This window comes from Myceligenerans halotolerans (assembly GCF_054782975.1).
This window is the reverse complement of sequence record NZ_BAAGRL010000013.1, coordinates 31,129-77,386: the sequence shown is the minus strand read 5'-3', so window position 1 is coordinate 77,386 and position 46,258 is coordinate 31,129. Positions and strand designations below refer to the sequence as shown.

Here is a 46,258-nt window from a genome sequence, read left to right as displayed (position 1 = left end):
CTACGAGGCCAAGATGATGCACCAGTTCGACCATCGCTGGGCCACCTACGAGCCCGGCGGCACCGTTCGCGAAGTCACGCTCGCCGAGAAGCGAGACCCGTCGTTTTCCGTGCTGCCCCGGTACTGGGTGCAGCAACACCATGCCACCGACGCGATCAAGGGCCGCTGGGAGAAGACGTGGTTGCTGGGCTGGCGGGACATCGCCCGAGCGACGGACGAGCGCACGATGATCGCGTCGTTCTCGCCGATAAACCCAGTAGGCCACAAGGTGCTGATCATGTTGGGGGCGGCACCGGGAGCGGAACTCTTGCCGGTGGCTCTGAACACGTTCGTCGCCGACTATGTCCTGCGTCAGGCGATGGGGGGAACGAGCGCAAGCTACTTCATCGTGAAGCAGATGGCGATTCTCCCGAGGTGGGGCATGGATGCGGGGTCCTGGCTCGGTGACACTTCGGGATGGTTGTGCAAACGCCTCGTCGAGCTCGTCTTCACGGCGTATGACATGCGGGCCGTGGCAGGGTCGCTAGGGGACGCAGGCGAGCCGTTCGTATTCGATCCTGAGCGGCGGGCTTTGATCAGGACGGAACTCGACGCGGCCTTCTTCCACCTGTATGGGCTGGATCGGATGTCGGTCGACCATGTCATGGAGACATTCGGCGTTCGGCGGAAGTACGACGTCGACGCGTTCGGTGAGTACCGCACGAAGCGGCTCGTGCTCGAGATCTATGACGCTATGGCCGAGGCGATCGCGACCAGTACTACATTCAAGTCCACCATCGAACCGGCGCCCGGAGACGGTCGGCGCCATCCAGTCGAGAGGCGGTCACCACGTGACAGAGACCGATGAGCGGATGCTGCCGCTCTACGAGGCGAAGATGGTGGACCAGTACGACCACCGTGATGCCGACGTAGTGAAGAGCCCCACAGCGGGGAAGCGGCAGAACCAGCCGCAGTACCTGACGGAGTCCGAGCATTGGGATCCGTCGCGCATGCCGCAGCCGAGCGTATGGATCGCCGAGTCCGATCTTCCCGACGACGCGCCGAGTTGGCTGACTGGCTTCGCCGACGTCACTAGTACTACCAATGAGCGCACGGTGCTGGCTTCAGCGCTGCCGCGTTCTGCGGTGGCGAACACGTATCCGATCATCGATGCGTCGGACCGCGCCTGCCTTGTGGCCCTGCTAAATTCGTTCGTTCTCGACTACGTCGCACGGCAGAAGGTTCCAGCACTCCACCTCAACTTTCGGTACGTGATGCAGTTTCCAGTGCCGCCGCCGGAGGAGCTTGAGGAGCCGATGGTGGTCTGGGGCGGTGCCCTTCGCGACTGGACCCACTCGCGGGTCCTTGAGCTCCAGTGGAACGCGTACGACATGGTCTCCTTCGCGGCAGACCTTGGAGATACTGGCGAACCGTTCGTCTGGGACTCCGAGCGTCGTGCTCGGCTCCGTGTCGAGCTCGATGCTGCTTTCTTTCATCTGTACGGCATCGGTCGGCAGGATGTCGACTACATCCTGGAGACGTTCGGCGGCGTCCGGAAGAAGGACCTCAAGGCCCACGGCGAGTACCGCACCAGGCGGCTGATCCTGGAGGTCTTCGACGCGATGCAGCGAGCGATCGACACGGGCACGGAGTACGAGACGATCCTCGACCCACCGCCCGGACAGGGAGCACGCCACGGGCGAACTGCTGGGGCTGATTCCTGATGGCACCGTCTATCAGTGACCTCGACATGCGCGAACGGATCAGGCTTACGTCGAGGGCCGCGTACGTCGTCCTCGACCACCTGTTCGCCGATCGTCGTTCCGTGATCGACTCGTCCCGGACCATCTGGGTCGCCGATGTCGCCGAACGTCTGCGGTCGGCCATTGAGGACAGCCTGGAGCAGGGGACGGACCCCTTCTACGTGAAGCTTCAGCGGCAGCTCGCGAATCAAGATCGCGACGTGAAACTACTTGCGGCGGAGCTCACCTACCTGCGGGAGGTGCCGTTGGTCCCCGGGAACATGCGGCCCGAGACCAAGCAGGAGCACGTCGAGAAGATCCTGTCGTGGACGCCCGGTACGCCGACCATTCCGCTGGCGATGCTTGAGGGGTTGCGGAGCCCGGGCGCGTTCCATGGCGGTCAGGGGTACTCCCAGAGCGCCTGGCGACATGTGGTGTGGCTCGCCAAGGTCGTCGTTTGCTGGGACCAGCTGCCCGATGACGTCCGGGCGTATGCCACGAAAGACCCTTGGGCGTTCCGTGACGTCGTCGACCAGGTTTCGGGCAGCGTGCCGACAATCCGGAACGCGCTGCTGTTCCTGGCGTTCCCGGAGCACTTCGAGCGCACGGTCAACGACGCCCAGAAGAGGGCGATCCGGGAGAGGTTCGCAGATCGGCTCCCGTCAGGATCGCAAACCGGTTCGGTCGATCTGGACCGTGACCTGTGGGAGATTCGTAAGGCGATCGAAGCTGAGCAGGATGGAAAGTACGTCAACTTCTACGACGAGCCCTTCGTCTCGGCATGGTGGCAGAGCAAGCACGTAGACGATCGCGCCTGGGCGGTCCGGCCGAAACCGGCCGGCAAGGAGCTCGTCGACCGGTGGCTGGGAGAGGGGTTCGTCTCGCTTGCGGCCACGTACCTTGGCGACGTCGAGCCGGGTAGCGACAAGACGACGGTCCGAACGGCGATCGAGGAGAGGTACACGCATGTCGACTATGCCCAGCGGGTCGCGCTGACGGAGGACTACTTCGACTTCCTCTCGCGAATGAAGGACCAGGACCTGGTCGTCGCGCGGCATGACGATGTCGTGCACGTCGGCCGAGTCAGTGGCCTGGCATCGTACGCAAGCGAGGAGCCTCGGCTGCGACTGCCAGTCATCTGGGAGTCCGACCCGATCGACGATGGGGCACTTTCGGAGCAGGTTCGGTCATTGCTCAACGTCCCTGACCGGTCTGTCGTTGACCTCACAGCGGTTCGTGACGACTTTGAGGCGCTGCTACCGACCAGTAAGGGGGAGTCGACCGTCGACCTGGTGGACGATGCGTCAGATGTGGCCTCGTCGGTGTCCGGCACAATAACCCTGCGACGGGCCGACGAAGCCTTGGCGCGGGCGACCTACACCGACGTGGCATGGCTGGACGAGTACATCGGCCTGCTGGAGTCGCGCCGTCAGGTGATCGTCCATGGGCCGCCGGGTACGGGGAAGACATATCTCGCCCGCAAGATTGCCCGGCACATCGCCGGGGACGAGCAGGTACCGCTCGTCCAGTTCCATCCGTCGTATGCGTATGAGGACTTTTTCGAGGGGTTCCGGCCGCGGGCACAGGGCGACGGCTCGCTCACGTTCGACAAGGTTCCCGGGGTGCTGCGGTCGATCGCAGCTGCGGCGAGGAAGGACCCGTCGTCGCCATATGTACTGATTATCGACGAGATCAACCGAGGCAACCTGGCCAAGGTCTTCGGCGAGTTGTACTTTCTCCTCGAGTACCGCGACGAGGCGGTAAGCCTGCAGTACTCGCCCGGTGAGCGATTCACGCTCCCGAAGAACCTGTATCTCATCGGCACGATGAACACTGCCGACCGGTCGATCGCGATGGTCGACATGGCGATCCGACGCCGGTTCGCGTTCATCGAGATGCACCCGGACGTCCAGCCCGTGGCTGGGCTGCTCAGTCGGTGGCTGGCCGCGAACGAACAGCATGACGCGCGGGCTGAGCTGCTTGTAGCGGTGAATCGGGAGATCGGTGCCGAGGATCGGGAGTTCAAGATCGGCCCGTCGTACCTGATGCGGGACGAGGCCAGTACAAATGAGGGCCTGGAGCGGATCTGGCGGCATGAGATCCTGCCGCTGCTCGAAGAGCACTACTACGGTCGGCTGACCCGCGAGCAGGTGGTAGCGACCTTCGGGCTGGACGTGCTGAGGCGTCGGCTCGTATCTGGAGCGTCTGACGACGGGGGCGGGGCGGCAAGTGAGTGAGGGCGAAGACTCGGCCTTGGACGCCTGATGCGTGTCGAGCTCGCGGAGAATGACGCGGAGGGCAGGGTCGTGGCGCTCTCCGACGAAGATGCTTCAATGCTTGCCAACGCCCGCCTCGTGAACGTGCGGCGTGATAGTCAGGGGGCCTGGCGGCTGGTTCCGCGACGCAACCGCGTCGGCGCGGTTCGGGTCGCGGACCTCGATCTGGTCGTGCGACCGAAGGCGCCCTTCGCTTCAGTGATCTTCATGCTGGGGTATGCGCGCGACCCGGGGTTCAAGGCACGCGAGCTCGACGGACTTGATGATGACGACCTGTGGGCGGCCGTGGGTGAGACCTTGGCGCGGCTGGCGGAGCGGGCGCTGCTGCGAGGTGTACTACAGCGATACGCGGCGCGTGAAGAATCGCTGGCAGTGTTGCGAGGCCGGATGCGAGTCGCAGACCAGGTTGCTACTAGGCCAGGTGTGTTGTTGCCGCTCGAGGTGACCTATGACGAGTTCACGGTCGACATCCCCGAGAACCAGATCTTGCGAGCAGGTTTGCGGCGCATGATGTTCGTGCCACGTCTCCCGGATGACACAAAGCGCCGACTCGGGCACCTGGCCGGCCGGCTCGATGGCGTCTCAGCACTGAGGCCAGGGGCGCAACTGCCGATCTGGGCGTCGTCGCGGGTCAACCTTCGCTACCAGCCGGTAGTGCGACTGGCCGAACTCGTACTCCGTTCGATCGGCCTGTCCACCAACGCTGGACAGGCGCCGGTCGCGTCGTTCGTGGTTGATATGGCGACCGTGTTCGAGGACTTTATTGGGGTCGCGCTCCGCGAAGCGTTGGTTGTGGCCTCCCCTCGCGGGCGGACGATTGAGCAATACCAGGCGTGGATGGACGAAGAGGCGCGAGTGCGAATCCGCCCCGATCTGGTGCACTTGGTCGGTGGACGAGTGCGCCTTGTCGTCGATGCCAAATACAAGCTCGGGAGTGGCCGGGGTAGGTACCCCACGCCGGATGTGTATCAAATGCATGCGTACTGCACGGCGCTTGGGCTGCGGAAGGGATATCTGCTGTATGTCGGGTCAAGGTCTGAAGAAGCGGTTCCAGCGGAGCATCGCATACTGAACACGGATATCGCAGTCGTGCGATGGCCGCTTGACGTGCGCGTGCCACCCAGCCAGCTCTTGGCGCGTATCGAGCAACTGGCGAAGACCGCAATACGAATAGACGAATAGACTTAGCGTGTTGGGCTATCGCGCCCAACCTTGCGGCGGTGGCGCGTGGAATCGCACCTTGGTTGCGCCTGATCTGGCTGCGGCGTCGTGCATCGAGGGCCCGCCTGGGGGCCAGAGGCACTCGGTAGGCGACAATGGCAGCCGTGAGCGCCGACCTCGCCGATGCCCTCGGTACCCACGAGACGGCCTCGCTCGAGTTCAAGGACTACTCGAACGTCCGCAACCGCCTGAACGACGTCGCCAAGAATGTCTGCGCCATGGCCAACGATCTGGCCGGTACCGGTGGTGGCGACATCCTGATCGGTGTCAAGGACGACGGGACGCCGGCCGACTCGGTCGACACGAGTGATCAGACGCGGCTCGCGCTCACCGACCTGCGGGACAACGGCAGGATCCTGGACCGCCCCTCACTGACGGTGGAGGTGGCTACCTATCGGGGGCGGGATGTCATTCGGATCAGGGTCCGGGCGTCCGCGACGCCACCCGTCAGGTTCGACGGCCGGTGCTGGGTCAGGCCCGGCCCGAGCATTAGCGAGGCAACGCGCGACGACGAGCGCGTGCTGTCCGAGCGCCGCCGTGTTGCCGACGGCCCGTTCGATACTCGTGTCGCACTGGGCACCACGCTCGACGAGCTCGACCTCGAGATGTTCCGGTCCACTTATCTCCCCGCGATGGTCGACCCGGAGGTCATCGCCAAGAACGGCCGATCTGTCGGACTCCCGCTCGCGTCGCTTCACCTTGCCCAGAGGTCAGGCGATCCGGTCCCGACGATGCTCGGACTGCTGGCGATCGGCTTCGACCCCAGCAACAGGATTCCCGGCGCCTACGTGCAGTTCGTGCGCTACCAAGGAACGGACCTCACCGCCCCCATCGCTGACGAACGTGAGCTCCGGGGGAACATGGTTGACGTGGCGAATGGCCTGTCACCGCTCGTCAGGGGGCACGTGCGCAGCCGTCTGGTGAGCGGCGGCGGGTTCCGGGAGGAGCAGGCTCCCGACTATCCGATCGAGGCGTTGCGCGAGACCTTCATGAACTCGCTCATGCACCGGAACTACGAGACGTCGAACGCCCCTGTCCGGATCCTCTGGTTCGACGACCGCGTCGAGGTGAGCAATCCCGGTGGACCGTTCGGTCAGGTCAGGAGTGACAACTTCGACAGGGTGACGGACTATCGGAACCCGTCGCTGGCCGCGGCGATGAAGGCGCTCGGCTACGTCAACCGCTTCGGTCGCGGAATTGGTCGCATACGGGAGTCGCTCCGTCGTAACGGCAATCCTGAACCGGAGTTCGTCGTCGACGACGCGTCGTGGACAGTCACCGTTCGGACGGCAGCATGACCACCACGATCGCGTTCTTCAACAGCAGGGCCGGTGTCGGCACGACCACGCTGGCCTACCACCTGGCGCACATGTTCAGCCGGCTCGGTGTGACCGTTCTCGCGGCTGACCTCGATCCACAGTCGACTCTTACGTCGATGTTTCTCGACGAGTCCGAGCAGGAAGAGTTGTGGTCCGCGCCCTCTCCACCGACGGAGCAGGAAGCCGCGTGCTCGGAACATCCAGTGCATTCGCCTCGAGTCCATGGTGTGCCCACCATCGCGGACGGGGTCCGGTCGGTCCTCGAAGGGGTGGGCGACTCCAAAGAGCCGGGCGACGTCGGCCCGGTCCGTCCCGCGCAGATCGACTCAGGCCTCTGGCTGTTGCCCGGAAGCATCGACCTGAGCCGCTTCGAGGATCAGCTGGCACGTGCGTGGCCCGAGTCGCTCGCCGGCGAATATGCCGCGTTCGAGACGACGACGGCGGTTCCTCGGATCGTGGCGCGCGCCAGCGAACATGTACGTGCGGAGGTCGTCATCATCGACGTCGGCCCCAGCCTGGACGCGGTCAGCCGGGCCACGCTCCTTGCCGCCGACCACGTTCTCGTGCCACTGACGGCCGACATCGTCTCGCTCAGAGGCCTGTCCAATCTCGGGCCCGCGCTGCGTCGCTGGCGTCGGGAGTGGCAGGACCGGATATCGCTGCCGCTCCCTGGCGACTTCGTGGTCCCACCAGGAGCCATGGATCCGCTGGGTTACGTCGTCATGCAGTCCGAGATGCGGCTGGATCGACCGGTCAATGCGCGATGGCTCGCCCGAATCCCGGAGGAGTTCAGCACGGCGGTCCTCGGCGCTGGCGTGCCGGGTGACCGACCAGACGAGATCGCGACCCTGCGCAACTACCGGAGCCTGATGCCACTCGCGCACGATGCGAGAAAGCCGATGTTCGACCTCCGTGCCGCTGACGGCGCGATGGGTAGTACCCAGGCCTACGTCACGACGTGCTTCCAGGAGTTCCGGTCCCTGGCCGAGCGAGTCCTCTCGCTGGTGGGCGTGTCCAGGTCATGAGGCCCGCGTGAGACGTCAAGCCTCCTCCTCGATCAACGGCCCGATCACCTCCACAGCACGCCACCCCGCCCGCGGCGGCGCCCCGTGACTCGACCAGATCGGCTTCCCCTCGGTCGCCACGAACGTCGCTCCACGGCGTCCGAGCGCGTTGGTCACCTTGGGTGAGGGGTGCTTCGGGTCGGCGTCGGCCGAGCTCACGACCGCCGTCGTCGACGTGTGGGGCTGTCCTTGGCGGCCGATGATCCGGTCGAGTGTGCTGGGTGAGAGGTTGCGGCGGTTTCCGTGGTGGGGCACCTGGAACAGGCTGACGGGTGCGGCGCGGAACGGTCCGAGCAGGGACTCGTAGTAGCCGGCGGCGGCGCCCAGGCCGCGGAGGCCGGCGTCGCCCGTGAAGAGGAGCCGGCGGCCGTCGCTCTGGATGAGGGTGATGACCGAGGTCTCGTTCCGTGCGCTCGTTTCCACGTCCTCGGCGAGCGTCTCTTCGGGATAGCCCCAGGCGGCGACGCTGCGGAGGAGGTCGCGCAGGCCTCCGGTCGCGGCCGTCATCGCTCTGGCGACGATGCCTGACCGTCCTTCGTCGAGGTGCTCCTTGAGCAGGGACTCGTAGAAGTCGGGCGTCGGGCCGAGGATGGTGAGCTGCCCGTTGAACCGGGATTCGCCCATGAACGGCTCGACGACCGTGGTGCCGCGACGCTTCGCGGCGTCGATGAGGTGGTCGACGGCCGCGATGTTGCTGAAGTGCTTCTGGACGTCGCGAGGCGAGGCGTGGAGCTTGGGGCAGTGGATCAGGAGCTCGGCGACGTCGAGCTCCTCGACGACGGTCTGGATGCCGTCGATGTGATCGGCGTCGGGGTGGGTGCTGACGGCCAGGTCGACACGGCTGGTGCCGTAGTGCTGCCGCACGTGCTCGACGACCTTGCTGCCGACCGTTGTGAAGCCGGCGTCGATGACGACGACGCGCTCGGTGTTCGTCGCGTCCTCGGTGAAGCGGATCGTGATGGCGTCGCCGTTCCGGGTGCTCGGCTCGCCCTCGGTGGCCTCGACGGGCAGGAAATCGACCTCGTACACGTGCTGCCTCTTTGTGTTCGCGGTTGCCGCCCCTGCGATGCCAGCGTCGCACCGGGCGCCATCGCGCGCACGCCCGAATCGGGTGAAGCCAGAGTTTTGCGCTATCCAGAACTGGCTTTCCTGGGGCTGGGCGGAGTAATGGCCTTTCCGTGGCGCACGGTCCCTGCGCACCTGCCCCCCGCCTCGTAGACTCTCCGGGTGATCCCACCTGCCCTCGACCTCCACCGCCGTGCCCTGAACCGCGCCACCGAGACCGAGGAGCCCCGCGCGTGATCACCCGCGCCCAGGGCGCGTACGAGGGCGCCCTCCGCGCCTTCCAGGAACCCATGCTGGACCTCCTGCACCGCAAGTACGCCCCCCTCGTCGTGTCCCTGCTCTCCCTCGTCTTCACCCCGGAGCGGCCCACGGTCCCGGTCGCCGACGCGCACACCGAGATCGGCGACGCCCTCGACCAGTTGCGCGCCCAGGGCTACGAGTTCCGCGACGACGGCGCCCGCGCGATCCCGGAGGGCAGCGCCCGTGACCTGTGCCGCCAGTGGGCCGACGTCGGCTGGCTGATCCGCCGGATCGCGGACGACGACGTCGAGGTCTACCAGCTCTCGGCGCACGCCGTCGGCGCCCTGGAGGTGGCCGGCCGGGCGGGCGGCACGCGCGCGCGGGTCTCGGAGTCGCGGGTGCGCACCCTGCTGGACGCCGTCGAACACCTCGCCCAGGACGCCGACCCGGACGTGCTCGCCCGCATGGCGCGCCTGGACACCCAGATCCGCCGCCTGCAGGCGGAACTGGACCAGATCCAGCGCACCGGGGCGATCGACGACGTCGCCGACGAGGTCCTGCTGGAGGAGGCGGAGAACGTCCTGCACCTGGTGCGCGAGCTGCCGGCGGACTTCGCACGGGTGGCGGAGTCGATCAAGTCGATGCAGCGCAGCGTCATCACGGGCCTGCGGCAGGACGAGCGCCCGTCGCAGGAGGTGCTGCGCGAGTACCTGGAGCGCGCCGAGCACGTGAGCGAGGCGACGCCGGAGGGGCGCGCCTTCGCGGGTGCGCTGCGGCTGCTGGGCGATCCGGAGCGGATGGACGAGCTGTCCGAGCATCTCGACGTCGTGCTGCGGCACCGGTTCACCGAGCGCCTGCCCGCCACGCAGCGGGAGGAGCTGCGCGACATCGGGCGCCGGATCGCCCGCGGCGTCGACGAGGTCAACCGGACGCAGCGGCAGGCGTCCTCCGTGATCACCACGCAGGTGCGCAACCATGACCCGCTGCGCGACCGGCAGGTCGACGAGCTGCTGCGCGAGGTCATGACCGGCCTCCAGACGTGGGTCCCGGCCACCCGCCCGGGCCAGGACGTGGCGCCGCTGCGGCGGCTTCCGGTCCCCGAGATCGGGAACCTGCGCCGGACGACGAACGACCTGCGCCCGCCGCAGCCGCCCGCCCCGCTCGCCGAGTGGGACGACGGCGCCGGGCCGGCCCCGGACGACGGCTCCCGCGAGTGGGGCGGCCCGCACTACGGTCCGCTGGCGGAGCGCCTGCGCTCCCTGGCGGCCGACGACGGCGCGGACCTGGCCGCCGCGTTCGCGTCCGCACCCGAGGAGTACCGGCGCCCGGTCGACCTGCTGGGTCTGCTGGAGATCGCCGACCAGCACGACATGACCGAGACCGACGAGGTCGCGTACGTCGAGGCGATCCGCCCGGACGGCTCCCGCCGCCGGTTCGCCTTCGGCGGCGTGACGGTACGCATGAAGGAAGACACGGATGACTGAGGCCGACGAGGCGTCGAGGTACGACGACGAAACGCCCGCGGGCGCGGACGCGGACGCCGGCATCGTGCCCGACTCCGGATTCATCGACACCGTCCCCATGGAGGAGGACCCCCACGAGCTCTTCCCCGGCGACTCCGGCGGCATCCCTGACCCCGAGGTTCGCCGCGTCCTGGTCCGTCTCCTGCAGCGCCGGTTCCTGGTCGCCGAGCGGAACCCGGCCCAGTGGCGCATCCTCCTGGAGAACCAGCAGACCCTCGAGTCACGCCTGCACGACCTGTTCGTGCAGCTGGTCGTCGACCACGACCGCGGCATCGCCTACAAGAAGCAGGTCCGCTCCGCCGAGCTGGACGTGCCGATCCTCCTCAAGGACGACGCCTACAACCGGGCCGAGACCCTGGTGCTGGTCCACCTGCGCACCATCTTCCAGCGGGAGCGCGGCGCGGGGGAGACGTCGGCCCGCGTGGACGTCGAGGAGATCGAGCAGACGGTGCTGACGTACTACGACGTCGACGACGCCGGCCTGGCCACGCGGCAGAACGAGATCCGCGGCGCGGTACGCCGCCTCGCCAAGGAGGGCGTCGTCCAGCTGGAGTCCGAGGGGCGCTACCGCGTGACGCCTCTGGTCGAGATCGTGCTCAGCAACGAACGCCTCGTCGAGCTGCGCGCCTGGCTCGCCGAGCAGAACGGCACGCCCGAGGAGGCCGCCCGATGACCATGATCGACACCCTCTTCGGCCTGATCCCGCAGGCCTCGACGGGCCAGCAGTGGGTCGCCCGCGACCTCCAGCTGGTGAACTGGGGCGGCTACGACGGCCACCACCGCATCCGGCTCGCCCCCACCGCGACGCTGCTGTCCGGCGGCTCGGGGTCGGGCAAGTCGACTCTGATGGACGCCTACATCGCCCTGCTCATGCCGCACACGACGCCGTTCAACGGGGCGTCGAACGGCGGCGTCGTCGGGCGCCCGCGCGGGAAGGACCAGCGCAACGTCCTGTCCTACGCCCGCGGCAAGCTCGACGAGTCCCGCACCGACGACGGCACCCGCCAGCGCGTGCTCCGCGGCGACACGCGCGACACCTGGTCGGCGATCGCGATGACCTGGGCCGACCAGTCCGGCACCGAGTTCACGGCCCTGCGCGCCTGGTACGTCCCGGCCGCGGCCCGCACGCTCGACGACGTCACGGCCCTGCGCGCGACGTACGACGGCGCGTTCGGGCTGCGGGACCTCATCCCGGCGGCGGAGCAGCGGCTCGCCGCCGGAGCGGTCAGGGCGGCCGGCCTGACCCCGTTCGACACCGACCGCGACTTCACCGCCCGCCTGCACTCCACCCTCGGGATCGGTGCGACGGGCAACGGCGCCAAGGCCGTCGGGCTGCTGGGCCGTATCCAGGCCGGGCAGCAGATCACCACGGTCGACGCCCTGTACAAGGCGATGGTCCTGGAGGAGCCGGAGACCCTCGCCAAGGCGGACGACGTCGTCGAACACTTCGACAAGCTCACCGGCACCCGCGATCAGATGGTCACCGCCCGGCAGCAGGTCGCGGCCCTCGTGCCGATCCGTGAGGACCGTGCGTCGATCGAGGCGGCGCGGGAACGCCTCGCCGTCGTCGACCAGGTCGGGTCGTTCGACGACGGCGCGTCGCCCGCTGCGCTGTGGCGGCACGAGCGACGCCTCGGCCTGCTGCGCGACGTCGAACGCGACCTGCAGCGCGAGCGGCGCGACGCGAAGGGGATCGTCGAGGAGACGACGGCGCGGATCGCCGCGTCGCGGTCCGAGCTGGACGGCGTGCGCGAGACGCTGCGTGCGTCGGGCGGCGACCGGATCGAGCAGGCGAACCGCGAGCTCACAGGCGTCCGGTCGCGGCTCGGCGACGTGCGGCGGGCGCGGCGCCGGCTCGACGACGCCCTCGGCGTACTGGACGTCACCGTCTCCTCCGAGGCCGAGTTCGCGGCGGTCGCGTCCCGTTCCCGTGCGGCGCTGGAGGACGACGACGCGAAGCGGGCCGCCCGGGAGGCGTACGGCACCGCGATGTCCGCCCGGAAGGAGGCGCGCGAGAAGCTGGCCGGGCTCGAGAAGGATCGCGCGGCGGCAGCCGAGCGCACCGGCAACATCCCCGGCTATCTGCACCGCGCCCGGGCCGCGCTGGCACAGGCTGCGGGCATGACGGTCGACGAGCTGCCGTTCGTCGGTGAACTCCTGGAGGTCCGCACCGAGTTCGAACCCTGGCGTGGCGCCTTCAACCTGGCCCTCGGTGGATTCGCGACGGTCATGCTGATCGACGCGGGACGCCTCAACGCGTTCCGCAAGGCGATCGACAGCGTCCCGACGTCGTCCCGCGTCAACTTCCAGGGCGTCCCCACCGGGCAGCGGGACACGGTGGGCCTCGACTCCCGCACGCTCCCGGGGCGGCTGGACGTGCGCGAGGGCCCGTTCACCGGCTGGCTGAAGAGCGAGCTGCACCGGCGGTTCGCCTACGTCTGCGTCGACACCCCGGGGCAGCTCTCCCAGCATCCCAAGGCCCTGACCCGGCAGGGGCAGGTGTCCGAGGGGCATCGCGGCGCGCACGGCGGCGACCTGCGGGGCAACGTCCTCGGGTTCACCAACAGCCGGCGCCTGGCCCACCTCGACGAGCAGATCGCCCACGCCACCCGCGACGTCGAGGCCGCGGAGCAGCAGCTGGAGCAGGCCGACCTCGCCCTGAACCGGTACGACGACGCCCGGGGTGCCCACGCCGTCGTCGGCGAGCTGACCTGGGCGCAGGTCGACGTCGCCGCCCTCGAGGCCGAGGAGGCGGGCTGGACCCGGGTCATCGACGAGGTCACCGGAGCCAACCCCGACATCGCGCGTCTCCAGGAGAAGGCCGTCGAGCTCGACGGGCGGATCGACGATCTCAACCAGGCGCTCGGCAAGGCCAAGGGGCGCGTCGAGGCTCTGGGCGACCGCTGGTCCGGCGTCGTCGAGGAGGTAGACGCCGCGCAGCAGGCCCTCGACGACGCCGCCGGGACCGACCTGACGCAGAGCCAGCGCGACTACCTCGAAGGACTCTTCGAACCGGCCGGCGCCGGCCAGACGGCCGCTCCTGGCTCAGTGGCGTCCGTCGTCACTTCGCCGGCCGGAGCGTCGAGCCCGGGGACGTCCGTTTCGGGGTCGTCCGACTCCGCGTCCGTCGCGCTCGCCGCGTTCGACGGCGCACTCCGCCAGGCCGACGCCAGGCTGCGGACCGACCGCGAGGCCGCGCAGACCACCATCCGCACCGCCAGGACCGCGCTGGCCAGAGCCTTCGAGACGTTCAAGCAGCGCTGGCCCGACCCGAACCTCGGCACGGACCCGGACGCGTCCTACGCCGACTACGACCGCATCCTTACCGACCTGCAGACCCACGGCATCCACGAACTCGAGGCCGAGTGGCGCAACAGCCTCCTGCGGCTCTCCGGCAACGACCTCACCGACCTGCACAGCTCGCTGTCCGCCGCGGTCCGTGAGATCAAGGAGCGCATCGGCCCCGTCAACGACATCCTCGCCGGCCTCCCCTTCGCCGACGACCACCACCGCCTGCGCATCGACGCCCGCGACAACCAGTCCGCCGTCGTCGCCGCCTTCCGCAAGGAACTGCGCGCCCTGCGCGAACGACTGACCCAGGACGCCGACGAGGCCGAACGCGAACGGCGCTACCACCGCATGGCGAAGGTCGTCGACCGCATCCGCCGCACGGCACCCGACTTCGCCGACCTCGTCGACGTCCGCCGCCACGTGCGCCTCAGCGCCGAGAAGGTCGACCTCGAGGGCAACCACGTCGCCCTCTACGACCACATCGGCGAGAAGTCCGGCGGCGAGTCCCAGGAACTCGTCGCGTTCATCGTCGGCGCCGCCCTGCGCTACCAGCTCGGCGACGCCGGAGCCGAACGCCCCCGCTACGCACCCGTCTTCCTCGACGAGGCACTCATCAAGGCCGACGCCCGGTTCACCGGACGCGCCGTCGGCGCCTGGCGCGGCCTCGGCTTCCAGCTCGTCATCGGCGCCCCGAACGACAAGTACAGCGCCCTCGAACCGCACGTCGACATGAAGTACGTGGTCCTCAAGGACACCACCGGGCGCTCGCGGACCAAGCCCGTGGCGGGCCTGGACGACACGACCCCGGCATCGTGAACGCACGGCTCGTCTCCCCGCACGAGGCGGGACAGCAGATCGCGGCACGGCTGACCCGACGCTGGGCGGAGGCGATCTGCGCCGAGGCTGCGGAGGAGGCGGGCGGGCACGGGCCCGCAACGGATGGAGGCGGCGCCGTACCGGGCAGGCAGGCCTCGACGTTCGAGGCGTCGGTGCGGCTTCGGCCCGGTGTGGGGTCCGGTGCGGCGGTCGCGCGCCTCGGGTTCGGCGCGTGGCACGACTGGCGCACGGCCTGGGAGGACGTCGCGACGGGCCTTGGCGCGGCCGGCCCGGGCGCCGAGGTGGTGTCCACACGTGTCTCCGTCGAGGGCGTCGCCGAGGACGCTCCCGCCGAGCTGCGCGTCACCGGGGTGGACGCGGCGCTCGCGGTGATCCGCCGCCTCGGCGCGGCTGCACCGGAGGTCGACGTCGAACGCGCCCGGGAGATCGCCCGGGCGCTGCACCGCGCGCGGGCCCGTCTCACGCCGTCGAACCTGCGGGCGGTGGTCCGGCTGGCCGATCCGGACGTCGAGGTGCTGCTGACCGTCGCCGACTGGCTCGCCGGGCATCAGGATCTCAGCGCGTGGACCCTGCGACAGCTCCCGATCCCGCAGGCGCACTCGAAGTGGATCGAGACGCACGGCGGTCTGCTGCGTGACGTCGTCGGGCGGGACGTCGGGGCGGAGGTGCGCCCGCGGCTCGCCGTCGTCCACCTGACGTACGTCGATCCGGCCTACCGCAGCGGCGGCGGGCGGCGTCACGACGCCTGGACGACCGGCGACGTGCACGACCTGGCGTACGTGCCGAGGAGGGTGCTCGTCGTGGAGAACCGCGACTGCCGGCTGTGGTTCCCCGACGCGGACGGCACCGTCGTCGTCGAAGGCGGCGGGAAGGCGGCGGCGTCGCTGCTGGCCGGGATCCCGTGGATCCGGTCGGCGCACGACGTCGTCTACTGGGGCGACATCGACGCGGACGGGTTCGCCATCCTGGACCGGTTCCGCAGTGCGATGGCGCGGCCCGACGACGGCGGGCAGCCCGGCCCGCCCGTCCGCTCGATCCTGATGGATGCCGCCGCACTGGGCCGCTACGAGCACCTGGGCGTCGACCGGGATGCCTCCGGGCGCGTGATCAAGCCGTCGTCGGCACGGCTGCCGCACCTCACCGAGGCCGAGACGGCCGCGTACCACGCGGTCGCCACCGCGGGCGAGACCTCCGTCCGACGGATCGAGCAGGAACGAATCCCGGAGCACGCCGCATTGACGGCCCTGACGACGCCCCACCCGTGACGCGGCCGACGAGCCTGCGCTCGACCACGCCGTTTCGGGGTGGTGGTTGCGCTCCCGGCCCGCAAAGTGGTGTGGTCGTCGCCGATCTGGCCGACCTGGCCGCGGGGCGGCTCGTCGGTTGGGGCTACGAGGCGATGCGGGCGACGGCGTCGCGGTCGTCCGGCAGGCCGACAGGCCTGCGCGCGCCGCGGGCGTTGCCGTCGCGCGGGTCCCACAGCTTGTCGTTCGCGACGAGTGCCCGCAACACCTCCCGCTGGTGCTCGTCGAGGTCCGACGGCGGTTCGGACCGCGGCGCCTCGACGTGCGTCCCGGGGAACGTCGTGAGCAGGATCGGCGCCCACGTCATGCCTGACCACAGCCCGCCCTCCGCGACGCGGATGACTGCCAGGCATGCGGGAAGGACCTGAGCCAGGGTGACCTCGCGGTCCAGGAGGTTCTCCAGCAGCCCGAAGTGGATGCGCAGGTGGAACCGCGACGGCGGCGTGCCGAACCAGTCGTCGGCAGCCAGCGGATCCTGGAGCAGGTCGATGAGCACCGTCGTCGCCTCGGGGGAGCGGGGCAGCGACATGGCGGCGCAGGCGCGGATCGCGGGGTCGTCGTCGGACAGCCATGGTGTGGTGTCCGCCCCCAGGTCGCCCAGGCCCAGGACCAGCACGGCGCGCTCGTCGCGCGCGGTCGCGGCCTTCGCCGCCGTGACCAGCGGGTCCGCCATCGCGGCCTTGTCGTCCTGGAGGGCGGCGAGATGCACGTAGGCGTCGAGTGCGGCCAGGCGTACGTCGTCGTCGCTGTCGGTCAGGAACCGGCCGACGGACGGCAGCACGGCGGTGCAGTCGTCCGGCAGGGCCAGGGCTGCCCGTGCCCACAGGTACTCGGTGATCTCGGGCGACTCGGCGTCTTCCTGCAGGTCGCGGAAGTGGGCGTCGATCTCCTCGTCGGACGGGGCAGGGATGTCGGGGACCTCGACCTCCTCGTGCCAGGAGGCGCTGTCGGCGACGGCGTCGATCCACCGGAGCAGGCCGACGAGGCGAGAGGGATCGTCCGGTGCGGGGCGGCGGACGATGTCGTCGTCGAGCATCGCCGCCACTGCCCGCAGCGACGGACCCGTCGCCGGGTAGACCGTGCCCTGGTGCAGCACCGCTCCGTACAGGAAGTCGAGCGCGTACGCGAAGTCAGCGTTGTCATCCCGCACGAGTGCGTGCAGGTTCTCCGGGGTGTCTGTCGCGATCCCGTAGGCGTGGGACAGCCGCGCCCAGTTCACCTCGTTGATCAGGGACGACGTCGTTGTGCTCATGGGCGGGACCCTATCGGGGAGCTGCGTGGCACGAGGCCGGCGTTCCGGAGTTCGGCGTGTTCGGGCCACGGTCCTTGGTGCTCCGGTGGTCGGGCTCTGGTGACGGTCCTCGGTTCTCCTGCGCCCCCACCCGCGGTCCCCGGTTCCGGTCTGCCCATCACGCGTGCCAGGATTGTCGCCATTCAACGGGCTGAGCAGGGATGAGGGGCCGGAATGGGCGGGTACGCCGTCGTCGATGTCGAGACCACGGGACTGGTTCCGGAGTTGCATGACCGGGTGGTCGAGATCGCCGTCGTCCAGGTGGCGCCCGACGGCGTCGTCGAGGAGACCTGGTCCACGCTCGTCAACCCCGGGCGCGACCTCGGACGCCAGGACATCCACGGCATCAAGGCGGCCGACGTGCGGCACGCGCCGGCCTTCGCCGACGTCGCCGACCACGTGGCGCGACTGCTGCGGGGCAGGGCGTTCGTCGCGCACAACGCGCAGTTCGACCGGCGCTTCGTGTGGCACGAGTTCGCACGCCAAGGGATCGACGTCCCGGTGATCGAGCCGACCTCCCTGTGCACGATGCGCACGGGGTCGGTGCTCTCACCGGGCGCGCCGCGGTCGCTGGCCGGCAGCTGCGCCCACCACGGCGTCGAACTGCGGAACGCCCACGAGGCGATGTCCGACGCCGTGGCTGCCGCCGGGCTGCTGCGAGTATTCCTCGACCGCGGGTCGCGGCGGACCGTGCCGGGCTGGGACGACGTCGTCGAACTGGCGGAGACCACCCCGTGGCCCGACGTCCCGGCCGGGTCCGCGACGCCCGTCGCCCGTGGGGTGGCGACCACGCGGGACACCCACTTCCTCGCCCGGCTCGCGACAGGGCGGAACCGCCCGATCACCGCCCGCGTGAAGGACGAGTACCTGGAACTGGTGGACCGGGCGCTCCTCGACCGGCACATCTCGGCCCGCGAGCACGACCAGCTCGGCGCCTACTGCGCCGAGGCCGGGCTCGGGCAGGGGGACGTGGACGCGCTGCATCGGGAGTACCTCGGCGCGCTCGCGGGTGCGGCCTGGGCCGACGGCGTGCTCACGGCCGAGGAGGAGGCCGACCTCCGGTCCGTGGCCGCGATGCTGCACGTGCCCGACGACGAGGCGGGCCGGCTCCTCGCTGCCGGACAGGATCGGGCGACGCCGACCGCGGGCGACGAGACAGGCAGCGGTGCCGGAGCCCGGCGCTCGCATCTCGCGCCGGGCGACCTCGTCGTGTTCACCGGCGCGATGCGCGAACCGCGCGACGTGTGGGAAGGGCGTGCTCGCGCAGCCGGGCTCGTGCCGCATCCGGTGGTGACCAGGAAGGTGCGGCTCGTCGTGGCGGCGGACCCGGACACGCTGTCGACCAAGGCCCGCAGGGCCGAGGCGTACGGGATCACGGTCATCAGCGAGGCAGGCTTCGAGCGGATGATCGGCGGGCTGTAGGGCCTCTGGGATCTACTGTGCCCGGCCGTACGGCGGCAGATCGGTGTGCTCGCGAAAGTGCAGCTCGCCGTCGGTCTCCAGGACCGCGACCAGCAGGTCGGTCACCGCTCGGGTCTCGTGGTCCTCGCCGACGTCCCAGATCGCCGCCTGGCCCGCAGCTGGATGAGGCGCACCGGCCGATCGTGTCAGGTGGCGCGGCTCGTCGTCGAGAGGGCGCTCGCGGCGGGTCCCTCGGGATGGGCCCTCAGGCCTGTGAGCCGCCCTCTCGGGCGCGTTGAGTGTAGGTGCCGGCCATCAGGGCGGTGTAGGAGCGCCGCACGATCCGTTCGAGGACGTCGAGGTGGACGGTCTCCAGATCCTTGAGATAGAGGCAGCCGACGCCGGTGCTGTGCGGGCCGAGCTCGTCCAGGAGGTCGGCGTACGCGCCGACGCCGTCGGAGAGGTACACCACGGAGGCCGCCTTGCGAGGCGCGAACCCCGCTGCCGGCGCGTCCCCCTCGCGACCACTGTCGTAGCGGTAGTGGTAGCTGCCGTACCCGACGATCGAGGACCACAGAACGGGCTCCTCCTGGGTGGCGCGACCGAAGAGCGCGAGCAGCGTCTCGGCGTCACGACGCCGCTTCGCGGGCGTCACCTTGTCGATCCGGTCCCGCACCTCGGGCGAGACCGCCACCGGTTCGTTCGCCGCGTCAGTCACCCATGGAGCGTAGGCATCGCGCGCGGGGCGCGGCAACCGGCCGAGGGGCTTCGATCGCGGAACCACGAGACCGGCGTCAGGAAGCTCGCATGGGACCGGCCGCCCGGCCGCCCCACCAGGACCGACGGCGCCCGAACCGCCCGAGGGCCCGTCGTCGTCGAGCGTGACCGCCCACCCGAGGCCAGGGTCGAACTCTGGCATCCCGCCACGTACTGACCGACCGGACTTTCCTTTCCCGGTTCGCGACCTGGACCTACGCTCGTGCTCATGGCATCAGGCAGGAAGTACCTCGAGTTTCGCGTGAGCTATCGCAGCGTTCTCGTCGTGATCGCGGTCGCCGTGGTGGTTGCTCTCGTGGCCATGTGGCTGGTGGAAACCCGGCAGGCCGTGACGAGGGGCTCGGGGGCGAACTTCGGTGAGGGAGTGCATGTGAGGGGCTGTGGTCCCAGCGCCGGGGACAGCGTCGTGTACGCCAGAGGTGAGGACATCCTGGCTGTACAGATGGTGCGCAACCAGGGGCGATGGGCGGTCGAGGTCGTCAGCAAGGAGCCCGGGACGTTCCGCTTCGGGAGGCTGGCAGAGCGCCCGCAGGACGACGTGACGCTTCAGAATCCACGGGACGGCGCTCCGGACGGCGAGGAGACCTCCGATCGCGTGGTGATCCCGCCCGGTCGCGAGGTGGTGATGTGGATCGTGGATCCGTTCCCGGAGGAGCCGATGGGGCCCGGTTCCTACATAACTGTCTCGACCGCACCGGTGATGGTGTCGTCGCTGGGTGTGGCGCAGGAGGCCGAGATCGAGCTCTACCACCCGATCTGGATGAGCAGCAGCGCGTTCGACAAGGATCGCCTCGAAGCGGCGATCGACGAGGCCTGCGCCGAAATTTCCGGATAACAGACGTTGCCGACCAAGGGAGAGACGATGACTCGCCGAGGGTAGGGCGGGTAGGTGCGCGAGGCGTAGCTCTCGGGCTCAGTCCCACCAGAACATCCAGGCGTTCACCCCGATGAGGTCTTCGTCGTCTTCCTCCGGCTCGCGGTCCTCCTGGAGCTGGTCCCACAGGGTGCGCAGGGCCACCTCCGGAGCGTGCAAGGTACTGCGGACCACTGACAAAGGATCGTGCCCTGCACCGCCTTGAGGCGGGTCGGCAGGTATCTCGGACAGGGCCGGCCCATCACGGCGAGCATGACTTTGCTGGCCGCCACGTGCCTGTCTGCGCAACAATCCTGGTCGGACGTCCGGTGAGCGAAGGAGCACGTGGATGGCAGGCCATACGGCAGCGCGCACGGATCCGTGGCCGCGCATCGTCGAGGACGCGCGGAACTACCCGTCGCCCCACAACTCCCAGCCGATCAAGCTCCGGCCCGTCGACGCGCGGACCGCGGAGCTCTACTACGACCTCGACCTGGGGCTGCCGGCGGAGTCGTTCGGCATCCCGTTCGGCCACGTCTGTGCGGGCGTGTTCCTGGAGTCCCTCCGCACCGTCGCCGAGGGGGCCGGGTTCACGGTGACGGAGTCCCTCGACCACGGCGAGATGGACTTCACCGCGGCCGACCGCCTGCATCCCCTCGGCACCGTCACCCTCTCGCCCGCACCGATCACCGACCGGGCCCGCGCGCGGCTCCAGGACTTCCGTGCCCGCCGCACCTCGCGCCGCCCGTACGACCGTCGCCCGGTCCCCGCGAGCGTGATCGACTCCGCCACCATCGTCGCCGACGACGGCGGCCACGCCTTCCGCACCACCTCGGACCGCGACACGGTCCGCCGCCTGGTGCGGATCAACCAGCAGACCCTCTTCTCCGACCTGCGCAACGACGCGGTGTACGAGGAGATCATGACGTGGTTGCGGTTCAGCAGGGCTGACGCGGCGGCGCGCGCCGACGGCCTGAGCGCAGAGGCGATGCTCATGCCCGGCGGGATGCTCCGGTTCGCGATGTCGCATCGCGGTCTGTGGGACGCGCCCGTCGTCGGCGATGCGATCCGGGCCATGTACCTCAACACGATGCGGGGCGTGCGGCAGCTGGGCTGGCTCGAAGGTCCCTTCGGCGGGCCCGCCGACTACGTCGAGGCGGGCCGCACGTTCATGCGGCTCTGGCTCGAGCTCACCGCCCACGGCGTGCGGCTCCATCCCTTCGGGACCGTCATCACGAACCCGGGATCGCACCGGGCGTTCGCCGCGGCGGTCGACGCCGGCGAGGACGGCGACCGCATGGCCTGGATGCTCTTCCGGTTCGGGTACAGCAGGACACCGCCCGTCGCCCACCGCCGTCCGGCCGCGGCCATGCTGATCGGAGCAGATCGATGAAGCGCATCCTCGCCTTCGGGCTCGTCGACGTGGTCGACGCCGTCGTCCGCCCCCTCACCTACAGCGTCCACACCCACAAGTTCCTGCTCGGGCCCGGTATCGAGCCGCTGCGCTGGTGGCTGGGCAGGCTACGCGGCTGGCGCACCTTCGAGTTCGCCGCCCGGCACGTCCCGGCCTACCGCGAGTTCCTCGCCTCCCGCGGTCGTGACGGCACGCTGCGGTTCCGCGGTCCGCTGGCCGAAGCGTTCTCCGGCATCCCGGAGATGGACAAAGAGTCGTACATCAAGCGCTGGAGCATCCCGGAGCGCTGCGTGGGCGGGAAGGTGCCCCGCCGTGGCGTCGTCGTCGACGAATCCTCCGGCAGTTCCGGGACGCCGACCAGCTGGGTCCGCGGCAGGCAGGAACGCGCCGCCACCCGCCAGCTGCTCCAGGTCGGCTTCGCGCGGACCGCGTCGACGCTGCAGAAGCAGCCGTTCGTGCTCAACGCGTTCTCCCTGGGGGCGTGGGCGACCGGGATGAACGTCACGTCCTCGCTCACCGAGATCACGATGATCAAGTCCTGCGGGCCCGACAAGGACAAGATCATCAGCACGATGAGGGAGTTCGGGACCGGCTACACCTACATCATCACGAGCTACCCGCCGTTCCTGAAGGCATTGTTCGACGACGACCGCCTCGACTGGAGCGAGTACGACATCGTCGCGGCCTTCGGCGGAGAGGGCATCAGCGAGAACATGCGGTCCCACATCCTCAAGTACGCGCACAGCGCGTTCGGCTCGTACGGGGCCAGCGACCTGGAGATCAACCTGTCCATCGAGACCGACTTCACCGTCGCCCTGCGTCGCGCGATCGCCGCCGACCCGCGCCTCTCGGAGCGGCTCACGAAGTCCGGCGAGTACGGCGTGCTGCCGATGATCTTCCAGTTCAACCCGTTCGACTACCTCATCGAGACCAACGACGACGGCGAACTCCTGGTGACCATCGTCCGCGACCGGAACATCAACCCGCGGATCCGCTACAACATCCACGACCGGGGCCACGTGATGCGCATGCGCGAGGTGCTGCCGGTACTGCGCGAGCTCGGGCACACCGATGTCCTCGACGAGAAGTTCCTGGACCTGCCGCTGCTGTTCCACTACGGCCGGTCGGACCTGTCGGTGGACTACAACGGCGCTGTGGTCGGCCCCGACGCGCTGCGCGACGTCGTCCACGGCGACGCGGAGCTGCTCGACGCCGTCGAGAACCACCGCCTGATCAGCTTCGAGGACGACGACGGCGACCGCCAGCTGCACATCGCGCTCCAGCTGGCCGAGGCGGCGACGGAGTCCGGGACGCTCGACGAGGCGCACATGAGGCAATACATCACCGCCGAGCTACGGCGGCGCAACCGCGACTTCCACAACGGCGTTCTGACCGCACCGGACGGGACGCTTCCGACGATCGCGTTCTACGGCTACCGCACCGGCCCGTTCGCCCAGGACGGTGGCAAGCTGAAGAACGAGTACGTCTGGCAGCTCGACCAGGGCGAGATCACCCGTTGGGCCGTGGACCTGACACACACGGTGGAGCGCTAGGCGGATGTGCCGGCCGAGAAGCGCGGTGCGCCCACCGATTCCGTTCCGGGGCGGGATGATGTGCGTGTGGTCCGCCGCACCGAGCAGGGCACCATGCACCCACGGGAAGTAGACACATGAACTCAAGGGCACCCTGGCCATGGCCAGGGGCAACTGACCCCTGGACTGTGTGATCGTCACGCGGAGAAGGGTTGAAGGGCAGGCCAAGAAGCCGGTCGGGCCGCCTGGGCGGTCCGTGTCAGGAGGTCCTGGCCGGTACCGTGCGCGACGTGGATGACTCCTCGGATACGCCGGACCGGTCGACGTCTGCCTATGGGCCAGGTTCCGTCGGCGCCGAGGGAGGCTCCGCCGAGGCGTCGTCGGAAGGGTCTGCCCAGGCGTCGGCGGAAAGCGCGTCCGGAACGGCACAGCCGCCCGAGGACACTCTCGAAGGCGCGCAGCCCCGCGAAGCCTGGCGTCCCGCCGCGGTGGTCGCGTGGCTCGCCGGCGGCCTTGCCGTGCTGATCGGGATCGTGGTCGTGTGGCAGGCCGTGCTGGATTCGTCGGCGGACGTCCGGCCCTTGCCCTTGGACGTCTCGTCGCCGCCGCCGTCGTTGTCGCCGGACCAGGCCGCCATGATGCGTGAGACCGTCGCACTGTTGAGGGAGATCGAGCGGGTCGACGGCGTCTCCGCCGCGCGGTCCTTCGACGGTCGCGGTGCCCCCGGCATCGTCGTCGAACTGGCCACCCCGCTGCCGGGGCCCGTGGAGTCGCAGGCCGTCGCGGACGAGGTGCTCGACGTCGTCCACGCCGCTGATGCGTACCGCGACCCGGTCACGTTCGAGGCGACGATGCCCGGCTCGGGCGCGGACATCGCGGTCACCTACGCTCTCCCGGAAGACGGCACCGGCGAGTACGCGAGCCTGGGCGACGACCCGGTGTCCGACGCCGACGTGCTGATCGGCGGAGCACATCCGGTCGGCCGGGTGACGCGTGTCGTCCTGACTCCGGATCAAGGCACCGTCCTGGTGAGCGAGCCGGGCACGCTGCGGTCCGCCGCCGACGAGGCGCGGCGGCTGCACCTGCCGGCCGGCACCTTCCGCGTCCAGGACGGCCCGGGCGAGTGGTTCTCCTCCTTCGCGGAGGATGCGGAGAAGGAAGTTCCGCCGGACGCCGGGCTGGCGATGATCGAGCAGGTGGCAGGTATCGAGGACGTCACGACCGCGATGTACGTCCCGGACTCCCACAAGAACTCCGGGCAGCCCTACTTCGAGGTGATCATCCAGGCCGACCCCGCCCCGGTGGCCGAGCTGCTCGACACCGTCGGCTACGCCGACCAGCTCGGGTACCCCGTCGCCTACAAGGTGTGGGGCATCGACGAGACCGGCGAGACGTCGCGGACCGGCTGGGTGTCGGGCCGTACGGCCGACGGCGCCGCCGGCGGTGATGGTGCGGACGACGGCGTGGCTGGTGTCCCGGCATGTACGAGCGACGTCGTGCAGGTCGAGCTCCCCTGGACCGACGCCGCCACGGGAGAGCGGTTCCTCGGCGTGCGGGCGACGAACCAGTCGGACGGGTCGTGCGCGCTGGGGCGTCGCCCCGAGCTCTCGTTCCTCGCGGCGGACGGCTCGGCGCCCGACATCCTCGTGGAACCCGTGGGCGAGGCCGGCGAGCCCGTCGTCCTCAAGCCGGGGGAGTCGGCCGACTCGATGATCCAGTGGCGCGCGGGCGCCACGGCGGGCGGCGCCGTCCTCACCACCGCCGTGCTCGTCACGCTCCCCGGCGACGACGAGCCCGTACGGCTGGCGGTCACCGACGTCGATTGGATCTCAGATGGCATCGACCTGCTCCACGGCGCGAAGGCGCGAGTGGATCCGTGGAGATCCGCAACGGACTGAGGGGTCGGTGCCGGCCGAGTGGCTCGTGGTGGCTGAGCTGACGGTCGGCTGAGCGCCCCGCCGGCTGAGCGGACGGTCGGACGAGCGGCTCGCCGGCCGAGCGGCCGATTTTCCTTCTCGGGCAGGTGACGTGCGCGTACGCTCGCGTCCATAGGGGCGACGGGCGGGCACGTCGAACTGCGCGTGAGCTACCGCTGGCCGACAGACGTTGCCGACCAAGGGAGAGACGATGACCCGCCGAGCACTGCCAGTGATCGTGATGTGCGCCCTGGTGCCCGCCCTCGCCGGGTGTGGGCCCATGGACTACGTGGTGGATTCCTCCGGAGAGCCGATCACGCGGGTCGTGCTCGATGCCGCGCCCGCCGACGACGGCGATCCGACTCACGAGGCCATGAGCGGCGCCCTCGATGTGCTGACGGAGCGGCTGGCCACGGACGAGCGCGAGGTGGACGTCGCTGTCGCCGAGGGGAGCACGGTCACGCTGGACGTCATCGGCACGGTCGGGGAGGAGGACTACCCGCTGCTCACCGAGCCCGGGGCGCTGGCGTTCCGGCCGGTGCTCGCTCTGGGTGCTGAGGGCTCGGGTGCGGCGTCGTCGAACGTGCCGGATGTCGGGGCCGATGTCGTGGCGGAGTTCGACGCCTTCGACTGCACCGCCGAGGGCCGTGGTGGCGACGGCGTCGGCGATCCGAGTCTGCCACTGATCACCTGCGATGAGGCCGGGACCATCAAGTACCTGCTCGGGCCGGTCGAGATCGACGGAGCCACCGTCGTCGAGGCGAGCGCGTCGTACCCGCCGGAGACCGCGACCTGGGTGATCAACCTCCAGTTCGACGAGGCCGGTACCACGGCCTTCGGTGAGATCACCGAGCGTCTGCAGCAAGAGGCGATCCCGCGCAACCAGGTCGCCATCACGGTGGACGGAGTAGTGCTCTCGGCGCCGACGATCCCGCCCGGCGTCGTCATCACCACCGGCGCGGCAGAGATCTCGGGGTCGTTCACGCGCGAGTCGGCGGAGGCTCTCGCCGGCCAGCTCGCCACCGGTCCGCTGCCCTTCCCGTTCGAGGTGCAGTCCATCTCGACGGAATAGCGATCGGTCCCTGAGCGGGCCGGACGGTAGCCTGGCGGCTCCAGTACTTCGGAGGAGGCGCGACGTGGCCGGACACCGCATCTTCGGCGTGAGCTTCGCCAGCATCTACCCGCACTACGTGACCAAGGTCGAGGGCAAGGGGCACAGCAAGGATGAGCTGGACCAGGTCATCTCCTGGCTCACCGGCTACGACGCCGTCGGCCTTGAGAAGGCGATCGCCACCGAGGTGGACCTGAGGACCTTCTTCGCCGAGGCGCCCGCCATGAACCCCAACGCCGCCCTGATCAAGGGCGTGATCTGCGGGATCCGCGTCGAGGAGATCGACGACCCGTTGATGCAGCAGATCCGCTGGATGGACAAGCTCGTCGACGAACTCGCCCGCGGCAAGAAGATGACCTCGATCCTGCGGGCGTAGCGGGGCAGACGCGCGAAGCGTTGTCTCTGGCCTGAACACCCTGCCTACCGATCGCCGTCCCCAGCGCCGGGAAGTGACCAGGTGCGGTGCGCGGTCAGTCCCACCAGAACGTCCATGCGTTCATCCCGATGAGGGACTCGGCGTACTCGTCGATGGTCTCGTGGCTGCCTTGCCAGAGGTTGTCGGGGCAGAACGCGAAGTGCTCGAGCGTCACCGCCAGGGCGTGCTCCAGGCTCTGCGGCGGGTGGGCGACCGACAGCCAGAGCGTCTCCGTGCCGATCCCCACGACACGTGCCCCGAACCGTTCGTCCCAGGAACGCAGCGCAGCGGAGATGAGTTCCGTGTCATTGGTGTGGTTGCACGGCCCGCCCCAGCCGGCCAGCGTCAGAGCGTCGGCGCCCTTGTCGGCCGGGATCAGACCGCGTGTCATCGCCGGCGACGACAATACGGCCCGGAGGAAGCCCTTCGGGTAGGACCGGAAACTCGATCTGTGTCATGGCGTGCAAGGTACTGCGGACCACTGACAAACGATCGCGGCTGCACCGCCTTGGGGTCGGGCCCGCAGACATCTCGAACGGGCCGGTCAGTTGCCATGGATCGAACAACAGTTCGATAACACTCGCCGGGTGTTCGGCAGCGCCTGACAGGACAATTGGCACCAGGGCTCTACGCTGGCTTCATGACCGACCGCCGCGACGAGATTGCCGCACTCCTGGTACTCCTGCGTGAGCAGAAGTCGAGCTGGGGGCGAATTGCATCGCAGGTCGCGTTCGAGGGGAGTGCGTTCTCGCTACTGACTGCCACAGAGGGCGATGGGGCACTCTTCGACCTTCCGGCCGATGAAGCTCGGATCGACGAGGCGAGGACAGAGGTGCAGGCCTGGGAGTCACAGAGCTTGCAGATCGTGACGGTGCTTGACGCGCAGTACCCGCAGCGGCTCCTGGACATCAGAGAGACACCACCGTTCCTGTTCTATGCCGGAGACTTGCGGGCGGATGACGCGGGGATGTCGCTCGTCGGTTCGCGGAACGCCTCGCCGGACGCACTGCGGCTGGCCGGGGACATCGCTCGATTCCTTGTCGACCAGGGCATGACGGTGATCAGCGGTTTAGCGGCAGGAATCGATGCGGCCGCTCATCGGGCGGCGCTCGATGTGGGTGGCAGGACCGTGGCGTTCATCGGGACGGGCATCACACGGGCCTACCCGGCAGCCAACGCCGACCTGCAGCAGGAAGTCGCTGAGCGTGGGCTGGTGCTCTCACAGTTCTATCCGGAGGCGCCGCCGACCAAGCAGTCGTTCCCGATGCGGAACGCGTCGATGTCGGGCTACGGGTTGGCGACGATTGTGGTCGAGGCGGGTGAGCACAGTGGCACGCGCATCCAGGCCAGGCTGGCCGGCGAGCACGGGCGGCCGGTGATTCTCACCGAGAAGGTCGCATCCACTACGACATGGGGCGGCGCACTCCGTGGTCAGCCTGGCGTGTACATCGTGGACTCGATGGACGATCTGGCCGCCGCAGTGCGAGAGATTCAGGAGCAACCGCGCAGGGTGGATGAGGCGCTCGCCGCCCTGATGAGTGCGTGACGCGGGAACTGCCGACCGCCGTTCGACCCGTCGCCGAGTTCCTTCAGGCAGCCCATGGGCGCTATCTCCACAACGTGGTGTTCGAGGCCGGCATGACGTGCTCCGTCTGCGCGACGCCACTCAACCATGCGATCGACGTCCTCTGCCCACCGTGCCAGCGGCATGTCCGTTCAGGGCTGCCGCTGGCGGACAGAGTGGGTGTCCTGATCTACGCCGAGAAGTATGACTCGCAGGGCTACAAGGTCGTGCATCAGTACAAGGGCCCGAACCCCGGTCAGGACGTGGATCGTGTGATGACGTCCCTGTTCGCGCTTGGGTTGAGGGGGCATGTGCCATGCGGGCGGGCAACATCGAAGTCCGGTTGGGCGGTGATGCCGTCGTCGAAGGGCCGGGCCCGGCTCCGAGAGATCGTGCGCGGCATGACGAAGCGCCCCGACGCCGAGGTTCACCTTTCGGCGGCGGCTGATTTCGAGCGCCGACGCCTTCGGCCCGCCAATTTCGTCGTCGAGTCCGACCATGTTCCAGAGCACGTCCTCCTCGTGGACGACTCCTGGGTGAGCGGCTCGAATGCCCAGTCGGCCGCCGTGGCGCTCAAACAAGCAGGCGTGAAGGATGTGACGGTCTTCGTGGTCGCTCGAGTGCTCGACCCGAAGTATGAGCCGACGAGGCGGTTCCTCGCCTCGCATGGGCGTCCCACCTTCAACGCGACTGCTTGTCCCTGGACGGGAGCGCGGTGTCCAGGAGGCTGACCGGCCTCCCGGAAGATCGGAGTCAGCCGCGCCGTCGAGGGTGATGCGTGCCGTCCCGCGCGACGATCCGTGCCGTCGTCAGTTTCGGCGCCTCGCCTCATAGACCGCGATCGCCGGCTGGGTGCGGTTTGCCAGGCCGAACTTGGTGAGGGCGCTCGACAGGTGGGACTTCACCGTGCTCGGGGAGAGGTACAGCTCCCGCGCGATCTCCGTGTTTCCCAGGCCCTCGGCGACGGCCAGGGCGGCGTCGCGTTCCCGGTCGGTGAGCAGGTTCAGGTCCAGTCCGCCGCGTGGGGGGTGGTCGATCGTTCCGCCGTCCAGGCGGACGCGCTCGTCGAGCCCGGTCATGCCCGCGCCGGCGCCGGGGATCTCGCCCGCTCCGACGCCGACGGGCAGGGGATTGGTGATCGTCAGGCGCGCACCGCCGTCGTCGGCCACGACCTCGACGTGCGCATGGGCCTGCGGGGCGTGCTTGCGGGCGTTGGTGAGGCCCTCCTGGACCACATGGAACGCGGTGCGCTGCAGCGTTCCGGGCAGGTCCGGGGAGCCGAGCTCCAGGCGGGTCGTCACGCGCTGCCCGGCGGACCTCGCGCTCGACCTCGGGGACGTCTTCGTGGAGCAGCTGGCGCGTGCCGTCCGCGAGCGCGAGGGGGGTGAGTCGGCAACGGCCGCGCTGCGCAGGGCGTACCTGGCGGCCGTTGCCGAACGTGACCCGGTGGTCGGCTTCTCCGGCCGCCCGTTCGCGGAGATGATCGTCGGCAGCCAGGCCCTGATCGCACGGCTGCGCGAGTTCCACGAGGCCCGCGGGGCGGCGCTCGCGTGGGCGCTCGCGGAAGAGGCCTGCGCCGCGCCCGACGACATCGCCCCCCGGATCGCCGCGGCCCTGCTCGCGGGGGTTCGCCGGGTGCTGTTCGAGGAGACGATGCGCCGCACGCTCGTCGGCGAGTCCGACGAGGAGATCGCGACGGCGCTCGCCAGGTGCATCGGGGAGGCCTTTGACGCGGTCGAGATGGGGCTGGGGTCGCGCTGGGCGTGATGCCGAGGAGGCCGCCGCGGCGTCGAGCCGGGTCCGACGCGGTGCGGGGGCCGGCGTCGCGCGGGGCTCGCGCCGGGCCGATGGCGGCGTGCCGCCCGCAGCGGCCGGGTGTGATCGGCGCCTCATGGATTCGTCAAGGACCAGACGGTCAGGTGCTTGACAAAAACCCTCTGGGCGGCGCATGGTGGTTGATGTCAGGTACCTGACAGATTCTCACCGAGAGGAAATGACATGACTGAGGAACGTGACGTGCGGCAGGAGGCCGCACAGCGACTCGTGGCCGTCGGGATGCTGCAGAAGCACCAGATGTGGCGGGGGCGGATGCCGGGACGCAGAGCGCCGTGGCAGGACCCGAGCCAGGGGCAGGGCCGAGTGCTGGCCCTGCTGAAGCTGCAGCCCGAGACCACTCAGAAGGAGCTCACCTTCCTGCTGGGCATGTCCCGGCAGGCGCTGGCCGAGCTCCTGGCCAAGCTGGAGAAGCAGGGTCTCGTCGAGCGGGAGCCGTCGGCGGACGACAAGCGCGTCGTCGTCGTCCGGCTCACCGCGGCCGGACACGAGGCTGAGCAGGCAGAGGAGCACTCGCCCGCGGGCGACCTCCTCGACGCGCTCGAGGACGACGAGGTGGAGCGGCTCAGCGGCTACCTCGGCCGGATCCTGGAGCGCGCGGAGAGTGAGTACGGCGACGAGTTCGGCGAGCGCCGCGAGGCGTTCGAGGAGATGCGGCGCCGTGGGGGATTCGGGCCGGGCGGGTTCGGCCCCGGCGGGTTCCCTGGCGGATACGGCGGCCGTCCCGGCCGCGGCGGGCGGCGTGGCCGTCCCGGTCCGCACGGTCGCCCGGGCCCGTTCGGCGGGCCCGGCCCGGAGGGCCGCCGCGGCAAGCGGCGTCCGTCCGACGACGAGCCGGGTGCCTGAGAGACGCCGTCGTGCGACGGGGCGACACATCCGAGACGGTGCGCCGGGGACGCCGGCCCCCGGCGCACCGCCATGGCCGGGCAGATGCGGTTGGTCCTCAAGGCTCGCGCCCGCGGCACCACACCCCGGGTTCGGCCCGCGACGGATACTGGCCCCATGACCTTCGAGTCCATCCGCCAGACGATCATCGACGACGCCGAGAACGCCGCGGCGCGGGAACTCGGCTACGAGCCGCTGTACGCGGCGGGGGCGGGCGCGCGGGTCGCCGTCGTCGGGCAGGCTCCCGGGCGGAAGGCGCAGGAGAGCGGCCTGGCCTGGAACGACGCCAGCGGGAAGAAGCTGATCGACTGGCTCGGCGTGACCGAGCCGCAGTTCCGGGACCCGGACCTGTTCGCGCTCCTACCGATGGACTTCTTCTATCCGGGCAAGGGCGCGAGCGGTGACCTGCCGCCGCGCAAGGGGTTCGCGGCGCGGTGGCATGCGCCGCTGCTGGAGCTCATGCCCGACATCCGGCTCACGGTCCTGGTCGGGAGCTACGCCCAGGCGTACTACCTGGGGGACCGGGCCGGCCGCACCCTCACCGACACGGTCCGCGCGTTCCGGGACTACCTGCCCGACGTCGTCCCGCTCGTGCACCCGTCCCCGCTGAACTTCCGCTGGCAGGCCCGCAACCCGTGGTTCCTGACCGACGTCGTCCCCGTGCTGCGGGAGCGGGTCGCGCAGGCGCTGCCCTGAGCCGGCATCGGGAGGCTTGCCCGCCCGTCGACCACGTCATCTTGCTTGGTGGGCCTCGCCGACCACGCCATTGTGCCCGGTGGGAGCGTGACCATCACGCACAACGGCGTGGTCGCCGAAATGGCGTGGTCGGCGGGCAGCCGTCGTCGGTCAGCTTGCGCTCGCCGCGCGGTCCAGGCGCCAGGCGCGGATGCCCGCCACGATCGAGGCGAGGATGACGGCGATCGCGATCCCGTACGCGATGGGGCGGACGGCGGGGATCGACGCCGCGAAGTAGCCCATCAGCGTGATCAGGACGCCCCAGGTGAAGGCGCCCACCACGTTGGCCGTGACGAACCGCCAGTACGCCATGTCCGAGACCCCGGCGACGGCCGGAACGAAGACCCGCCCCCACGGTACGTACCGTCCGACCACCACCGACCACCACCCGAACAGCTTGTAGAACCGCTCGGTCTTGGCGATCCCGGTCTGGACCCAGCGCCCGCGCCGGCCGGTGAGGTAGGGGCGGCCGTACCGGCGCCCGAGCAGGTACCCCACCTGGTCGCCGGCGATCGCGGCGATCGCGACGCCGGTGGTGAGCACCCAGATGTCGATCGAGGCGGTGCTGCCGGCCACCAGCCCGGCGCCGAACAGCAGCGAGTCCCCGGTCAGGAACGGCAGGAACACCCCGACGAACAGAGCCGTGCCGACGAACACGAGCCCCCACACCACCAGGTAGAACGCGAGCGGACCGAGCGCGTCGAGCCAGGAGGAGACGTCCTCGCTCATCGCGTGCCGGGATGCTCGGACGGCACGCCGGGTGCCGAGTGTTGGGTCACCATGACGAGCACTATCGCACCCGGCACGCGGATTCTGTAGCGGGGTCTCGCGGGCGCGTCGGAACGTGGTGTTTCTCCCAGGTCGTCGCCGAGTGCTGCACCAGACGCCGTCGTGCACACGGGCGCCGCGGCGCCCCGGGATTCCCGGTGCCGCGGCGCCGGCCGTCCCGCAGATGGTCAGGCGGCGTCGTACCGGTCGATCGTTCGACCGGTACGACGCCGCCTACCTGCCCGCCGGCTTTCCCGGAGCGGGGTGGGTCAACGCCGCGGGCAGCGGCTTAGAGGTCGCGCGAGTACGCAGCGTCGTCACAGGCGGCACCTCAGCGCGCGCCTCGCGGCGTTGTCGTCACTCGAAAGGGCTCCGCCGTTCCTTCGCTCCTCCGCCTTGCGATGCACGCACTGGTGCACCACCTGAGACGACGCTGCCTACTCGCGCGACCTCTCAGGCGAGCGACCACTGCTGGTTGGGGTCGCCGTGGCAGGTCCAGAGCCGGACCTCGGCGCCGGGGTCGGTGTTGAGCTGGTAGTCGTCGAGGCAGAGGCCGGCGTGCCGGTTGCGCAGGAGATACCAGCCGTTGCCGAGATCCTCGGCCTTCCACTGCTGGATCTCCGCCTGGGAGCAGGTGTTCTGCTGGACCTCGGCCCCGTTGGTGGTGGCCCCGTTCTTGTCCTCCAGGCACAGGTCGCTGTAGTCGTTGACGAGCTCGACGTGGCCGTTCCCGAGGTCGTTGACGTGCCAGCGCTGCACGGGCTCGTCGTTGCAGGTCCACTGCCGCACCTCGGCGCCGGGCTCGGTGCCCCACTTGTAGTCGTCCAGGCACAGCGCGCTGTGGCGGTTGGTCGCGACTCGGATGCCCGTGGGGACCGTCGTCGGGTTCCCGGTGACGAGCGGCGCGATGGTGACCTTGTCGACGTCGGGCGCCCAGGCGGTGTCGTTGCCGAGGGTGAGATCCCCGGTGCTGCCGGCGAGCGTGACCGGGATGGTGCGCTGCCAGAAGCTGTCCCACGCATAGGTGTAGCGGAAGAACGCGCTGCCGGCCTGCCCGGCCTGGCCGTCCTCGGTCACGACGATGCGCCGGTCCACCACCTGCGGGTTGTAGTCGTGGTCGCCCGAGAGCTCGGCGTTGGCGTAGTGCACGACGAGGTTGTAGTCGCCCGCCTCGGAGAAGCCGCTGCCACGCGGGACGGTCACGGTGTTGGCGGTCCCGTTGCCGAGGTTGCCGATGTACTGCCCGCCCGAGGCGTTGGACCCGGACGAGGTGGTGGCGGTCCGCACCTCCACGTTCCCGGAGCGGGGAAGGGACTCCGCCTCGAGGGTCGTGGCGGCGTCGTCCCCGTCGGCGGCCCGGGTCACGGTGATGGACTTGACGCGGATCCCCGCGTCGGAGCGCAGCTCGAGCTCGTTGATCCCCTCCGTGAGATGCGTGCGGACGGTGGTGCTCAGGTGTCCGGAACCCGGGACGCTCACGTCGGCCGCGACGCGTCCACCGACGTCGAGCCGCAGGTCCGAGGCCGCGGAGGTGTAGTACTCGACGGCGACGTCGTAGTAGCCGGTCTCCATGGCGGTGACGTAGGCGTCGGCCCGCTGGCCGGAGCCGGCGACGTGCCCGTACCCGCGGGTGCCGCTCTCCCAGCCGAGACCCGCCCCGCCGTCGTACCGCAGGGTGCTCGCCGGGTAGGTGAGGGGGTCGCCGTCGGTGACGTCGGTCAGGAGGAACTTGTCGAGGGTGATGTCCGAGTTCGGCAGTACCGTCGAGCCGTCCTCGCCGGCCCGCACGGACAGCGTGTGGGTGCCGGCGGTGAGGCTGACGGTCACCTCCGCGCTGCCCCGGTACTGCCATTTGGACCGGTCGTTCAGCGCGAGATCGGCGGTGTACTGGATCGTGTCGCGGTGCGACCCGTCGACGAACAAGGCGTGCCGGCCCGGTGTGCCGGGCGTGGCGCCGATGACCTGGAAGCGGTAGGTCCCGTCCCGGGGCACGGAGACGTTCCAGTCGGCACGCGACGTGGCCTGGTTGAAGGAGCCGACGTCGCTGCCGCCGGAGGCGAGGAACTGCCAGCCGCCGTCGGCGCTCGGGTCGTGGGTGTACACCTGGGCGTCGGTCAGCGTGGTGGCCTCGGCCTCGGTGCTGGTGTGCCAGGTGGGGTCGATGCCGACCGTCCGGTCCTGGGCGGGGGTCACCACGACCTGGTAGGCGGCATAGCGGTCGTAGGTCGGGACCGTCAGGTCCAGGTCGCCGTCGCTGAGGGAGACGCCGTCCAGCGCGTGGACCACGCGGGGCGTCCCGGTCAGGCCCTCGGCGCCGCTGAGGGTGATCTCGCGGACCTCGACGTCGACGGTGGATCCGAACTCGGCCGACGGCAGGTTGCGCAGGTCGAGCCGCACGTCGGAGTTGGTGCCCCCGTACAGCACGGTGGCACGCCGTTCACCGGTGTCGATCGCGCCGATGCCCTGGAGCGTGTCGACGGTGTCGAGCTGCGGCGGGGTCACCCGCACGGTCTCGGATCCGGCCAGGTCGCCGTACCACTTGAACATCCACCAGCCGCCGTTCGCACCACCGGGGCGGGCGGTGTTGTCCGAGAGGTTGCCGGCGTAGTTCCAGTAGGCGGTCTGTGCGTCGACCTTGGTGTCCTCGAACATGGAGAACCACTGGACGAGCTGCCCGGGCACGCCCATGTCCCGCAGCATCCCGTACTCGGTGATGTTGACGTGGATCGGGTCGATGCCGAGCTGCTGCTCGAGGTCCCGGTAGTCGGCGAAGTGCGACCGGTAGGAGGCGAGGTTGCTGATGCCGAGCTCGTGCCAGATGAACACGTCCGGCAGGGTGCCGTTGTCGCGGGCATGCGTCAGGATGTCGGCCGACCGCGTGGGCTGCCAGCGGGTGTCGCCGGGCCCGCCGATGCGGGCGTGGCCCAGGCCGTGGCGCTGGTAGACCTCCTGGATCTTCGCGTAGGTGGCGTCCCAGTCCGCGAGGAACTGGTCGCGCTGGGCCGACCAGTTCGGGTACCAGTTCCCGCCGTCGGGCTCGTTGAACGGGATGAACAGGTAGTCCTGCGGCCGGTCGGACTGTGTCGCGACGGCCTCGGTGACGAACTCGACCACCTCGAGGTAGTCCCAGACGCCGTTCGACTCGTTGGTGTATGTGCCGGTCGACTGGTCGTAGGTGCGCGAGTCGCCGGGCCGCTGGCTGCCGTTGTAGGGCCAGTCCGGGTAGTAGTCCTGGATGTAGATCGCCAGCTCCTGGCCGTGCTTGGCGAAGAAGTCGTCCTCGATGCGCAGCGAGTCGCCGCTGGGGTGCTGCGTGCCGTAGGGGGCGCGCTGCGAGGAGTTCGTGATGTGGGCGCCGTTGACCAGCGCCCTGGTCGGGACCCCCTCGTCGCCGAACCCGTACAGGGTGCCCGTGGCGCCGCCGCGGAACGCGCCGGTGGTGGTGCCGAAGTCGACCACCAGTATCTCGGTGGCGGCGGCCGCGGGCTGCGCGGCCGTGAGGGAGGCGGCCGCCATGGCCGCCGTGGCGAGGACCGCACCGGCCCGCCGCAGCGGGGATCGGCGAGAACTGGGTCGGTGAGGGCCAGGCCCGTGACGGCCGGGCTTGTGACGTGCGCTTTCTGACGTGCTCACGGGCACACCACTCCTTCGTGGGTCGGGTTGTTGGTGTCGCCTATGAAAGCGCTAATCATCCTGTCTTGGCAAGGGGGCATCGCTCGATGCCGCAGGCAACCGCGTAGCCTGGTCTCGTGGACAACGAACGCCCGATGAAGCCGCCTACCATCGCCGACGTCGCACGGGTGGCGGGCGTCTCGGTGCCCACGGTGTCCCGCGTGCTGAACGGCTCCGTGCCGGTGAGCGCCGGGCGCCGGGAACGCGTGACGGGCGCGATCAAGGAGCTCGGCTTCCGGCCCAACGGTGCCGCCCGCGCCCTGGCCACGGGCGGTCAGCCGATGATCGCGGTCTTCACCGGCGACACCACGCGGTACGGCTACGCCTCCACCCTCCAGGGGATCGAGGAGGCGGCGCGCCAGGCAGGGTTCATGGTGGTCATCTCGGTGGTCGAGACCGACGACCGGCGTACGGTCGACGCCGCCATCGACCACGCCCTGGGTCAGCCGATGGCGGGGGCGGTCGTCCTGGAGTACGACCCGGCCGGCGTCGCGACGCTCGACGCCATCCCGCCGTGGCTGCCGGTCGTGGCGGCCGCGTCCGGGCGCCCTGCGGACGAGAAGATCGCGCATGCGTTCATGGACGACCGCCTCGCCGCGGCCCGCGCCACCCAGCACCTGCTCGACATCGGGCACAGGAGCGTGCATCATGTCGCGATCCCGTCCCCGGGGCGCCCGAGCGCCCGCATGCTCGGGTGGCGGGACGCCCTCGCCGCGGCGGGCGCGCCGGTCCCCGAGGTGCTGTACGCCGACTGGGCGCCCGACTCCGGGTACGACGCCGGCACCCGCCTGGCTTCCTCCGAGGAGGTGACCGCCATCCTGTGCGGCAACGACGAACTGGCGATGGGCCTGGTCAGAGGGATGACCGATGCCGGACGGCGGGTGCCGCAGGACGTGAGCGTCATCGGCTTCGACGACCACCCGCTGGCACACCTGTGGACGCCGTCCCTGACCACCGTGCGGCAGGACTTCGTGCGGCTCGGACAGAAGGCGTTCCACCTGTTGCGCGCCCAGATCGACAGCGGCACGACGCCGGCCTCGGTCCGGTTCGTCCCGGACCTGATCCTCCGCTCGTCGGCGGCTCCCGCGAGCCCGCGATAGTCCTGCTTCCGCCTGAAAGCGGTACCGGCTGCTGAGCCCTCCATGTGCCAAGGTTTGAGTGGAGGGGCTTGCATCGCGGTTTGATATGCGCTTTCATATGGCCCGTGCAAGGAAGCCTGCCGACGACGGCGAACGACCTCCCCACAGCGACGCGTGTACCGCTGTGGTCCGACGACCAGCTCGTGCTCGTCCTGCCCCAGGACGCCCCCGCCGCGCTGACGACGTACGACGACGGGCGGGTGCCCACCCAGCCCCTGGTCGAGATACTCGCCGTCGGACAGGGCCGTGCCAGCGGCAACACCCGCAACACCGCGACAGCGATCGGTGCCCGGCTGCGCGTGCGAGGCCACGAGGTGGAGCACGTTCTCGGCTGGACCGAGGTGCGGGTGGAACAGGCCGACCCGATCACGGGCCTCCACGTGACCTCGTGCCTGCGAGTCCCGAACGGCCGCGGTTCGGCCGGCGGGGCTCTGGGTGACCAGGTTCCGGACGGGGAGGCCGCGGACGGGCAGGAGCCAGGGCGCCGGAGCTCGCTGCAGGCATGGACCGTGGTCCGCAACGACGGCGCCGCGCCCGTGACGCTCCAGTCGGTGTCCTCCCTGATGCTCGGACGGCCTGCCGGCCCGGCCCCCGTGTCCGCCACCCGAAGCCTGGAAGGGCACAGCGAGTGGGTGGGGGAGAACCGCTGGGCGTGGACGCGGCTGTCCGCGCAGGACGGCCTCGTCGGCCTCGACCTGCCCGCCCACCAGCACCAGGACGCCCGCGGCGCCCGCGCCGTCGTGAGCACCGGTTCCTGGTCCTCCGGGCAGCGCAACCCGTGCGGCGTCCTCACTTCCGACGCCGCCACCTCCGCCGTCGGGCCCGCGCTGGCCTGGGAGGTCGAGCACAACGGTGCCTGGCGGGCCGAGCTCGCCGTACGCCTGTCCACGCGGGACGAGGAGGAACTCGTCCTCGGACTGTTCGGCCCCACCGACGACGACCACTCCTGGATCCGCACTCTCGCGCCGGGCGACACCTTCACCACCGTCCCCGTCTCGATCGCCGGGGCGCGCACCGGCTGGCAGGCCGCGCTCGGCGCGATGGCGTGGCACCGGCGCGCGCTGCACCAGCGTCCGCGGATCCCGGTGGTGGTGTTCAACGACTACATGAACACGCTCATGGGCGACCCCACCACGGAGCGGCTGCTCCCGCTGATCGACGCCGCGGCACGCGCCGGGGCGGAGTACTTCTGCATCGACGCCGGCTGGTACGACGACGGCGGCGACTGGTGGGACTCGGTCGGGCTGTGGGAGCCGTCCACCACCCGGTTCCCCGGCGGCGGCCTGCGCCGCGTCGTCGATGCGATCCGGGATGCCGGGATGACGCCGGGGCTGTGGCTCGAGCCCGAGGTCGTCGGCGTGCGCAGCCCGCTGGCCGCGTCCCTGCCCGGCGAGGCGTTCCTGCAGCGCCACGGCACACGCATCACCGAGCAGGGCCGGCACCTGCTCGACCTGCGGCACCGCGACGTCGTCAAGCATCTCGACGAGGTCGTCGACCGCATCGTCGACGAGTACGGCGTGGGCTACCTCAAGCTCGACTACAACGTCACCCCCGGCGTCGGCACCGACCTGGACGCCGGGAGCGCGGGCGACGGGCTGCTCCGGCAGAACCGGGCCCACCTGGACTGGCTCGACGGCGTTCTCGCCCGCCACCCCGGGCTCGTCGTCGAGAACTGTGCGTCCGGCGCCATGCGCGCCGACTACGCGCTCCTGTCCCGCCTCGATCTACAGTCCACCTCTGATCAGCAGAACCCGCTGCTGTACCCACCGATCGCGGCCGGAGCGCTCGTGGGCATCGCCCCCGAACAGGCCGCGAACTGGGCCTACCCCCAGCCTGACATGACCGACGAGCAGATCGTGTTCACCCTCTGCACGGGGCTCGCCGGACGTCTCTACCTGTCCGGACGGCTCGACGCCATGACCACCGACCAGGCAGCTCTCGTCGCCCGCGGCGTCGAGCTCGCCCGCCGGTGGTCGGCGAGGCTGACCGAAGCGGTGCCGTTCTGGCCCTTGGGCCTGCCCGACTGGGAATCGCCGCTCCTGGCCGCCGGGCTGCGCGGCCGTGACGAGTCGCTCGTCGTCGTCTGGTGGCGCGGTACCGAGGCGACCACAGTCGACGTCGACCTGCCCGCAGGGGACGTCGACGTCGCCTACGGCCCGCCCGCCGACGGCTGGCAGGTCACCCGCGACGGCGGCACCGGCGTCGTCTCCCTCACCATCCCCGCCGGGCCGCAGGCCCGCGTCCTCCGTGTCCGGCAAGCCGCGGCGTCCGGAACCGCGGCGTCCGAATCGAACTCACCGAACCGAACTCTCTGAAACCCTCCCCGCACCCGGGGCCGCCCGGCCCCACAACACCCGCAGTCGGCGAAGACTGCACCCCCGCAAGGAGTCGATATGAAGAAGTATCTGACCGTCCCCGCCGCAATCCTCGCGGTCGGCCTGCTCGCTGCCGGATGCAGCGACCCTGCGGCCGGCGGCGGTGGCGACGATGACGCCGCATCGGAGTCGTGGCCCGCGCAGGACACGGACCTGACCGGCACCACCCTGACCATCTGGGCCGCGCAGAACTCCAACACCGTCCCCGACGCCGTGGTCGCCGGGTTCGAGGAGCTCACCGGCGCCGAGGTCGAGGTCGTCACCATCCCCGACCCGTACGAGCAGGGCATCCAGACCAAGGTCGCCACCGGCGACATGCCGGACCTCGCGTTCTGGCAGCCCACGGCCTCGATGCTGACCGCGATCAACGCACCCGCGAACCTGCAGCCGCTCGACGACGCGCCGTTCGTCGACGCCTACAGCGACGGCCTCGCCGACATCACCGGCATCCTCGACGACACCCGCTACGCCGCCCTCGTCACCAGCCCCGCCGTCGAAGGCGTCTACTACAACAAGGAGGTCCTCGCCGAGCACGGCATCACCGAGACCCCGGCGAACTGGGACGAGTTCGTCGAGCTCGGCCGCACTCTGGACGGGGAAGGCCAGACCCCGTTCCACGAGATGGCCGCGGACCAGTGGGCCACCCAGTGGTGGGTCCAGGTCCAGCTCGCCGACGCCGCCGCCGACGGCCTCTGGGACCGCGTGAACACAGGCGAGGAGGAGTTCACTGATCCGGCCATCCAGGACGCCATCACCACCTACCAGGGACTCGTCGACGACGGCCTGTTCAACGAGGACATCAAGACCGCCACGTTCGAGGACCAGGCCGACGCGCTGCTGACCGGCGACGCCGCCATGGTGGTGCAGGTCAACTCGTTCTTCGGCCAGCTCCAGGCGCTCGCGGACTCCGACGAGCTCGACGAGAAGATCGGCTTCTTCCCGATCTCGCCGAGCGGCAACGTCGGCACCTTCATTCCCGACCAGTCCAACGCGCTGGTCGCGTTCAAGACCGGTGACGCCGAGCGTGAGGCGGCCGCCCGCCAGCTGCTGTCCTACTGGCTCGGCGACGGCTACGCCGACTTCGTCGCCGACCGGGAGACCATCTCCCTGCAGGACGGCGTCGCCACGCCGGACAGCGTCCCCCAGGCGCTGCTGGACGTGCACGCCTCCCTGGCCGACTCCGTCGGATCCATGCAGGCACTCGCGGTGGCGAACCCCGACCTGTACATCTATCTCGCCGACATGATCCAGGGCGCCACCACGCCCGAGGAGGTCGCCGAGCAGACCCAGGACCAGTTCGGCCAGCTCGCGCGCGCCCAGGGCGTCGAGGGCTTCTGAGGGGCCGGGGTACCTGACCGACACCGCGGCGGCCGCCGTCGTGCACCACGACGCCGGCCGACGCACCGACCGACACCGCACGGTGCCGGGCCGCTCCCGTAGCGGCCCGGCACCCTCCGCCCGAGGATCCACCGTGACCGCACAGCTCGACCCCAGGACCGCGCTCGGCGGCGTCCGCCCGACCGTGCCCGACCGTCCGCCCTCCCGTCGCACCAACCGGCCCGGCACGCACCACCCGGCCCGGTACCTCGTCCCGGCCTTCGTGATCCTGGGCGTCTTCTTCTTCCTGCCGACGATCTTCAACTTCGTCTACGCCCTGACCGACTGGTCCAGCTTCAAGAGCGAGATCGGGTTCGTCGGCCTGCGCAACTTCCAGGACCTGTTCGCCAGCGGAACGCTCCTGACCTCCCTGCGCATCACCCTCGTCTACGCCGTGCTCGTGGCGATCTTCCAGAACCTCTTCGGCCTGCTGCTCGCCCTCCTGCTCGAGCGCGACACCCGGGTCAACCGCTTCGCGCGGGTCATGTTCTTCATCCCGGTCGTCATGTCGGCGCTCGCCGTGGGCTACGTGTTCCAGGCGATCCTCAAGCCCGAGGGTGCCCTGAACTCGATCCTCGGCGGACTGTTCGGGCAGCAGGTCACGATCCCGTGGCTCGGTAGCACGACATGGACGATCGTCGTCGTGGCGCTCATCCACGCCTGGAAGTGGATGGGCCTGTCCATGCTGATCTACCTCGCCGGCCTCAAGACCATCAACGAGGACGTGCTGGAGGCCGCCCGGCTCGACGGCGCCTCCGCGTGGACCCTCTTCCGGGAGATCCGGTTCCCCCTCCTGGCACCCGCCCTGACGTTCAACGTCGCGACCGCGCTGCTCGGATCGATGAACGGGTTCGACATCGTCCAGGCCACCACCGGCGGCGGCCCCGCCCGCACCACCGAACTACTCAACATCTTCGTCTTCCGCACCTTCGGCCAGGGGCTGTTCGCGCAGGCCACCACGATGAGCCTGGTGCTCTTCGTGGTCGTCGTGGCGCTCGCGTTCCCCGTCATCCGGACCCTGCGCAAGCGGGAGGAGATCCTGTGACCGCCTCGATCGGCTCGCCCGACCCGGCCCACTCGCCCCGCCCGTCCGCCTCGGCCGAATCGCCTGGCGCGACCGGCGCTGCCGGCCCACTCGCCCTGCCCGCCTCCCGGGTGCCGGGAGGCGTCGACCGTAGCGGCGGCGGCCGCCGTGCCGTCGATCGTCGCGGCACCGACCGTCACGGTGCCTGGCACCGCATCCAGCCCGTCGTCGCGGTGCTCGCCGTGGTCGTCCTCGTCGGGCTGCCGCTGTGGATCGTGGTCGTGACCGCGGGCAAGACCCAGGCCGACGCCCTCAACCCCAACCTCTCCCTGCCCGACGGCTGGCACTACGCCGAGAACTTCGCCGCGGTGTGGCAGCAGGGCCGCGTCCCCGCGGCGTTCTTCGGCAGCTTGCTGGTCATGGTCCCCGCCGTGGCGGGGGTCCTCGCGCTCGGCTCGCTCGCCTCCTGGGTGCTGGCCCGGCGCGGCTCGCGGCTCATGGCCGTGCTGTACGCGCTCGCGATCAGCGGGATCGTTCTCCCGCCCGCCGTGGTCACCGTGGTCCTCCTGCTGCGCCAGCTCGGCCTCGCCGGGACCGCCGTCGGCATGATCGGCGTCTACATGGGCATGTACATGTCGACGGTGATCTTCTTCGTCACCGGCTTCGTGCGCACCATCCCGGCCGAACTGGAGGAGGCCGCCCGGGTCGACGGCGCCCGTCCCCTGCGCGTCTTCGGCACGATCATCCTGCCGCTCCTGGCGCCGGTGCTGGCCACGGCGACGATCCTCATCTGCCTCTACGTCTGGAACGACGTCTTCTACGCGTTCTTCGTGGTCGGCGGGCGGCTCGACACCCTGCCGCTGAACCTCTTCCAGGTCGCCAGCGCGGGCCTGTACCTCGACAACTGGCACCTGATCTTCGCCTACGTCCTCCTGATGAGCCTGCCCCTGCTGGTCGTCTTCGTCATCGCCCAGCGCCGCATCATCTCTGGCATCACCTCGGGTGCGGTGAAGTGACCGTTGGGTCCGACGGGCTGAGTGGTCGGCCGGCCGCGCGGTGGTGTCGGCCGCGTGGCAGGTGTCGGCGGCCCTGCCGCGTGGCGGTGCGGGCGTTCTCGCGGGACCGGCTCGGTGTCCCTGACGACGAAGCCGCACACCCCCGGGGGCGCGGTGCGTCGGACACGCACACGGGACGTCCGACGCTGCCGGTCCCGGCGGAGTGTCATCCCGCGAGCCGAAGGAACAGGCTGAGGATCATCCCGAGGCCGAACAGCACGAGGAAGCCACCGGCGGCCCTGGTCAGCCACGGGAGGATGCGGGAGAGGCCGGCGAGTGCGCGTTCGGAGCCGAGGGCGACGGCGACGAAGAGGTCCCACACGAGGACGAGCGTGAACATCCACGCCCCGTAGAGCACCAGCGATGCCGGGGACGCGCTGGTGAGGGCAGTGGCGAGGCTGACGTAGAACAGCGCGTTCTTCGGGTTGAGCAGGCCAGAGGCCAGCCCGAGCCCCAGGTTCCGCGCCCAGGTGGTGCGCACCACTCGCGGCTGGTCGCCGAGTTCGGAATCCGCTCCGGCGCGGAGGAACACCACCCCGACGAAGGTCAGGAACATGCCACCGGCCGTCTGGGCGAGGTCCACGATCACCTGGTCGGAGACGAGGGACACCCCGGAGAACGCCGCGGCGATGAAGAGGCCGTTCGCCGCGGCGACCCCGACACAGACTCCGCTCGCGTTCCGCCAGCCACCGGCCATCGCGGTGCGGGCGATGAGGAAGAAGTCCACGCCGGGGATCAGCAGGGCCAGGAAGTGCGCGACCGCGACGGCAAGGAACTGCTCCATGTTCTCCCCTGAGATATCGACGACGAACCTCGTCGAGTCTCGAGCGGTCGGCGGGCGGGGTCTTGTACGAAATTGCGTCAGCGACGGTAAGCGCCCGGAGTGGCGGCGACGTGGGCGCGGAAGACGCGGTGGAAATGGCTCTGATCCGTGAAGCCCAGCGCGTGCGCGGTCTCCGTCAGCGGCCGCCCCCCGCGGAGCATCGCGCGCGCCGTGATGACCCGGTCGTTGTGCCGCCACGCCACCGGTGAGAACCCGGTGGCCCGCTTCATCGACCGGATGAGCTGGTACCTGCCCATCCCGACGAGCTCTCCCAGCTCGTCGAGCAACGGATTCGACGCGTCGCGCCGCAGCCGGTCGAGCACCGGCCGCAGTCGTGCGGCGAGAGCCGCGTCGGTGGTGGGAGCGATCCGGCGATGCGGTGTGAGCTTCCCGCACTCCCGCAGGACGCGGCGGAGCCCTGCCTCGACTCGTTGGCCGTCGGCGCCGGCGAAGAGCAGATCGTTGATCGCGCTGAGCCGGCGGTGCAGGCCCGGATGCCGGAACACGGTGATCCCGATCAGGAGCTCGCTCGCCGCGACTGGTCCCGAAGTCACTCGGCCCGAAGCCACTCGGCCCGAAGCCACTCGGCCCGCCGCCAGTGATCCCGCCGCACGGGAGCCCGCCACCAGCGGTCCCGACGTACCCGAGCCCGGCGCACCCGGCAGGAGTGTCGTGATCCACTCCTGGTCGGCCTGGATCATCTGATACCGCCAGCGGCCGTGCTCCGGGTTGCAGGCGTGAACGTGCCCCGCGGGAATGAGGACCACATCACCCGCGGTGAGCGGGACCGGCGCACCTGACGCGCCGGCGAACGCCGTCGTGCCGGAGTCGATCAGCCCGATCGAGAAGCGGTCGTGGGTATGCGGCCGGTAGCAGGCGACCTCCTGACAGGATCGCCGGGACTCGAGCTGCGGCATGAGCGCGCTGTGCCAGAACTCGGGCATGAACCGCCGTCCTCCTCCCGCGGTGCGCTTGGGGTCACCTCGGCCCGGCGGCCGGAGACAGCCGTCGCGACGGACATGACCCTATCGCCGCACCCAGGCCGGCCATCGGCCGACCCGAGCCGGTGGCGGAGCGCCTTCGAGTCCTGACGAGGCGGGGATCCGTCGTCGTACTCGGCTGCGGCCCGTCCTTGCGTGGACGATCGGCACTTCGGCGAGTGATCGGCAGTTCGAACTGCCGACCACTCACCGAACTGCCGACCATAGCCTGCGAGGCCGCCGAGCCCCCGGGGCTGGCCGTGCGCGGCCCGGACCACTCAGGTGATGTGCCATTGCTGGTTCGTGCTCGTCGAACCGGTCCACTGGGCGGCGTCGGCGCCGTTGGTGGTGCGGCCCATGCCGTCGAGGTACAGGCCGGTGGCGCGGTTGCGCAGGCGGGCGCCGTCGAGCTGCCACTGCTGGTTGGCGCTGCCGGAGCTGGACCACTGTCCGACGGCGTCGCCGTTGACGGTGCGGCCCATGCCGTCCAGGTAGAGCCCGGTGGCGGCGTTGCGGAACCGCACGTACCCGCCGCCGGCCTCCCGATCCCACTGCTGGCGCGTGCTGTCGGAGCCGGACCACTGTCCGACGGCGTCGCCGTCGGACATGCGGCCCATGCCGTCCAGGTAGAGGCCCGTGGCGACGTTGCGGAGCCGGACCGACGTGGCCGGGGCGTGCATGAGGGTGGTGAACCCGAGGGCGTCGTAACCCCCGGAGTTCGGGCTGTAGTCGCCGCCCCCGCCGTCGGGCCGGAGGAACTCGGCGATCTCCTGGGTCCACGGCGCGGGCAGGCCGCGACGACCCTGGTAGTGGCCGAGGACGAGGTCCCACACGGGCCGGGCCTGGCCGCGCTCGCCGCTGCTGATCTCGGTGTGCGTGTGCCATCCCGCGTGGGGTGCGGTCGTGTCGGGCCCGGACTGCCATGTGTAGTCGGTGAACGGTACATCGTGGCCGAGGTTGTACCGGGCGACGTACTCGCACGCCTTGAGGAACCGGTTGTCCCCGTAGCCGTAGCAGTCCACGCCCTGGTGCCAGGCCATCTCGCAGAAGGTGCCCATGAGCCCGATGCCCATGATGCTGTGTGCCTGGTCCCGGCCGGACTCCTGCCACTGCGCCAGGCCTTCGCCGTCGTACACGTACGGGATGGCGTGCTCGACGGAGCCGTTGCCGGCGCCGTTCTCGAAGTAGTCCAGGGCGCGGCTGACGAGGTCGTCGCGGTCGGCGAAGATCCCGGTCGCGAGGATCCCGGCCATGTTGCACAGGTCCCAGTTGGCCCAGTAGTTCGTGATGACGGCGTTGTTGTGGTGGGTCAGGAAGTCCTCGCTCAGCGGGTGGAAGACGTTCAGGAGCATGTCGCGGAACCGGCCGACGTCGAAGCCCGGGTAGCCGCGCATGAGCTCGGCGGCGTTGGCCCACTCGTAGCCGTAGATGCCCGCGGCGAGGAAGCGGTCGGCGTT

36 protein-coding genes and 1 pseudogene are annotated in these 46,258 nt (G+C 70.1%); 27 read left to right on the top strand and 10 right to left on the bottom strand.

Annotated features, from left to right (window positions below; genetic code table 11):
* The 6 genes and pseudogenes from ACYVK5_RS11280 to ACYVK5_RS11255 form a co-directional block, all read left to right on the top strand.
* Positions 1 to 847: pseudogene (locus ACYVK5_RS11280) on the top strand (Eco57I restriction-modification methylase domain-containing protein); the annotation flags it as partial.
* The gene (locus ACYVK5_RS11275) at positions 831 to 1,703 is read left to right on the top strand and encodes a hypothetical protein (RefSeq protein ID WP_460704910.1); all 873 of its coding nucleotides are present in this window, start codon (positions 831 to 833) and stop codon (positions 1,701 to 1,703) included. The pseudogene ACYVK5_RS11280 and the gene ACYVK5_RS11275, both read left to right, overlap by 17 nt.
* Before the next feature lie 26 nt (positions 1,704 to 1,729).
* Positions 1,730 to 3,958, top strand: a complete 2,229-nt coding sequence (locus ACYVK5_RS11270) for an McrB family protein (protein ID WP_460704908.1) — start codon at positions 1,730 to 1,732, stop codon at positions 3,956 to 3,958.
* A gap of 27 nt (positions 3,959 to 3,985) precedes the next feature.
* Positions 3,986 to 5,179 (top strand): McrC family protein, encoded by a 1,194-nt coding sequence (locus ACYVK5_RS11265; RefSeq protein WP_460704906.1) that lies wholly within the window; start codon positions 3,986 to 3,988, stop codon positions 5,177 to 5,179.
* Positions 5,180 to 5,322: 143 nt separating this feature from the next.
* Complete coding sequence (locus ACYVK5_RS11260; RefSeq protein ID WP_460704904.1) at positions 5,323 to 6,516, top strand: ATP-binding protein; 1,194 nt, start codon at positions 5,323 to 5,325, stop codon at positions 6,514 to 6,516.
* Positions 6,513 to 7,562 carry a ParA family protein gene (locus tag ACYVK5_RS11255; protein WP_460704902.1) on the top strand — a complete coding sequence of 350 codons (1,050 nt, stop codon included), beginning with the start codon at positions 6,513 to 6,515 and terminating at the stop codon, positions 7,560 to 7,562. Before ACYVK5_RS11260 ends, ACYVK5_RS11255 begins: the two co-directional genes overlap by 4 nt.
* Positions 7,563 to 7,577: 15 nt before the next feature.
* On the opposite strand, the gene ACYVK5_RS11250 is transcribed toward ACYVK5_RS11255, so the two are convergent.
* Entirely contained in the window at positions 7,578 to 8,630 is a 1,053-nt protein-coding gene (locus ACYVK5_RS11250; RefSeq protein ID WP_460704900.1) for a ComEC/Rec2 family competence protein, read from the bottom strand.
* Between the two features lie 269 nt (positions 8,631 to 8,899).
* Here ACYVK5_RS11250 and ACYVK5_RS11245 point away from each other — a divergent pair, with 269 nt between their 5' ends.
* From ACYVK5_RS11245 to ACYVK5_RS11230, 4 genes are read left to right on the top strand one after another with little or no spacing between them, the layout of a single operon-like run.
* Entirely contained in the window at positions 8,900 to 10,390 is a 1,491-nt protein-coding gene (locus ACYVK5_RS11245; protein ID WP_460704898.1) for a DUF3375 domain-containing protein, read from the top strand.
* Positions 10,383 to 11,102: a DUF4194 domain-containing protein gene (locus ACYVK5_RS11240; protein ID WP_460704896.1), complete on the top strand. Its 720-nt coding sequence runs from the start codon at positions 10,383 to 10,385 to the stop codon at positions 11,100 to 11,102. Before ACYVK5_RS11245 ends, ACYVK5_RS11240 begins: the two co-directional genes overlap by 8 nt.
* Positions 11,099 to 14,536, top strand: a complete 3,438-nt coding sequence (locus tag ACYVK5_RS11235; protein WP_460704894.1) for an ATP-binding protein — start codon at positions 11,099 to 11,101, stop codon at positions 14,534 to 14,536. Before ACYVK5_RS11240 ends, ACYVK5_RS11235 begins: the two co-directional genes overlap by 4 nt.
* Positions 14,533 to 15,822 (top strand): Wadjet anti-phage system protein JetD domain-containing protein, encoded by a 1,290-nt coding sequence (locus ACYVK5_RS11230; RefSeq protein WP_460704892.1) that lies wholly within the window; start codon positions 14,533 to 14,535, stop codon positions 15,820 to 15,822. Before ACYVK5_RS11235 ends, ACYVK5_RS11230 begins: the two co-directional genes overlap by 4 nt.
* 124 nt (positions 15,823 to 15,946) lie before the next feature.
* Here the strand turns inward: ACYVK5_RS11230 and ACYVK5_RS11225 are convergent, their stop codons facing one another.
* Positions 15,947 to 17,113, bottom strand: coding sequence for a HEAT repeat domain-containing protein (locus ACYVK5_RS11225; protein ID WP_460704890.1), 1,167 nt, complete (start codon positions 17,111 to 17,113; stop codon positions 15,947 to 15,949).
* A gap of 213 nt (positions 17,114 to 17,326) precedes the next feature.
* On the opposite strand from ACYVK5_RS11225, the gene ACYVK5_RS11220 reads away from it, so the two are divergent.
* Positions 17,327 to 18,574 (top strand): 3'-5' exonuclease, encoded by a 1,248-nt coding sequence (locus ACYVK5_RS11220; RefSeq protein WP_460704888.1) that lies wholly within the window; start codon positions 17,327 to 17,329, stop codon positions 18,572 to 18,574.
* Between the two features lie 244 nt (positions 18,575 to 18,818).
* Here ACYVK5_RS11220 and ACYVK5_RS11215 read toward each other — a convergent pair whose 3' ends face one another.
* Positions 18,819 to 19,271, bottom strand: coding sequence for a DUF1801 domain-containing protein (locus ACYVK5_RS11215; protein WP_460704886.1), 453 nt, complete (start codon positions 19,269 to 19,271; stop codon positions 18,819 to 18,821).
* Between the two features lie 324 nt (positions 19,272 to 19,595).
* On the opposite strand from ACYVK5_RS11215, the gene ACYVK5_RS11210 reads away from it, so the two are divergent.
* The 6 genes from ACYVK5_RS11210 (at position 19,596) to ACYVK5_RS11185 (ending at position 26,532) form a co-directional block, all read left to right on the top strand.
* Entirely contained in the window at positions 19,596 to 20,165 is a 570-nt protein-coding gene (locus ACYVK5_RS11210; protein WP_460704884.1) for a hypothetical protein, read from the top strand.
* A 367-nt stretch (positions 20,166 to 20,532) separates the two neighbouring features.
* Positions 20,533 to 21,576, top strand: a complete 1,044-nt coding sequence (locus tag ACYVK5_RS11205; RefSeq protein WP_460704882.1) for a hypothetical protein — start codon at positions 20,533 to 20,535, stop codon at positions 21,574 to 21,576.
* Positions 21,573 to 23,150, top strand: a complete 1,578-nt coding sequence (locus ACYVK5_RS11200; protein ID WP_460704880.1) for a phenylacetate--CoA ligase family protein — start codon at positions 21,573 to 21,575, stop codon at positions 23,148 to 23,150. The genes ACYVK5_RS11205 and ACYVK5_RS11200 overlap by 4 nt, the downstream gene beginning before the upstream one ends.
* Positions 23,151 to 23,419: 269 nt before the next feature.
* The gene (locus ACYVK5_RS11195; RefSeq protein ID WP_460704878.1) at positions 23,420 to 25,027 is read left to right on the top strand and encodes a DUF4232 domain-containing protein; all 1,608 of its coding nucleotides are present in this window, start codon (positions 23,420 to 23,422) and stop codon (positions 25,025 to 25,027) included.
* Between the two features lie 229 nt (positions 25,028 to 25,256).
* Entirely contained in the window at positions 25,257 to 26,117 is an 861-nt protein-coding gene (locus tag ACYVK5_RS11190; protein WP_460704876.1) for a SecDF P1 head subdomain-containing protein, read from the top strand.
* 64 nt (positions 26,118 to 26,181) lie between these two features.
* Positions 26,182 to 26,532, top strand: a complete 351-nt coding sequence (locus tag ACYVK5_RS11185) for a DUF2200 domain-containing protein (protein WP_460704874.1) — start codon at positions 26,182 to 26,184, stop codon at positions 26,530 to 26,532.
* A gap of 94 nt (positions 26,533 to 26,626) precedes the next feature.
* Here the strand turns inward: ACYVK5_RS11185 and ACYVK5_RS11180 are convergent, their stop codons facing one another.
* Complete coding sequence (locus ACYVK5_RS11180) at positions 26,627 to 26,962, bottom strand: DUF4253 domain-containing protein (protein WP_460704872.1); 336 nt, start codon at positions 26,960 to 26,962, stop codon at positions 26,627 to 26,629.
* A gap of 249 nt (positions 26,963 to 27,211) precedes the next feature.
* Here ACYVK5_RS11180 and ACYVK5_RS11175 point away from each other — a divergent pair, with 249 nt between their 5' ends.
* Together ACYVK5_RS11175 and ACYVK5_RS11170 are read left to right on the top strand one after the other, a co-directional pair.
* Complete coding sequence (locus ACYVK5_RS11175) at positions 27,212 to 28,117, top strand: DNA-processing protein DprA (protein WP_460704870.1); 906 nt, start codon at positions 27,212 to 27,214, stop codon at positions 28,115 to 28,117.
* Positions 28,114 to 28,866, top strand: coding sequence for a hypothetical protein (locus ACYVK5_RS11170; RefSeq protein WP_460704868.1), 753 nt, complete (start codon positions 28,114 to 28,116; stop codon positions 28,864 to 28,866). Before ACYVK5_RS11175 ends, ACYVK5_RS11170 begins: the two co-directional genes overlap by 4 nt.
* 78 nt (positions 28,867 to 28,944) lie before the next feature.
* Here the strand turns inward: ACYVK5_RS11170 and ACYVK5_RS11165 are convergent, their stop codons facing one another.
* A complete protein-coding gene (locus ACYVK5_RS11165; protein ID WP_460704866.1) occupies positions 28,945 to 29,436 on the bottom strand; it encodes a LuxR C-terminal-related transcriptional regulator in 492 nt (163 codons plus the stop codon).
* A gap of 43 nt (positions 29,437 to 29,479) precedes the next feature.
* Between ACYVK5_RS11165 and ACYVK5_RS11160 the strand changes: the two genes are divergently transcribed.
* The 3 genes from ACYVK5_RS11160 (at position 29,480) to ACYVK5_RS11150 (ending at position 31,549) form a co-directional block, all read left to right on the top strand.
* Positions 29,480 to 29,902 carry a hypothetical protein gene (locus ACYVK5_RS11160; protein ID WP_460704865.1) on the top strand — a complete coding sequence of 141 codons (423 nt, stop codon included), beginning with the start codon at positions 29,480 to 29,482 and terminating at the stop codon, positions 29,900 to 29,902.
* 231 nt (positions 29,903 to 30,133) lie between these two features.
* Positions 30,134 to 30,814: a MarR family winged helix-turn-helix transcriptional regulator gene (locus ACYVK5_RS11155; RefSeq protein WP_460704863.1), complete on the top strand. Its 681-nt coding sequence runs from the start codon at positions 30,134 to 30,136 to the stop codon at positions 30,812 to 30,814.
* Positions 30,815 to 30,970: 156 nt separating this feature from the next.
* Positions 30,971 to 31,549 carry a uracil-DNA glycosylase family protein gene (locus ACYVK5_RS11150; protein WP_460704861.1) on the top strand — a complete coding sequence of 193 codons (579 nt, stop codon included), beginning with the start codon at positions 30,971 to 30,973 and terminating at the stop codon, positions 31,547 to 31,549.
* A 150-nt stretch (positions 31,550 to 31,699) separates the two neighbouring features.
* Here ACYVK5_RS11150 and ACYVK5_RS11145 read toward each other — a convergent pair whose 3' ends face one another.
* Entirely contained in the window at positions 31,700 to 32,317 is a 618-nt protein-coding gene (locus ACYVK5_RS11145) for a DedA family protein (RefSeq protein WP_460704859.1), read from the bottom strand.
* A gap of 492 nt (positions 32,318 to 32,809) precedes the next feature.
* Entirely contained in the window at positions 32,810 to 35,989 is a 3,180-nt protein-coding gene (locus ACYVK5_RS11140) for an RICIN domain-containing protein (RefSeq protein WP_460704857.1), read from the bottom strand.
* 116 nt (positions 35,990 to 36,105) lie between these two features.
* Between ACYVK5_RS11140 and ACYVK5_RS11135 the strand changes: the two genes are divergently transcribed.
* The 5 genes from ACYVK5_RS11135 (at position 36,106) to ACYVK5_RS11115 (ending at position 42,959) form a co-directional block, all read left to right on the top strand.
* Positions 36,106 to 37,128, top strand: a complete 1,023-nt coding sequence (locus tag ACYVK5_RS11135; RefSeq protein ID WP_460704855.1) for a LacI family DNA-binding transcriptional regulator — start codon at positions 36,106 to 36,108, stop codon at positions 37,126 to 37,128.
* A gap of 104 nt (positions 37,129 to 37,232) precedes the next feature.
* A complete protein-coding gene (locus ACYVK5_RS11130) occupies positions 37,233 to 39,482 on the top strand; it encodes a glycoside hydrolase family 36 protein (RefSeq protein ID WP_460704853.1) in 2,250 nt (749 codons plus the stop codon).
* Positions 39,483 to 39,560: 78 nt separating this feature from the next.
* Positions 39,561 to 40,880 carry an extracellular solute-binding protein gene (locus ACYVK5_RS11125; protein ID WP_460704851.1) on the top strand — a complete coding sequence of 440 codons (1,320 nt, stop codon included), beginning with the start codon at positions 39,561 to 39,563 and terminating at the stop codon, positions 40,878 to 40,880.
* A 133-nt stretch (positions 40,881 to 41,013) separates the two neighbouring features.
* A complete protein-coding gene (locus ACYVK5_RS11120) occupies positions 41,014 to 41,964 on the top strand; it encodes a carbohydrate ABC transporter permease (protein WP_460704849.1) in 951 nt (316 codons plus the stop codon).
* On the top strand, positions 41,961 to 42,959 hold the full coding sequence (locus tag ACYVK5_RS11115) for a carbohydrate ABC transporter permease (RefSeq protein WP_460704847.1): 999 nt from the start codon (positions 41,961 to 41,963) through the stop codon (positions 42,957 to 42,959). Before ACYVK5_RS11120 ends, ACYVK5_RS11115 begins: the two co-directional genes overlap by 4 nt.
* A gap of 205 nt (positions 42,960 to 43,164) precedes the next feature.
* Here ACYVK5_RS11115 and ACYVK5_RS11110 read toward each other — a convergent pair whose 3' ends face one another.
* The 3 genes from ACYVK5_RS11110 to ACYVK5_RS11100 form a co-directional block, all read right to left on the bottom strand.
* On the bottom strand, positions 43,165 to 43,782 hold the full coding sequence (locus ACYVK5_RS11110) for a LysE family translocator (protein ID WP_460704845.1): 618 nt from the start codon (positions 43,780 to 43,782) through the stop codon (positions 43,165 to 43,167).
* A gap of 77 nt (positions 43,783 to 43,859) precedes the next feature.
* Positions 43,860 to 44,765, bottom strand: a complete 906-nt coding sequence (locus tag ACYVK5_RS11105; RefSeq protein ID WP_460704843.1) for an AraC family transcriptional regulator — start codon at positions 44,763 to 44,765, stop codon at positions 43,860 to 43,862.
* Positions 44,766 to 45,079: 314 nt separating this feature from the next.
* Positions 45,080 to 46,258 (bottom strand): RICIN domain-containing protein (locus ACYVK5_RS11100; protein ID WP_460704841.1); only part of this gene is annotated, 1,179 nt, incomplete at its 5' end.

What these genes read in the sequence shown, in the direction of transcription:
- ACYVK5_RS11265 (WP_460704906.1), top strand. Translation starts at nt 3,986, where the DNA reads ATGCGTGTCGAGCTCGCGGAGAATGACGCGGAGGGCAGGGTCGTGGCG.
- ACYVK5_RS11240 (WP_460704896.1), top strand. Translation starts at nt 10,383, where the DNA reads ATGACTGAGGCCGACGAGGCGTCGAGGTACGACGACGAAACGCCCGCG.
- ACYVK5_RS11235 (WP_460704894.1), top strand. Translation starts at nt 11,099, where the DNA reads ATGACCATGATCGACACCCTCTTCGGCCTGATCCCGCAGGCCTCGACG.
- ACYVK5_RS11110 (WP_460704845.1), bottom strand. Translation starts at nt 43,782, where the DNA reads ATGGAGCAGTTCCTTGCCGTCGCGGTCGCGCACTTCCTGGCCCTGCTG.
- ACYVK5_RS11125 (WP_460704851.1), top strand. Translation starts at nt 39,561, where the DNA reads ATGAAGAAGTATCTGACCGTCCCCGCCGCAATCCTCGCGGTCGGCCTG.
- ACYVK5_RS11150 (WP_460704861.1), top strand. Translation starts at nt 30,971, where the DNA reads ATGACCTTCGAGTCCATCCGCCAGACGATCATCGACGACGCCGAGAAC.
- ACYVK5_RS11205 (WP_460704882.1), top strand. Translation starts at nt 20,533, where the DNA reads ATGGCAGGCCATACGGCAGCGCGCACGGATCCGTGGCCGCGCATCGTC.
- ACYVK5_RS11190 (WP_460704876.1), top strand. Translation starts at nt 25,257, where the DNA reads ATGACCCGCCGAGCACTGCCAGTGATCGTGATGTGCGCCCTGGTGCCC.
- ACYVK5_RS11225 (WP_460704890.1), bottom strand. Translation starts at nt 17,113, where the DNA reads ATGAGCACAACGACGTCGTCCCTGATCAACGAGGTGAACTGGGCGCGG.
- ACYVK5_RS11175 (WP_460704870.1), top strand. Translation starts at nt 27,212, where the DNA reads ATGACCGACCGCCGCGACGAGATTGCCGCACTCCTGGTACTCCTGCGT.
- ACYVK5_RS11220 (WP_460704888.1), top strand. Translation starts at nt 17,327, where the DNA reads ATGGGCGGGTACGCCGTCGTCGATGTCGAGACCACGGGACTGGTTCCG.
- ACYVK5_RS11105 (WP_460704843.1), bottom strand. Translation starts at nt 44,765, where the DNA reads ATGCCCGAGTTCTGGCACAGCGCGCTCATGCCGCAGCTCGAGTCCCGG.
- ACYVK5_RS11270 (WP_460704908.1), top strand. Translation starts at nt 1,730, where the DNA reads ATGCGCGAACGGATCAGGCTTACGTCGAGGGCCGCGTACGTCGTCCTC.
- ACYVK5_RS11200 (WP_460704880.1), top strand. Translation starts at nt 21,573, where the DNA reads ATGAAGCGCATCCTCGCCTTCGGGCTCGTCGACGTGGTCGACGCCGTC.
- ACYVK5_RS11255 (WP_460704902.1), top strand. Translation starts at nt 6,513, where the DNA reads ATGACCACCACGATCGCGTTCTTCAACAGCAGGGCCGGTGTCGGCACG.
- ACYVK5_RS11155 (WP_460704863.1), top strand. Translation starts at nt 30,134, where the DNA reads ATGACTGAGGAACGTGACGTGCGGCAGGAGGCCGCACAGCGACTCGTG.
- ACYVK5_RS11180 (WP_460704872.1), bottom strand. Translation starts at nt 26,962, where the DNA reads ATGACACGCGGTCTGATCCCGGCCGACAAGGGCGCCGACGCTCTGACG.
- ACYVK5_RS11145 (WP_460704859.1), bottom strand. Translation starts at nt 32,317, where the DNA reads ATGAGCGAGGACGTCTCCTCCTGGCTCGACGCGCTCGGTCCGCTCGCG.